The sequence below is a fragment of the Thalassoroseus pseudoceratinae genome, assembly GCF_011634775.1.
GTDB classification, from domain to species: domain Bacteria; phylum Planctomycetota; class Planctomycetia; order Planctomycetales; family Planctomycetaceae; genus Thalassoroseus; species Thalassoroseus pseudoceratinae.
The window spans coordinates 807,402-865,072 of the sequence record NZ_JAALXT010000004.1; the positions used below are offsets into that span (position 1 = coordinate 807,402).

General features: G+C 55.2%; 48 protein-coding genes and 1 other RNA gene (2 of these 49 cut by a window edge). 19 read left to right on the forward strand and 30 right to left on the reverse strand.

Translation table 11 applies throughout. The features are described 5' to 3' along the window. From ndk to G6R38_RS17535, 3 genes are all read right to left on the reverse strand, one after another. Window positions 1-403, reverse strand: partial view of a nucleoside-diphosphate kinase gene (ndk, locus tag G6R38_RS17525; protein WP_166829156.1) — the 5' portion only. The gene continues 59 nt to the left of window position 1, outside the view; the window shows 403 of its 462 coding nt (coding positions 1-403); the start codon lies at window positions 401-403; its stop codon lies off the left edge, out of view. A gap of 120 nt (window positions 404-523) precedes the next feature. After that, window positions 524-1,642, reverse strand: a complete 1,119-nt coding sequence (gene carA / locus G6R38_RS17530; protein WP_166828808.1) for a glutamine-hydrolyzing carbamoyl-phosphate synthase small subunit — start codon at window positions 1,640-1,642, stop codon at window positions 524-526. A 173-nt stretch (window positions 1,643-1,815) separates the two neighbouring features. Beyond that, a complete protein-coding gene (locus tag G6R38_RS17535; RefSeq protein WP_166828811.1) occupies window positions 1,816-2,211 on the reverse strand; it encodes an ArsR/SmtB family transcription factor in 396 nt (131 codons plus the stop codon). Between the two features lie 928 nt (window positions 2,212-3,139). Here G6R38_RS17535 and G6R38_RS17540 point away from each other — a divergent pair. The 3 genes from G6R38_RS17540 (at window position 3,140) to G6R38_RS17550 (ending at window position 4,948) form a co-directional block, all read left to right on the forward strand. Further along, on the forward strand, window positions 3,140-3,721 hold the full coding sequence (locus G6R38_RS17540; RefSeq protein WP_166828814.1) for a hypothetical protein: 582 nt from the start codon (window positions 3,140-3,142) through the stop codon (window positions 3,719-3,721). Window positions 3,722-4,030: 309 nt separating this feature from the next. Next, on the forward strand, window positions 4,031-4,336 hold the full coding sequence (locus G6R38_RS17545; protein WP_166828816.1) for a branched-chain amino acid aminotransferase: 306 nt from the start codon (window positions 4,031-4,033) through the stop codon (window positions 4,334-4,336). A gap of 297 nt (window positions 4,337-4,633) precedes the next feature. Then, window positions 4,634-4,948, forward strand: a complete 315-nt coding sequence (locus G6R38_RS17550) for a branched-chain amino acid aminotransferase (RefSeq protein ID WP_166828820.1) — start codon at window positions 4,634-4,636, stop codon at window positions 4,946-4,948. 294 nt (window positions 4,949-5,242) lie between these two features. Here the strand turns inward: G6R38_RS17550 and rnpB are convergent. The 3 genes from rnpB to G6R38_RS17565 form a co-directional block, all read right to left on the reverse strand. Next, window positions 5,243-5,667, reverse strand: an RNA gene (gene rnpB, locus G6R38_RS17555) — RNase P RNA component class A. A gap of 85 nt (window positions 5,668-5,752) precedes the next feature. Continuing rightward, window positions 5,753-5,962 carry a dodecin gene (locus G6R38_RS17560; RefSeq protein WP_166828823.1) on the reverse strand — a complete coding sequence of 70 codons (210 nt, stop codon included), beginning with the start codon at window positions 5,960-5,962 and terminating at the stop codon, window positions 5,753-5,755. A 255-nt stretch (window positions 5,963-6,217) separates the two neighbouring features. Continuing rightward, window positions 6,218-7,132: a CHAD domain-containing protein gene (locus G6R38_RS17565; RefSeq protein WP_166828826.1), complete on the reverse strand. Its 915-nt coding sequence runs from the start codon at window positions 7,130-7,132 to the stop codon at window positions 6,218-6,220. 225 nt (window positions 7,133-7,357) lie between these two features. Here G6R38_RS17565 and G6R38_RS17570 point away from each other — a divergent pair, with 225 nt between their 5' ends. The 6 genes from G6R38_RS17570 (at window position 7,358) to G6R38_RS17595 (ending at window position 12,323) form a co-directional block, all read left to right on the forward strand. Beyond that, complete coding sequence (locus G6R38_RS17570; protein ID WP_166828829.1) at window positions 7,358-8,038, forward strand: FKBP-type peptidyl-prolyl cis-trans isomerase; 681 nt, start codon at window positions 7,358-7,360, stop codon at window positions 8,036-8,038. A gap of 196 nt (window positions 8,039-8,234) precedes the next feature. Further along, window positions 8,235-9,359, forward strand: a complete 1,125-nt coding sequence (hemW, locus tag G6R38_RS17575; RefSeq protein ID WP_166828831.1) for a radical SAM family heme chaperone HemW — start codon at window positions 8,235-8,237, stop codon at window positions 9,357-9,359. A 94-nt stretch (window positions 9,360-9,453) separates the two neighbouring features. Beyond that, window positions 9,454-10,305, forward strand: coding sequence for a sugar phosphate isomerase/epimerase family protein (locus G6R38_RS17580; RefSeq protein ID WP_166828834.1), 852 nt, complete (start codon window positions 9,454-9,456; stop codon window positions 10,303-10,305). 20 nt (window positions 10,306-10,325) lie between these two features. After that, window positions 10,326-10,724, forward strand: a complete 399-nt coding sequence (locus tag G6R38_RS17585) for a hypothetical protein (protein ID WP_166828837.1) — start codon at window positions 10,326-10,328, stop codon at window positions 10,722-10,724. A 55-nt stretch (window positions 10,725-10,779) separates the two neighbouring features. Then, entirely contained in the window at window positions 10,780-11,160 is a 381-nt protein-coding gene (locus G6R38_RS17590) for a hypothetical protein (protein WP_166828840.1), read from the forward strand. 164 nt (window positions 11,161-11,324) lie between these two features. Then, window positions 11,325-12,323: an NADPH:quinone reductase gene (locus tag G6R38_RS17595; protein WP_166828843.1), complete on the forward strand. Its 999-nt coding sequence runs from the start codon at window positions 11,325-11,327 to the stop codon at window positions 12,321-12,323. Window positions 12,324-12,366: 43 nt separating this feature from the next. On the opposite strand, the gene G6R38_RS17600 is transcribed toward G6R38_RS17595, so the two are convergent. Next, window positions 12,367-12,726, reverse strand: a complete 360-nt coding sequence (locus tag G6R38_RS17600; protein WP_166828846.1) for a YkgJ family cysteine cluster protein — start codon at window positions 12,724-12,726, stop codon at window positions 12,367-12,369. Next, entirely contained in the window at window positions 12,723-13,415 is a 693-nt protein-coding gene (locus G6R38_RS27870) for a leucine-rich repeat domain-containing protein (RefSeq protein ID WP_206028622.1), read from the reverse strand. The genes G6R38_RS17600 and G6R38_RS27870 overlap by 4 nt, the downstream gene beginning before the upstream one ends. A 230-nt stretch (window positions 13,416-13,645) precedes the next feature. Between G6R38_RS27870 and G6R38_RS17610 the strand changes: the two genes are divergently transcribed. From G6R38_RS17610 to lspA, 4 genes are all read left to right on the forward strand, one after another. Continuing rightward, window positions 13,646-14,494 carry an MlaE family ABC transporter permease gene (locus tag G6R38_RS17610; protein ID WP_166829160.1) on the forward strand — a complete coding sequence of 283 codons (849 nt, stop codon included), beginning with the start codon at window positions 13,646-13,648 and terminating at the stop codon, window positions 14,492-14,494. A 15-nt stretch (window positions 14,495-14,509) separates the two neighbouring features. After that, window positions 14,510-15,319: an ABC transporter ATP-binding protein gene (locus G6R38_RS17615; protein ID WP_166828849.1), complete on the forward strand. Its 810-nt coding sequence runs from the start codon at window positions 14,510-14,512 to the stop codon at window positions 15,317-15,319. A 72-nt stretch (window positions 15,320-15,391) separates the two neighbouring features. Next, window positions 15,392-16,579, forward strand: coding sequence for an MlaD family protein (locus tag G6R38_RS17620; RefSeq protein WP_166828852.1), 1,188 nt, complete (start codon window positions 15,392-15,394; stop codon window positions 16,577-16,579). 66 nt (window positions 16,580-16,645) lie between these two features. Next, on the forward strand, window positions 16,646-17,182 hold the full coding sequence (gene lspA / locus G6R38_RS17625) for a signal peptidase II (protein WP_166828855.1): 537 nt from the start codon (window positions 16,646-16,648) through the stop codon (window positions 17,180-17,182). A gap of 135 nt (window positions 17,183-17,317) precedes the next feature. Here the strand turns inward: lspA and G6R38_RS17630 are convergent, their stop codons facing one another. Next, entirely contained in the window at window positions 17,318-27,400 is a 10,083-nt protein-coding gene (locus G6R38_RS17630) for a Calx-beta domain-containing protein (RefSeq protein WP_166828858.1), read from the reverse strand. A 508-nt stretch (window positions 27,401-27,908) separates the two neighbouring features. Between G6R38_RS17630 and G6R38_RS17635 the strand changes: the two genes are divergently transcribed. Then, window positions 27,909-29,714, forward strand: a complete 1,806-nt coding sequence (locus G6R38_RS17635) for an arylsulfatase (protein WP_206028623.1) — start codon at window positions 27,909-27,911, stop codon at window positions 29,712-29,714. A gap of 124 nt (window positions 29,715-29,838) precedes the next feature. Then, window positions 29,839-30,789: a sugar phosphate isomerase family gene (locus G6R38_RS17640; RefSeq protein WP_166828861.1), complete on the forward strand. Its 951-nt coding sequence runs from the start codon at window positions 29,839-29,841 to the stop codon at window positions 30,787-30,789. A gap of 122 nt (window positions 30,790-30,911) precedes the next feature. Here the strand turns inward: G6R38_RS17640 and G6R38_RS17645 are convergent, their stop codons facing one another. The 4 genes from G6R38_RS17645 to rpmB form a co-directional block, all read right to left on the reverse strand. Beyond that, on the reverse strand, window positions 30,912-31,253 hold the full coding sequence (locus tag G6R38_RS17645; protein ID WP_166828866.1) for a hypothetical protein: 342 nt from the start codon (window positions 31,251-31,253) through the stop codon (window positions 30,912-30,914). A 204-nt stretch (window positions 31,254-31,457) separates the two neighbouring features. Next, window positions 31,458-32,918, reverse strand: a complete 1,461-nt coding sequence (gene gatA, locus G6R38_RS17650; RefSeq protein ID WP_166828873.1) for an Asp-tRNA(Asn)/Glu-tRNA(Gln) amidotransferase subunit GatA — start codon at window positions 32,916-32,918, stop codon at window positions 31,458-31,460. Window positions 32,919-32,960: 42 nt separating this feature from the next. Next, window positions 32,961-33,266, reverse strand: a complete 306-nt coding sequence (gatC, locus tag G6R38_RS17655) for an Asp-tRNA(Asn)/Glu-tRNA(Gln) amidotransferase subunit GatC (RefSeq protein ID WP_166828878.1) — start codon at window positions 33,264-33,266, stop codon at window positions 32,961-32,963. 8 nt (window positions 33,267-33,274) lie between these two features. Then, window positions 33,275-33,544: a 50S ribosomal protein L28 gene (rpmB, locus tag G6R38_RS17660; RefSeq protein WP_166828882.1), complete on the reverse strand. Its 270-nt coding sequence runs from the start codon at window positions 33,542-33,544 to the stop codon at window positions 33,275-33,277. A gap of 217 nt (window positions 33,545-33,761) precedes the next feature. Here rpmB and G6R38_RS28465 point away from each other — a divergent pair, with 217 nt between their 5' ends. Beyond that, window positions 33,762-34,151: an ExbD/TolR family protein gene (locus tag G6R38_RS28465; RefSeq protein WP_166828887.1), complete on the forward strand. Its 390-nt coding sequence runs from the start codon at window positions 33,762-33,764 to the stop codon at window positions 34,149-34,151. Between the two features lie 104 nt (window positions 34,152-34,255). On the opposite strand, the gene xerD is transcribed toward G6R38_RS28465, so the two are convergent. After that, entirely contained in the window at window positions 34,256-35,209 is a 954-nt protein-coding gene (xerD, locus tag G6R38_RS17670; RefSeq protein ID WP_166828892.1) for a site-specific tyrosine recombinase XerD, read from the reverse strand. Window positions 35,210-35,574: 365 nt separating this feature from the next. On the opposite strand from xerD, the gene G6R38_RS17675 reads away from it, so the two are divergent. Continuing rightward, on the forward strand, window positions 35,575-37,470 hold the full coding sequence (locus G6R38_RS17675; RefSeq protein WP_166828899.1) for a DUF11 domain-containing protein: 1,896 nt from the start codon (window positions 35,575-35,577) through the stop codon (window positions 37,468-37,470). Between the two features lie 56 nt (window positions 37,471-37,526). Here the strand turns inward: G6R38_RS17675 and G6R38_RS17680 are convergent, their stop codons facing one another. From G6R38_RS17680 to nusA, 9 genes are all read right to left on the reverse strand, one after another. After that, window positions 37,527-37,799: a hypothetical protein gene (locus tag G6R38_RS17680; RefSeq protein WP_166828905.1), complete on the reverse strand. Its 273-nt coding sequence runs from the start codon at window positions 37,797-37,799 to the stop codon at window positions 37,527-37,529. A gap of 33 nt (window positions 37,800-37,832) precedes the next feature. Next, a complete protein-coding gene (ruvB, locus tag G6R38_RS17685; RefSeq protein ID WP_166829167.1) occupies window positions 37,833-38,903 on the reverse strand; it encodes a Holliday junction branch migration DNA helicase RuvB in 1,071 nt (356 codons plus the stop codon). A gap of 201 nt (window positions 38,904-39,104) precedes the next feature. Next, window positions 39,105-39,431, reverse strand: coding sequence for a hypothetical protein (locus G6R38_RS17690; RefSeq protein WP_166828909.1), 327 nt, complete (start codon window positions 39,429-39,431; stop codon window positions 39,105-39,107). 9 nt (window positions 39,432-39,440) lie between these two features. Further along, on the reverse strand, window positions 39,441-40,193 hold the full coding sequence (locus G6R38_RS17695; RefSeq protein ID WP_166828913.1) for a YebC/PmpR family DNA-binding transcriptional regulator: 753 nt from the start codon (window positions 40,191-40,193) through the stop codon (window positions 39,441-39,443). Between the two features lie 84 nt (window positions 40,194-40,277). Further along, window positions 40,278-42,566, reverse strand: a complete 2,289-nt coding sequence (locus G6R38_RS17700; protein ID WP_166828918.1) for a tetratricopeptide repeat protein — start codon at window positions 42,564-42,566, stop codon at window positions 40,278-40,280. Between the two features lie 204 nt (window positions 42,567-42,770). Next, window positions 42,771-43,637, reverse strand: coding sequence for an HhH-GDP family DNA glycosylase (locus tag G6R38_RS17705; RefSeq protein ID WP_166828922.1), 867 nt, complete (start codon window positions 43,635-43,637; stop codon window positions 42,771-42,773). An 83-nt stretch (window positions 43,638-43,720) separates the two neighbouring features. Continuing rightward, window positions 43,721-44,122 (reverse strand): 30S ribosome-binding factor RbfA, encoded by a 402-nt coding sequence (gene rbfA / locus G6R38_RS17710; RefSeq protein ID WP_166828925.1) that lies wholly within the window; start codon window positions 44,120-44,122, stop codon window positions 43,721-43,723. A 129-nt stretch (window positions 44,123-44,251) separates the two neighbouring features. Continuing rightward, window positions 44,252-47,302: a translation initiation factor IF-2 gene (infB, locus tag G6R38_RS17715; protein ID WP_166828928.1), complete on the reverse strand. Its 3,051-nt coding sequence runs from the start codon at window positions 47,300-47,302 to the stop codon at window positions 44,252-44,254. A 90-nt stretch (window positions 47,303-47,392) separates the two neighbouring features. Next, window positions 47,393-48,949 (reverse strand): transcription termination factor NusA, encoded by a 1,557-nt coding sequence (gene nusA, locus G6R38_RS17720; protein WP_166828931.1) that lies wholly within the window; start codon window positions 48,947-48,949, stop codon window positions 47,393-47,395. A 605-nt stretch (window positions 48,950-49,554) separates the two neighbouring features. Here nusA and G6R38_RS17725 point away from each other — a divergent pair. Further along, window positions 49,555-50,991 carry a tetratricopeptide repeat protein gene (locus G6R38_RS17725; protein WP_166828934.1) on the forward strand — a complete coding sequence of 479 codons (1,437 nt, stop codon included), beginning with the start codon at window positions 49,555-49,557 and terminating at the stop codon, window positions 50,989-50,991. Between the two features lie 194 nt (window positions 50,992-51,185). Here G6R38_RS17725 and G6R38_RS17730 read toward each other — a convergent pair whose 3' ends face one another. The 7 genes from G6R38_RS17730 to plsX form a co-directional block, all read right to left on the reverse strand. Then, window positions 51,186-52,535 (reverse strand): beta-ketoacyl-[acyl-carrier-protein] synthase family protein, encoded by a 1,350-nt coding sequence (locus G6R38_RS17730; protein ID WP_166828937.1) that lies wholly within the window; start codon window positions 52,533-52,535, stop codon window positions 51,186-51,188. Window positions 52,536-52,594: 59 nt separating this feature from the next. Next, window positions 52,595-53,092 (reverse strand): glycine zipper domain-containing protein, encoded by a 498-nt coding sequence (locus G6R38_RS17735; protein ID WP_166828940.1) that lies wholly within the window; start codon window positions 53,090-53,092, stop codon window positions 52,595-52,597. 186 nt (window positions 53,093-53,278) lie between these two features. Next, a complete protein-coding gene (gene fabF, locus G6R38_RS17740; protein WP_166828943.1) occupies window positions 53,279-54,523 on the reverse strand; it encodes a beta-ketoacyl-ACP synthase II in 1,245 nt (414 codons plus the stop codon). A gap of 3 nt (window positions 54,524-54,526) precedes the next feature. After that, window positions 54,527-54,763 (reverse strand): acyl carrier protein, encoded by a 237-nt coding sequence (acpP, locus tag G6R38_RS17745; RefSeq protein ID WP_166828946.1) that lies wholly within the window; start codon window positions 54,761-54,763, stop codon window positions 54,527-54,529. A 114-nt stretch (window positions 54,764-54,877) separates the two neighbouring features. Beyond that, on the reverse strand, window positions 54,878-55,048 hold the full coding sequence (locus G6R38_RS17750) for a hypothetical protein (RefSeq protein WP_166828949.1): 171 nt from the start codon (window positions 55,046-55,048) through the stop codon (window positions 54,878-54,880). 123 nt (window positions 55,049-55,171) lie between these two features. Then, window positions 55,172-56,080 (reverse strand): ACP S-malonyltransferase, encoded by a 909-nt coding sequence (gene fabD, locus G6R38_RS17755; protein ID WP_166828952.1) that lies wholly within the window; start codon window positions 56,078-56,080, stop codon window positions 55,172-55,174. Between the two features lie 111 nt (window positions 56,081-56,191). Continuing rightward, complete coding sequence (gene plsX / locus G6R38_RS17760; RefSeq protein ID WP_166828955.1) at window positions 56,192-57,196, reverse strand: phosphate acyltransferase PlsX; 1,005 nt, start codon at window positions 57,194-57,196, stop codon at window positions 56,192-56,194. A gap of 348 nt (window positions 57,197-57,544) precedes the next feature. Between plsX and G6R38_RS17765 the strand changes: the two genes are divergently transcribed. Further along, window positions 57,545-57,671 carry the 5' end (the start) of a hypothetical protein gene (locus G6R38_RS17765; protein WP_166828958.1) on the forward strand. The gene runs 182 nt beyond the window's last position, so only the first 127 of its 309 coding nucleotides appear in the window; it begins with the start codon at window positions 57,545-57,547; the stop codon falls past the right edge of the window.

The following is a 57,671-nucleotide window of genomic DNA, read 5'->3' on the forward strand; positions in this document are numbered from 1 at the left end:
CGTTTGATTGGAAGTAGATGCTGATTTCTCGCTCGGCGGCTTCGGGGCCGTCGCTGCCGTGAACGAGGTTCATCTGACGAGACATACCGAAGTCGCCACGGATGGTGCCGGGAGCAGATTCGCGACCGTTGGTTTTGCCCATCATCGTCCGCACCACACTGATGGCTTCCGGGCCTTCGGCAACAATCGCCACAACCGGGCCCGAGGTAATGAACTGTTCCAAGTCGGGATAGAACGGCTTCTCAACGTGTTCGGCGTAGTGTTGCTTCGAGAGTTCCGGCGTGACTTGCAACAATTTGAGCCCGACGATTTTCAGGCCACGCTCCTCGAACCGAGACAGAATCCGACCAGCCAATCGGCGTTCGACGGCATCGGGTTTGATCAAAATCAGCGTGCGTTCCAAAGCCATGATGAACTTCCTTCCAAAAGAGGCGAAATACACAGGGAATGTTTTCGCCTCTTATGAAAAGAAAATGCTCATCGTGCAAGCCGCCGGCTATCAGGATCTCGACTTTTTCAATGCTTATTGCAGCATTGATTGAAAATCGTTGAATAAGTAGCGGCTGTCGTGTGGACCGGCACTGGCTTCGGGGTGGTACTGCACACTGAAAGCCGAATGATTCGTGTGCCGCAAACCGGCGACGGTGTTGTCGTTCAAATTGACGTGCGTGACTTCGACATCATCGGGGAGCGAATCAGCGTCAATCGCGAAACCGTGGTTTTGGCTGGTGATTTCGACACGCCCGGTCTGCTTGTTGAGCACCGGTTGATTTGCCCCGCGATGCCCGAACTTCAATTTGAAAATCGATCCGCCGGAGGCTAACCCCAGCAGTTGATGCCCCAAACAGATTCCGAAGATCGGTTTCTGGCCGAGCAACTCCCGAATGGTGCCGACTGCGTATTCGAGCGGACGAGGATCACCGGGGCCGTTGGAGAGAAAAATCCCATCGGGGTTCAGGCCAAGAATATCGTCCGCCGACATCGTGCCCGGCACCACGGTCACTCGGCAGCCCATGTCGCGGAGATGTCGTGGGATATTCCATTTCATCCCGTAATCAATCGCGACCACGTGTGATTGGCTGCTCGGAGCGTCTGGCTCGTCGCTGCACCGCGCGAGCGTGCTCAATCTTTCCGACCACTCGGAGGCTTGTTCCGGCATCACTTGTTGAACGAGATCCTGACCGACCAACTCGGGACTTTGTCGTGCTTTGTTGACAAGCGATTCATCATCGAGATCAGTCGTGGAGAGAACTCCCGTCATCACACCGGCAATACGGAGTTTCCGGACCAATGCGCGGGTGTCGATCCCCTCGACACCGATGACATTGTGCTGTTTCAAGTATTCGTCGAGCGACAACTCCGAACGATAATTGCTTGGAAATCGACAGAGTTCCCGACAGACAAACCCTCGCAACGACGGCTTGGAACTCTCGACATCTTCTTGGTTCACGCCGTAGTTGCCGATCTGCGGGTACGTCATGGTGACGATTTGACCGCAGTAAGACGGGTCGGTCAGAATTTCCTGGTAGCCGGTCATGCTGGTGTTGAAGACGGATTCACCGTACGTTTCGCCTTCGGCTCCGAACGCGACTCCAGTAAACACGCTACCGTCAGCAAGGGCCAGTTTTGCGGGGTGAGACATAGCGGGGATTCAATTGAGGCAGGCGGAAAATGCCCCGGCCGATTGTGACTCGGAGCAATTGATTCAGGAACAACGCAGTTATTGTAACGATCAAAGCCGGTGCGCAAAGGAAGAGACCGCCCCGAAAGACGGTCTCCATCCCGTGAATCGTTTCAACTTGATCGAAATGCCGACTAGGCTTGGTCTTGGCTCACGACGAAATCGTCGAAGCGGAACTCATCGGTGTGAGGATCGCTGAGCGTATCGAACAGTTCCGTCACAACGCGATGGAAGTGATTTTGACGAACCGAATAGAAGTTATGCTTGCCATCACGACGGGCTTCGATCAAACCCGCAACTCGCAACAGGGCCAAGTGATGACTGACCGCAGGCTGGCTTTGGCCGAGCCGTTCACAAAGGGCGGTGACGTGCAATTCGCCTTCACGGGCGAGATAAAGCAAAATCCGCAGACGCGTTTCGTCTGAGAGCAGTTTGAAGATTTGAACGAGATCTTTTTCGAGTTGATCCGGCAGTTCCGGGAAGCGGGGCGCGGACTTTTCCTCGATCGATTCTACAGTGTTTGTCATCATGAGCAGGGTTTCGCTTTCTTAAAAAGAGCGACTCAGTGTGGGTGGATGCGTCACACACTCGGTTGTGGTGCCACCAGAGGTGACTCTCCAGGGTTAGAGGTAGAATGGGGTTTCACTCGGCCTCATCGATGCACGATCCTCGCTGAGCGTGATCATTTCGTTTTGATGGGAACGATTTCAATTCGCCAGTTCAGGTCGACTTGCTACACCCTCCCCGTAACTGGAGAGACATCCATCCCCGTCGCCGGATTGGGACGCAGTTCACAAGTGTCTGTTGTAGCTCGATGCCTGCCGAACAGTGAAGCCAGAAATGAATCATGCCGATTTCGAGCGAAGCATCCAAAATTACTCGCACGAAGAACGACAATTATTGCTTCAATAGGCAGTTGAAAGATGAGATGAAGAAACACCAAAAACACGGAAAGTTGGGGTGGTTGGTCCCCTCGATCCCGCACGGTCATATCGATGAGCATTATTACGGCGATACAACCGATCGTCAACGACTTTCATGAGAATTTGAAGCGAAGTTCCTAAGTGGAACCTGCCAAGACGGTTAAGCCCTCTACTTCCCTACATGATGTTCCCCGTTCACCGGCGACCTCCAGAAGCCCAACTTTGCTTGGGTTTCGTGCGAAGTCGGCCGACCGATCCGAAAGATCCCGAACGTACGATGGCCTCGGGGGATCGGTTGCAAAATGTCTTCATCGAAACCAGAAATTTTGGCAGTCAAATTGCGACATGTCCGGTTCGTTGGTGTACCATCATTAGAGACGAACCGAGAACTTTTCCCGGTCCGTTGGAGATGTCACATCAGGAAATTAGTGCGTATCTCCCCCAAACATCCGGACTGGACTTCGCATCCAGAACTCCTTTCCGCAAAATTTGATTTTCAAGCATCGACTCACTAAGGGTATTCGCCGTGAATAAGATGAGTTTTACCGCCGTATCCCTCGTGGCTGCGATCCCGGCGGGATTTTTGGCGTATTTACTGGTGATGGCTATTCTACAAGACCCCGGTTTCGACAAACTCGCGGGCTTCCTGCAAATCGTGGTGGTGCTCTCGTTGCTGGCCGGTGCCTGTGTCGCGTTGATGCCGATTGGAATTTTGTTGTTCTTCAATCACTCACCGGCCACGCAAACAGTTGTGAGTGGCGCTCAGCCGTCCCGTCGTGGACGAGACGAAGATTCCCTGGAAACAGCCGCCATCGACCAGAATGAACTCGACGACGCGCTCGAAACGTTCGACGACGATGAAGGGTTCGGAAGCAGCGTAGTCGAAGAGGAGTTCGAACCCGATCAAGACGACTTCGGCGACGAAGGGTTCGGCAGCAGTATTGTAGACGAGGGCTTCGACCGCTCAGAATTGGACGAAGAATTCGACGGTGGCGACAGCGTGGTCGCTGAGGATGAATTTGAAACGCTAGACGATTCCATGGAAGGCGATCTCTTCGACGACGATGACGACGGCTTCGATGATTTCGACTTCGATGACGACGATGATAAGAAGTGATTTCTTCACTTCCCACCAACTTCCAGAATTCAAACCGCCGGCAGGATTGTCGGCGGTTTTTTCATTGCCGATTGCGTAATTCGGGGGCTTCCGAGGGCAGACCCTGTGGGTACCCAAAAAACAACCGGCACCGCAAACAATTACGAGAAAACGACTTACATCAAATCACCCGAGTCGATTGTTGTTTTTTTTGAACAGTGTTGCTCCAAGGCGTCATTCGCGACTTACATTTGGGGTGTCAGCGTTTTTCGGCTGGCATTTCCTGATTCAAGACTCCCCTCCGGGATCGGCAATTCGAAAGAAAACGCAATGAAAAATCTCTCCATGGCTTTGCTGAATGACGAAGCCGGTTTTGTCGTGTCGAGCGAATTGGTGTTGGTTTGCACGATTTGTGTCCTCGGTTTGATCGTGGGCCTCTCGGAAATGGCCATCGGCGTGAATGAGGAACTGGAAGACGTCGGTTCGGCCGTCGGCTGCCTGAATCAAAGCTACGAATACGCCTTGCCCCACGGCGCCAAAGGCTGCGGAACCGGAAGTGCCTTCTACGACGGTTTCGACGAAGGTGATTCCCAGTTCGACGTCAACTGCAACGGCATCCCACAAGCTGAATACTAAGACCGATTTGTCTTCGGATTCGGATGCGACCGCTTTGAAGCCGTGTCATTCTGAGTCCATCACACTGCCAACTCACAGAGCTGCATTAAGCCAGTTGACTGCGGCATCGGCTCGACATCAACGTCACGACATCAACGTCACGACATCAACGTCACGACATCAACGTCACGACATCAACGTCACGACATCAACGTCACGACATTGACGAGAATCGCAGGAGTCGAATCGAGCAACCGATCGATCTTCCATTTGCGATATCGATTTCCATATTTCCTGTCACCAACGATGAGGCACATCATGAACCTTTTGACCACACTTTGGGCTGACGAGGCGGGATTCGTCGTGTCAGCGGAACTCATTCTCGTTTGTACGATTCTCGTGCTCGGACTGGTTGTCGGCTTGGCCGAGGTCGGAACGGGAGTGAACGAAGAAATGGAAGACGTCGGCAGTGCCATTGGCAGCGTCAACCAAAGCTACTCCTTCACCGGCTTCACCGGATTCAAAGGCGACCTGTCGGGAAGCATCTTCTACGATCAGAAAGACGACGGCGACACAGAATTCGATGTTCGCTGTGACGGCGGCGTGCAAAAAGAATTTGGCTACAGCTACTAGTGGTTCAACCACTCTGTATTGACGGGTTCCAGAACTTCCACCGCACGCTCGTTGGCGTGCTCATCGCAAATTGCGAACATGTCAATCCGAACATGTCAATCCAGGTTGGATACAACACTAAAACTTGTCGAGTCTTCGTGTCGCGATTGGCGGTAGGTGTCCCTAGAAATACTCGGCCTTGAACGCGACACGAGTGCGAACCGCAGCCGGTCCGGTCCCGAGATATTCGAAAATTGCCACTGAGCCTGGGTCATTCCCGGGCTTTTTTCGTGTGGTTGAGGGTCGAGAACAGAAAAGCGGAGCGGGCCGATAAGCCGGGTTTTGTCGTGGACGACCATTTCTCTACGACGACGGTTGCCCGCCGCCTCTAGCAACCGACCCGGACGTGAAAACGGAACGAGCCGCTCCGTGGACCGAAATCGAAATTTGGGTCCTCCGCCCTGCTTGGTTTTGCTCCCGGTGGGGTTTACCCTGCCAGTCTTGTCACCAAGACCGCGGTGCGCTCTTACCGCACCTTTTCACCCTTACCTGTGTCGACGACTCAAGAATCGTTGACCATCGGCGGTTCGTTTTCTGCGGCACTTTCCCGGTCCTTGCGGACGGTGGGCGTTACCCACCACCGTGCCCTATGGAGCCCGGACTTTCCTCCCCGACTTCAAAACCGCTCATCCGAAGATGAACACGGTCGTCGAAGCCGCAGCGGTCGTCTGGCCCACTCCGAATCGTATTGTAGGTGTTTGCCTCGCAAGATACGACAGACAAACAACTCCGTAGGTTCTCTCGAAATTCTTTCAATCGCGGAGATCAACCATCCAGGCGGAAACCGACCTTAATCGTCGCTTGCCAGTGGGCAACTTTGTTGTCGGAGATATCGCCCCGGAGTTCGGATAGTTCAAACCACTTCATTTCACGAACCGATTCCCCAGCTTTCGTGATGGCATTCTGAACGGCCTCCTCAACGGAGTTTGGTGACGTGCCGGTGAGTTCGATCTTCTTGTAGATATGTGCATCCATTGGCTCTAGAGTTGTCCCTTCTTGTGATACGAGAAACGAATCCAGTCGAACATGCCCTTCGGACAAAATGTTCGCCGAGTCCGCAGAGCGATGCAGTCGCCGTGCCGAAATAAAAACAGCGGCCAAATTCGCACGCAGACCCTGATCCCAAGATTTGACTCCCAATGAATTGTCCGTTTACGAACCAAGTCGCTCGCCAACCGACCAGATCACGAATGGTCGAAGCCGTTGTGGTCGACGATTTTTTGAGTTCCGTCAGTTTTTTCCAGCCGCGTCGTTCTGCCAAACTTTTCCATACGCTTTGAGGCGTTTGACGAACCGTTTGGAGCTTTCTGCGAACAACAACCGCCCCCGTCGCCGAGCCGACTGCTTGAGTTCTTTGCGGTGAGCATCGACCATCGGCGTGAGTATCTCCATGGTTTCAGTGCCGCCAAATTCTTCGGGTTGATCGCGGAGTCGCTGCATGAGAACCGCCAAATCGTGATCATCGCCGAGATCGTCCGCCAACCGATCGAGTTCTGAGCTGCGAACTTTCATCACCGGTTTCCAAAGTGACCGCAGGAGCCGAACGTGATACCAGTGGTACTTCGCTCGCTTCCGCCACTGATGCCAATTTTCGTCTGTCGGTTTTTTGAACGCGGTCTGCATGCAATCGCGTGCCCGGTCGTACGTGATGTGAACGCCATCCAGAACGGCCGAGAACGACTTATCGGAAAACCGCCATTCCACAATCGATTGTCGGTGTTTCTCCAGGCGTGCTCGCAATTCCGCGAGCAATGCATCCAAGTTGACCTCGTCGGCCAACGCTCGGCGACGGTCTTCAAGTCGTTCTCGAAGACGTCCTAGTGTTTCGATCTCCATGGGTGACGGGCTTCGCGTTTCGAGACGTTTGACCGTTTCGATTAGCGTTTCTGCATCGCGAATGTGGGAGAACTTTCGACCGGCATCGCGGAACCAACGATTCTCCTGATGATATTTCTTCCCCATCGCCGGACGGGCAAGCCGAACCAATCCACGAAGTTTCTTGAAGCGTTTGCGAACTTGGTGAACCGTATCATGACGCCCTCGATTCGAGTCGGCGAGTTCATGAATCGCTTTCTCAATTTGTTCGTTCGCAATGCGACGCATCGCTTGAGGAACCGATTCTCCGGTTTGCAGTCGATAGCTCATCAGTCAATCACCCCATTGTCAGAGTTCGGAAATGGAAAGAAGACTCTGAGAAGAGCAAATTTCTAGCCACTGTCCAAAAACCCGTTGCCTTTCATGCTTGGCACGGAATCTGTTACAACTGTTCGTTGATGAGTTGAAATCCCTTCAGTGGCAACATTTGGACCACAGATGCAAACGGGATTTTGATTCGCCACTGAAAATCTCATCAATCGAGAAGGACACAGTATGATTCGGTTTGGCACAGGATTAATCGCCGCTTTGATGTTGGTTGGCAGCTTGCAGGCTCAAGATGCCCCCGGTCTGGAAACCAACAAGAAGAAAGTCAGTTATGCCGTTGGCCGAAGCATCGGCCAGAATCTGGCTCAACGTGGTGCCGATTTCGATAACACGGCGTTGTTTCAAGGCATCCGCGATGCACTCGCCGGCAAAGATTCTCCGCTGACCGATGAGCAGGTTCAAACCGCTTTCACGGCGTTCCAAGAAGAAATCGCCAAAGCAGCGATGACCAAAAGCGAAGCCTACTTGGCTGAGAACAAGAAGAAAGAGGGCGTGAAAACGACCGACAGCGGACTGCAATACAAAGTCATGAAACAAGGTACCGGTGCGGCTCCCAAAGCCAATAGCGTGGTCAAAGTGCATTACCATGGCACCCTGCCCGACGGGACCGTCTTCGACAGCTCTGTCAATCGTAAACAACCGGCCACGTTCCCTGTGAACCGGGTCATCAAGGGTTGGACCGAAGCTCTGCAAATGATGAAAGTCGGCGCCAAATGGCAATTGGTCATTCCGCCGGAACTTGCCTACGGCAAATCGGGTTCGCAAGGTGCGATTGGCCCAAATCAGGTGCTGATCTTCGACGTGGAATTGCTCGGAATCGAAGAAGCCGGAGCAGCCGCTCCGAACTAGGACCGATCGGTTTTGCTCGTTGCGAGGCCTGTCTCGTGAAGATCAAAAACCGAAGGTTCCTTAAAGTCCACTGTGGACATAGAAGATCGCAATTCGGTCTCAGATATATCTAGCGAAATTTCGCAGCGTGATTTTCGTATTCATGGCCCTGGGTTGACATGCCTAGGGCTTTTTTCGTGTAGAGAGTTTTCCTCCGATGCCCCCGCAAGCCGCCTATTTGCATGTGCCGTTTTGCGTGCATCGGTGTGGCTATTGTGATTTCACTGTCGTCGCCGGTCGAGACGATTTGATCCCGGCTTTTCTCACGGCGATGGAACGGGAGTTATCTTCGCTGGGCGAACCGCAGCCCGTGCGAACTCTGTTCCTCGGAGGTGGCACACCGACGCATTTGCCCCCCAATGCACTACGACAGTTCCTTGCTGTTGCGACATCTTGGTTTCCGCTTATGACGGATGGGGAATTCTCTGTGGAAGCCAATCCCGCGGATTTGACCAACGAGAAAATCACGCTACTGGCGGATTCAGGCGTGAACCGTGTGAGCCTGGGGGCACAATCATTCGATACCGGTGCCCTGTCGGTCCTCGAACGCGACCACTCCCCTGGCCGCATCGCCGACGTGGTGCGGGCGTTGCAATCCGCTGGGATCACGAATGTCTCCCTCGACCTGATTTTCGGTGTGCCGGGACAGTCTTTGGACTCCTGGCGGGATTCGCTCAAGCAAGCCATCGAACTCGAACCGAAACACATCTCGACGTACGGTCTGACGATCGAAAAAGGAACCGCGTTTTGGAACCGGGTCGCCAAAGACCAGTTGCAAACGCTGCCAGACGAACTCGAACGAGCCATGTATGCCGCTGCAATGGACGATCTGTCGGCTGCAGGTTTCGAGCAGTATGAACTCTCCAACTTCGCAAAACCGGGATTCGTCTGTCGCCATAACCAAACGTATTGGCAAGGCGAGCCGTACTACGGTTTCGGTCCCGGAGCCGCTCGGTATTTGAACGGTACCCGGGAAACGAATCATCGCAGCGTGTCTACGTGGCTGCGACGGATCGAAGCTGGTGAGTCGGCAGTGATGGACTCCGAAACGCTTTCACCGAGGGATCGGGCCCACGAACGATTGGCGTTGGGTTTGCGAATGATGGCCGGAATCGACATCGACGAATTTGCGTCGAGCACGGGCTTCACCATCGAAGAGCTTGCCGGATTGGCAATCGAGACTCATCGTGCCAACGGATTTCTCGAAGTGCACGCAGGACGGCTGCGACTCACGCGAGAAGGCCGATTCGTCGCGGATACCATTACCGTTGATATGCTGTAATCAGTTTGCGTCGCTGGTTCGATGGAGACCGGCCGCGAATCCAGCTATGATAACCGTTGAGAACACTGATATAACGATTTGAGGATATGATCTCATGGAACAATGGCCAATTGGCGTGTTTACGTCTGTCGATGCGGGTTTGGGAGTTCACCTGGATGTCGCTCAGGAACTCAAAATCCCCACCGTTCAGGTGCACGCGCCGCATCACGAGAACCGCACGGAGTTGGCGGCTCAGGATTTCTTGAATCGCTGTGAGAAAGCCGGCATCAAAGTGACGGCGGTCTTCGGCGGTTTTGAAGGCGAGAGCTACGCCGACATCCCCACGACGGTCAAAACCGTTGGTCTCGTCCCCGAAGCCAGCCGGGCGAGCCGCGTCGCCGAGATGAAAGAAATCTCCGACTTCGCCCGCAGCTTGCAATGCGATACCGTCGCTCTGCACATCGGCTTCGTGCCGGAAGACCGCGATAGTGCCGAGTATAAATCGCTCATCGAAGCAACGCAGGATTTGCTTGACCACATCAAAGGGAACGGTCAGCAATTGAACTTGGAAACCGGCCAGGAAACCGCCGATCACCTGCTGGATTTCATCGAAGACGTGGGACGGGACAACCTGTTCATCAACTTCGATCCCGCCAACATGATTCTCTACGGCACGGGCGACCCGATTGCCGCACTGAAGAAGGTCAGCAAGTTCGTTCGCAGCGTGCATTGCAAAGATGGTGTCTGGGCGGCTGAGGGCAAACGTGGTCAGGAATTCGGTTCCGAAGTGCCATTGGGTCAAGGTGACGTCGGTATGGAAAACTACCTGCGAACGCTGAAGGAAATCGGTTACACCGGACCGTTGACGATTGAACGCGAAATCGCTCACGATCGCGTTCGCCAGAAGGCCGACATCGGTGAAGCCGTCAGTTTGCTGACGGAACTCAAGCAAAAAATCCTCGGTTAACCTGCGAAAGGTTGCCTGCAATGCTCAATAAGATCCTGGCTGTCGGATTGGGGTTTGGTGCGGGGTTTCTCGTCGTCGGTTTGGCGATGTTCATCTCGAGCCTGATCTATCCGCCGCCAAAGGATCTGGACATGCAAGACCGGGAGGCGATGACCTCATTCGTCCAATCCCTGCCGGTCGGAGCATTCCTCGTTGTGCTTCTCGGTCATGCGTCCGGCGCTTTGGTCGGCGGGTTCGTTTGTGGACTCATCAGCAACGAGGTTTGGCAACTTGGCCCCCTGATCGTCGGGGTGGGATTTCTCTTGAGTGGAATTCTGAATCTTCGAATGGTGCCGCATCCGACATGGTTCGCGGCACTCGATTTGCTGTTATATCTCCCAGCTGCCTGGTTGGGCGGCTACTTTTCGACGTTACTCTGACTCGATGTGGCGTCGTGGAACCGTTTGAACAGCTCACCAAACGAAGGAACCGACGATGTCTTTATTCGCTCATGAAGGTGCCCCCAACGATCCGGTCGGACGCGCGGTCGCCGCATTCGATCGCCAGAGTCAAGCCGAAGCTGCCGTCCAATCGTTGGTCGATGGCGGGTTTCCGAGAGAGGAAATCCATTTTAGCCATGGTCGCAACGACGCCAGCAAGGTTGACTCGACCCCACATTGGTTTGCCGACATCGACGACGAAATTGAATGGTACAAACGCAAACTCGAAAATGGCGGCAGCGTGGTTTCCGCTCCCGTGAATGACAAAGAAACCCTAAAACAAGTGCACGAAATCTACCTCGAATCCGGCGCTCGTATGATGACCCACTTCGGTAACTGGATCACCGAAACGGAAAATCTGGACGAGGAACGATAATCCTCGCCGCGGAAGAATCCGTCATGACGACCGGCCGGAAGTGGGTTTGGGATTTGATTGTGTTCGGCATTCCCATCACAATCAGTGGGGTACTGCCCATCGTGCAGAGACTTCGAAATCTTTGATCGCAACGAACAACCCACGACGAATCACGGACCAGCCCCATGAAAGCCGCGTTCTTCACCGAAACAGGTGATCCCGAAGTCATTCAATACGCCGATCTTCCCGACCCCGCACTGGGACCGACCGAGGTTCTGGTCCGAGTCGCTGCGGTCGCGGTGAACCCAATCGACACCTACCTGCGAAGCGGAGCGATCAAGCTCGAACTGCCCTCACCCTATGTCATCGGTTGCGATCTCGCTGGCACTGTTGAGGCAGTTGGCGATGAAGTCGAGATGTTCCAAGTTGGCGATCGGGTGTGGGGCAGTAATCAAGGGTTGATGGGGCGTCAGGGCACGTTTTCCGAGTTGGCCAGCGTCGACGAAAAATGGCTGTACCCCATTCCCGAAGGGATGGACGAAAAAACCGCTGCCGCCGGGGCATTGGTTGGCATCACTGCCCATCTTGGGTTGTTCCTCCACGCGGGTCTGCAACCAGGTGAGTTCGTGTTCGTCAACGGCGGCACGGGTGGCGTGGGGGCATCAGTGGTGCGATTGGCGAAGGCTTCGGGAGCCACCGTCATCGCAACCGTGGGCAGTGAGGAAAAGAAAAAACAGTGCGAAGCGTTGGGAGCCGATGTCGTTCTCGACTACCACTCATCAACACTCGATGACGACATCCAAGCCGCTGCCGAGAAAAACGGTGGAATCGACATTTGGTGGGAAACGCAACGCGAACCGACCATCGAACGCACGATTGGCATGATGAAAAAACGCGGTCGCGTGGTCATCATGGCCGGTCGCGATGCCCGTCCCGATTTACCGATCGGTCCGTTCTACACGAACGATCTCAAATTGGTCGGTTTTGCGATGTTCAATGCCACTCCCGACGAGCAACGAGTCGCCGCCGAGCATATCAATCGGCTATGGCTTGGCGGACATTGGTCGGCGAGCGTCGGTCAAGTCTTCCCCCTCGCCGAAGCCGCCGCCGCCCACCGACTGCAAGAGGAAAACACACTCCAAAAGTCCGGCACGCTGCAAGGAAAAATCGTCCTAGAACCGTGACCAAGCCCGGATTGGGTGCCGGGACGAAGTCCGATGGCGTTTGTCATGTGAGGCCGTTTTCCTGGCGGAGACTTCGGCATTCGTTGCCGCCAAGTTCATAGTCGTGACAGATCTGGGGACGCCACTCGTAGTGTCGGCACTTTTTTGTCTGTGGATCATACCACAAACACTGCTCTTGCGGTTCTTGTCCCCGTTGCAGACCGAGGAAGTGCCGATCGAGTTCCTCGGCCAACTCCGCCGGAAAATTGGGGCGGCGATACGGGTGCGGTCCTAGCAAACGGGGCATCGATCGCAGCAACATGGCCGGCGAACCGATGCCCTGACAACACAGTCCGCAATCGTCGCAAGAGTCAACGGTGAGAATCGGTAACCGATCATCACCCGAGTTCGAAGCGGCTGTCATTTCTTGGGTTTGTCTTCCTTCTTAGGTTCTTCCTTCTTAGGTTCGTCTTTCTTCGGGGCTTCTTTTTTGGGCTCCGGCTTTTTGGCGTCTTCTTTTTTGGGCTCTTCTTTCTTCTCGGGTTCGGGTTTGGCGAGGGACAAACCGCGGATGACGACGATCTCCGGCAGCGTCTTTTTCAGCGTTTCCACACCGGCGTCGGTCACTTCCGTTTGCCAGAGATACACCTTCTTGAGATTCTTCAGCCCAGTGAGATGTTGCAGCCCGGCGTCCGTGACTTTCGTTCCATAGAGATTGAGATACGCCAACTTCTCCAGTTTCGCCAAATGCTTCAAAGCACCGTCGCCGATTGACGTTTGTTCGAGATGCAAACGGACCAACTCCTGAGCATTCGCGATGTGAGCCAACCCGGCATCGGTAATGGCCGTGCCACGCAAATTCAGGGCGTACAGCTTCGGCATTTTCGCGAGCGGTGCCAATTGTTCGTCCTTCACCTCACTGTCGGCGAGATGGAACGCAACATCAAGTCGGTTATCGTTTTGCGCGATTTCCATGACGCTGCCGCCGGACTTGCGAACCTGCTCGATCGCTTGCTTTTCCGTCGCAGAATGCTCGGCGGGTTTGTCGTCCGCCGCCTCGGATTGCGAAACGGCTGCCACGAGCGAAATCGTTAGAAGCCATACGAGTCGCATGAGTATCCTCCTCAAAATCAGTGTGGAAATGTGGTGAATCGAACGCGGGCAGTGTAACGCGCAGCGGCCCCAGGTTTCCACCGGATCGATAACCTCCGATGCATTTCAAATTTGGGCGGTGCCGGAACTGGTCTCGCGGCGTTGGGCGGGATTCGCTACCCTTTGCGCCCGAAGTGATCGGAAGCCGTATTCCGTCACGTTTCGTCTGTTTCGAGATTCCTTTGGTTTCCATGGCGAGCGATACAGCAGCCCCTCAACCACACAGTTTAACCGTTTCTCTCGGAGCGGTCGTGCTGCGGGCTGTCATAGCCGTCGGCGACTTGGGCGTGTTCGCCGGTCGTATGCTGAAATGGCTCTTCATTCGTCGTCCTCGTGCTTCGGTTTTGATGCCGAGCCTGTACGACATTGGTTTTCGCAGCATCCCCGTCGTTTTCGTCACGGGACTGTTCATCGGAATGGTTTTGTCGGTTCAGACCTACACGCAATTCAAAGCCATGGGGATGGAGAACCGGCTCGGTTCGATCATCACGATGACGTTGGTCAGCGAACTCGGCCCGGTCCTGGCGGCGACGATGCTTGCCGGTCGTGTCGGGAGTGCGATGGCAGCCGAATTAGGCACGATGCGTGTGACCGAACAAATCGAAGCCGTCCGTGCTCTGGGCGCGAACCCGATTCAATACCTCGTTGTGCCGCGATTTCTGGCGTGCTTCCTGATGATTCCCATGCTAACCGGGCTGTCGGATATTCTTGGCATTCTCGGCGGTTGGTTGTACAGCGTGCAGGTTCTTGGAATCAACAACTTTCACTATTGGCATCACGCGGTTGGGTATGTGGCTCCGTTCGACATCATGAGCGGCTTGTTCAAAAGCGTGTTTTTCGGTGCCACCATCGCGATCGTGGCCTGTCATCGCGGGTTTCACTGCGGAGCCGGTGCCGAAGGCGTGGGGCGAGCCGCGACCGAATCGTTCGTGGTTTCGTTCATGCTGATCCTCATTCTCGATTTCCTCTTGAATGTGTTGATCAATACGTTTTACCAAGTCGCGTGGTCCAACAATCCCACTTTGGCCGTCGTCTTTTAAATCGCTGATTTCTCAATGCACACGCCTCTTTCTATCCAACCAGTGATCGAATTGCAGAACGTCACGCAGATCTTCGGATCGCAGACGATCTTGCAAGATGTGTCGTTGCAGGTTCAGGGTGGCGAGACGTTGGTGCTCATCGGTGAAAGCGGTTGCGGCAAAAGCGTGACCATGAAACTGATGATGGCCCTGCTCCAACCGACGCACGGCCAAGTCATTTGGAATGGTCGCCCCGTGGCCGATCGGAACGAAACCGAATTGGTCCACGACCGCCTCAAGTTCGGCTACCTCTTTCAAGGGGCGGCCTTGTTCGACAGCTTGACGATCTTCGAGAACGTCGCTTTCGGACTCCGACAGAACACACGAATGAAAGATCGAGAAATCGAGCAAATCGTACTCGATCGACTCCAGGAAGTCGGGTTGCCCAAACACGTCGCGACTCGCAAACCGGCGGAACTTTCCGGCGGGATGAAAAAACGGGTGGGCTTGGCACGTGCGTTGGCATTGCGTCCAGATGTGATGTTCTACGACGAACCCACGACCGGTCTCGACCCGATCATGAGCGACGTGATCAACGAACTCATTTTGCGAGTCCGCGAACAACGTCCGGTGACGAGTATTGTCGTCACGCACGACATGCGAACGGTCGAGAAAATCGCCGACCGCATTGTGATGTTCTTCCCCCGGACCCGACTTGCCGCCGACGATCCGCAGATCATTTTCGAAGGGCAATTCCTCGAAGCCATGGAATCGCCCGACCCACGTGTCTCGCAGTTCGTCCGTGGCGAAGCGCGAGAGCGATTGGAAGAAATTTTAGTCAGCTAGTACCGAGACAGAGATCGGGTGGAAGAACGACTGTTTCACCGCTCGAAATCTGTTCCTCTGATGGAGTTCAACATGACGGAACGACAACTCCAATTTCGCGTGGGATTGTTCGTCATCCTTTCGGGTGCGGCGATTGCGGGCATGGTGTTCTACTTCGGCGAAATCGCCCAGATGTGGGAACCACGCTATCCACTTGTTGTGCATTTCGAGAATGCTCCCGGCGTCTATCCGGGCACACCGGTCCGCCGCAATGGCATCGCCATCGGCAAAGTGCAGGAGGTCGTGTTCGACGAGCACCGTGGCGGTGTGCTGACGTTGCTTTCCATCGAAGGGAAACATCGACTCCGCAAAGACGCCAAACCACGAATCATGAGATCAATCTTGGGAGATTCCTCGATCGACTTCGCACCGGGGTTGGCTCAGGAATTTTTCGTTGAAGGCGAGCGGATCGACGGTGTCGCCCCGCCCGAACCGATGGAAATCGTCGCGCGGATGGAAGAGAACGTGACCACGTCGCTGGTCTCCTTCGAAAAAACCAGTTCCGAGTGGCGGAAAGTCGGTGAGCAGCTCAACAACCTCATGGACACCAACCAAGGGCAACTGGAGGAAGTGATTGTTCGCACCTCGCAATCCTTGGAAGAGTTCAGCCTCGCGATGCGGAAAACCCAACAAACGCTGACCAACGCCAATCAGATCCTTGGCGACCCGGAAAGCCAACGAGCCTTGAAAACCGCGCTGGAAGCGTTACCACAACTCGTGGACGAAACTCGTGGGGCGATCGGTTCGGTGCGGACGGCCGTGGTGACGGCGGACAAAAACCTCTCCAACTTGGAGCGTGCTACGCAACCGCTCGCCAAGCGGACCGCGTCGATTGTGCTGCGATTGGACAACACACTCGCGAACTTGGAAGCCGTTTCCCAAGACGTCAATGTGCTGACCAATCTCGCCGCCCAGGAGAACGGCACGCTCCGCAAGTTCGCGACCGATCCCACGCTGTATCAAAATCTCAATCAGACTGCCGAAATGTTGACGCTTCTCATGCGGAACCTCGAACCGATTCTGCACGACGCTCGCATCTTCAGCGACAAAGTCGCCCGACACCCGGAAGTGCTAGGAATCAGCGGTGCATTGGCCCCGAGTTCCGGCGTGAAACAATCGGGCGTTCGGCAAACCAACTTCGAGCAACCGTCGGCGGCTCCGAAAGGCAAACCGACCCCACAACGAACCGTGGGACGCCCCAGCAATTATGGACGGAATTGACAGATTCCATTGCAACGACGATGCTGAAGGAACAGTTCTCGAAACGACATGCACGACGGATTGGCTATGAGTGAATCGGACGAAAAATTCCCCCGCGTTTGGGTGTTGCTGGGGATTTTGATACTCGGCATCGGAATTGACCAGGGGACGAAGTGGTGGGCCACGCAGTCGCTACACCCCCACACCGTCCACTCGTATTTCGGAGACACGTTCCGTCTCACTTATGCCTTGAATCCCGGTGCATTCCTCGGATTGGGCGGAAATCTCTCCGCGACGGCCCGGTTTTGGTTGCTCACCGGATTGAATTCGGTGTTCCTCGTCGCGTTGATCGTGGTGCTGATCGTGAATTGGAAAATGCGTCCGATTTCGTTCGTCTCACTGGCGTTGTTGCTCTCGGGCGGTATTGGAAATCTCATTGACCGCACCACTCAAAACGGGTTGGTCACTGACTTTCTGAACGTGGGTATCGGTTCGCTTCGCACAGGGATTTTCAACGTCGCCGATATGGCCATCATGGCGGGGGCCGGAATTCTGCTTTGGCAATCGTTCCGTGACGAAAAAGCCCGACAAACCAACGACTCATCCGCCGCCGTCGCCCAGTAGACGGCATGGCATCACGTTTGTGATGACCGCGAACCGCAACAAAAAACCCCTCGACGAGTTTCGCCGAGGGGTCGTTGTTTTAACTGCGTTTCAACCGAGGGCTTGCACGCTCCATGCAAACCCTCCGATCAGTGACTACAGTGTTGGAAGGTCCGAATTCACAACGCGGTTATCACCGGTCAACGGGTTCCAGAAGAAGAGTTCATCGCCACCGTTGCCGCTCACTCGCTCCACCACATCCGTGAACTGATTGCCGTTGATCGCGGTATTCGAGATCGGATTGTCGATGATGGTGAAATCCAAGTCCTCGAATGCCCCGTCCACAACGGCCAAGCGGTTCTTGCCGCTGGACGGATCCCAGAAGAACACTTCGTCCAACCCGTCGGAGTTGAAATCGCCGATGGCCATTTTCGGGAACATGTTGCCGTTGAAGGCCGATCGTTCGATGACATTCGTACGGACCGAAGCGAACGTCGTCGAGACGCCAGCAACGTCCGTCGCGAAGTCGACAACTCGGTTCTTGCCGGTTTCCAGGTTGATGAACAACAACTCATCCGGGCCGCCTTCGATGAAGTGTCCGACGTGGACGCTCTCGAAATCGTTTCCGTTGATTGCCGTCGGCGACACGAGATTCGTTCGAATCCCGACCGCCACCGTGGTTTCACCGGGCACGTCGCCGGCGAGGTGAATTAGCCGGTTCTTGCCGGTCACCGCATTGTAGAAGAACAAGTCTTCGGCTCCACCACCATCGAAGTTGCCGACAACAACTTGATCGAAATCGTTACTGTTGATGGCCGGTTTCACGATGGCGTTCTGTTGCAAGTTCGCCGAAACCTGGTTGGTCTCGGTGTCATACGAGAGGTGCAACAGACGGTTCGTACCGCTAGCCGGATCCCAGAAGAACAAGCTGTCGGAGTCCCCTTCGTCGAAGTTCCCGACGATCAACTGCCGGAACATACCGTCGTTGATCACAGTTGGTCCGATCGGGTTTTCCTGAGATGTTCCATCTTCGAGCAGCAACAAGTTTTCGCCGGTCGCCGGGTTCCAGAACAACAAGTCATCCTTCAACCCAGATTCGTCACCGTCAAAGTTCCCCGACGCCGAACTCGGGTATTGAATGCTGATCATCTCCGGATCGACTGCCGAACTGACAACTGTTTGCAGCAGCGGTCGAATGACGGCTTCGGCTTGGGAATCCGCAACGGTGACATCGCGACCACTGGCGTTGAGATTCGCAAGATCGACGGTGAAGTTCAGTTGTTCGGAACTAAACCGCGAACCACTTGCATCGACGGTGATCTGAGCACTCGTCTGACCGGCAGGAATCGTGAGAGTTCCGGTGGTCGCCGTGTAGTCCTCGCCGGCAATTGCGGTTCCGTCGACGGTTGCAAAGTCAATTTGCACATCGGCATCGCTCGGCTGACTCAAAGAGACGTTAAAGACGACTTCCAAGCTCTCGCTGTTCCCGCTGCGAACTCGCACGTCACCGATTGAAACCGCCGCCGAATCATCGTTGGTGATCGTCGCCAAGCCTTGACTATCCGCAATCGTCACATCGCGGCCTTCGGCTGATACGTTCGCAATGTTGAGGGCGAAGTTTTCGCTCAATTCGACAAGGTTATCCCCCGTCACACCCACGTTGACGATCCCACGTGTTTGACCGGCGGGAATGGTCAGGGTTCCGGTGGTTGCGATGAAGTCGCTACCACCATTCGCTGTTCCATTTGCCGTTGCATACTCAACCGTCACGTCCCGGTCGACCGGTTGCGAAAGCACAACTGCGAAACCCGCCGTTGCGATCGTACCGGCATCCGCTTCCGCGATCGCCAAATCGTTGACGCTCACGGTCGCGAAATCGTTGTCTGCAAGTGTCAGCTGACCTTGTCCATCTTCGATCGAAACATTTCGCTCAAAAGCTTGCACGTTAGAAATTTCCACGACAAACGCTTCATCGGCTTCAACCACGGTATCGCCAATCAACGTCACCGAAACCGTTCCGCTGGTTTGACCGGCGGGAATGGTGAGGGTTCCCGACTTGGCGATGTAGTCCACGCCAGCTTTCGCCGATCCATCAGCAGTTGCGTAGCTCACGGTTACGTTGCGATCGACTGGATGGTCCAACGCGATGGTGAAGGTTTTGACTTGGCCTTCGGTATCCGTCTCGGTGGCACTGACATCGTTGATCCCGATTTCGGTGCTGTCGTCGTTGAGAATTGAAACTCGTCCGACACTCTCAACCACGGCGTGATCGCGACCGTTGAATTCAAAGTCCGACAGTTGAACCGTGAAATATTCGTCCGCTTCCGTGACTCGGTCTCCCAAGACCTCCACCGTAATCGTGCCAGATGTTTCACCAGCCGGGATCGTCAGACTTCCCGGCTCCGCTTTGAAATCGCTTCCTGCGAATGCGGTCCCGTTCGCCATGACATAGTCGAATGAAACATCGGCATCCGAAGGATTGCTGAGGGTCACGGTCAGCGTACGCGTGGTGACACCATCGTTCCCTTCAGTCAGCGAGATATCGTTGATGCTGAAATTCGACTGGTCATCGTTGAGAACCGTCGCACGCCCGGTCGAGTCGAGAATATCGACATCGAGCCCGTTCGCTTGCAGATTGAAAATGTTCAACGCGAAGGTTTCAGAGATTTCAGTGGCGTTGTCATCCAGCAATTCGACGGACACATTCGCGGAAGATTGCCCAGCGGGGATCGTGATCGTGCCGGTTTTCGCCGTGAAATCACTGCCCGCCTTTGCCGACTCCGCAACGGTTTCGTAGCTCACGGTGACATCTTGGGAAACCGGGCTCGTCAAGCTAACCGTGAAGTTGACAACATCCGTTTCGCCTTCGGTCACTTGAACATCACCGACCGAAATCGTTTCCGTGTCGTTGTCGCTAATCGTCACCGTCCGCGACTTGGCGTCAGCAAAAGCAACATTTCGGGTGTTGGCATTGATGCTCGTCAGCGTGAGCGTGAAGTTCTCGTCGAGTTCGACGAGTTGATCGTCCGTGATGTCGATTTCGATCACACCCTGCGTTTGTCCAGCAGGAATCTCGATCGTCCCCGTAGCGGCAGTAAAGTCGCTTCCGCCGGTTGCCGTTCCGTTGGAAGTCGCGTAACCGATCGTCACCGTTTCGTCGACGGCTTTGCTGAGCGAAACCGTGAAGCTCGCTTTCCCATTGGCTTCATCGACCGAAGTCAATTCATCAAGCGAAACCAGGGCACTATCGTTATTCTGAATCGTGACCGTTCCCCGAGAATCGGTGACTTGCACGAAATGATCACCCGCCGATGGGTCGGAAAGATCGATGTAGAACACTTCGTCGGCTTCAACGACGTTGTCGCCAAAGACATCGTATGGAATCACCCCGGTGGTTTTACCAGCGGGAATGGTCAGTGTGCCAGCTCGGACACCGTAGTCGTTGCTACCGCTGGTCGCGGTGCCGTCGGTGGCGGTGAAGTTCACCGTGAGATCGTGATCCACCGAACGGTTCAGACTCACGGTCACCCCCGCCCCGAGTGTTACACCGGCGTCGAATTCCGCAAACGAGCTGTCACCGACACTCAATGTCAACAGATCATTGTCGTTGATAAACGTCGACGAAGTTGTGGAGGGTAACTCCACGTTGCGGCCCCCCGCCTGCAAGTTGCTGACGGAGAGTTGAATCGACTCCGTCAATTCGCTGAGGCTATCATCGAGAATCGGAATTCGTAGCGATGCATACCGTTGTCCGGCCGGAATCGTGATCGAACCGGACTTCGCAGTGTAATCGCTTCCCGCCGTTGCCGTGCCATCCGACGTTGTGTAGTCGACCGTCACATCATGATCAACGGGCAAGGTCAAGTGGAATTCAAAACCCGTCGTCGGCTCACCGGTCTCGGACTCACCACCAACACCACTTGGATAGAAGACGAGCTGACTCTTCAACTGGTTCGTCAGTGTGACTTCACCGGTACCGTCTTCGATCTGAACATCGAATCCTCCCGACTGCACATTGCTGAGATTGACTGTGAACGTCTCGTTCAACTCCACAACCATGTCATCCGCTGGGTTGATCACAATGACGGCCGAAGTCTGGTTCGGCGCGAACGTCACGGTGCCGGTTCCGTTCGTGTAGTCATGGGAATTCGTAGTTCCATCGGTGACGGAGTAATCGACAGTCACTTGATGAGCGACCGGACGATCCAAAGTGACCGACAAGACCACAGAACCATCGACATCATCCGCGATGGTGGCCTGCCCTACAGAGATTTTTGAAACATCGTCGTTGTCGATCGTCGCCACTCCGGTGCCGTCGACAATTTCGATGTCGTAGCTACCGGCGTCGGGATTGGACAACACCATGTTGAGAGTTTCGTCGGCTTCGGCATCGCTGTCGCCGGCAACTTCCACCGTGATCGTGCCACTGGTTTGACCGGCGGTGATCACCAACTGACCGGCCTTTTTCGCATAATCCACGCCTTCAGTGGCCGTCACAGCTTGCGAGGCGAAATCGATGGTCACGTCTTCGTTGATCGGACTGCTCAGAGTCACCACGAACGTCTTGGACGAAGTATTGATGTCGCCTTCGGTGATCGTAATGTCGTTGATCGACACCTTGACGATGTCTTCATTTTCGATCGTCGCGGTTGCCGACTCTGATTCCGCATCGTCGGGGAACTCCACCGAGTATTCACCGGCATCGATGTTGGATAGTTCAATGGAGAAGGTTTCGTCATCCTCGACCAAAACTTCCCCGATCACCGAGATCGTCACGGTTGCCGATGTATTCCCAGCGGAAATCGTGACGGTTCCCGATTTGTCAGTGTAGTCCAAACCAGCCGTCGCCGTACCGGCGACGAGTTTGTAGTCGACCGTGACATCGTGCTCGACTTTGCGGTCCATCGCAATTGTGAAGGTGAAGTCGGTGGTTTCGCTGTCACCTTCGAGCTTTTGGATATCGTCTACAGTGATGACTGCGGTATCGCTGTCGGTGATGGTGCCGGTTGCGGCGGACTGGAACGTGAACTGACTCACGCTGAAGTTCGTGCTTTCGTCGATCGGTGCTCCCACCCAAATCGTGCCGTCATTCACCGCGACGGATTGCAACCCGGTGAGTGACGCGACGGAATCCACCAACTTCAATGAGGTCGGTTCGCTGACATCGTAGACTTCCAGCCCATCGGTCTCGGTCGCGATGTAGGCGAATTTGCCATCGACTGCGTAGTCCACAATCGCAAGTCCCGTGTTCGTCCCCGCTTCGACGATGTTTTCTGGATTGGAAATGTCCAGAATGATCAACGGTTTGTCCGAGGCACCGACCACGTGAGCATACCGACCGGAAACGTGAACGCTCGCTGGTGGCATCGTCGCAGAGTAGGTATCGAGTGTGGTCACTTCTTCGTCGTCGATCTCACTCAGATCGAGAATGACGACCTTACCAGTCGTGTCCAGCACGAGCACTTCATCGTCACCGATAAACTGCGCGTCGGCCACGGTACTTAGTCCCAGATCGGCCAATGCGAACGAACGGTACGTGTCCGGATCGGTCGATTCACCGGGCAAATGCACATCGAGTTTCGTCGCGCTGATAGCCAGCAACCGCACGTCGTTGTTGTCGTAACGAACCAATTGATACTCGTCGAGGTCCGCATCGTTTGGAGTCATCGACTCCGTCGTCACACCAAGTTGCTCCTGACGGTCGGCGTCGACGATGATCGACTGGAAGCCGTGTCCCCCAGTGAGGGCAACCACAATTGCTGCCGATTCGCCCGCGCCATGCGTGACATCGAAGCTCGCGAATTCCCCGGCCGTCGTTGTGGGAATGGTGAGGGTTTTCTCCAGCGATTGATCGCCACCGATGCTGAAGATGTGAATCCCATCGTCGTTCAAAAGATAGTAGAAACCGTCTTGAACCAACGTCTGAATCGGCTCGGACTCCGTGTTGGCCAGCGTTGTGTCGGCCACCCAGATCAAGTCAGAGTCTTTGAGGACGACGAATTCGCCGTTGGAATCCAAGTTCGACAGTTGCAGTTGGAACGTCTGGCTGAGTTCGACCACGCTGTCATTGGGAACATCGACTTCGATCTCAACCGAGGTGTCGCCCGCTTTGATCGTGGCGGTTCCGGTTGATCCAGTGTAGTCGCTGTCTTCGGTCGTCGCGGTTCCATCGACCGTGTTGTAGTCGAAGGTCACGTCGACATCCAAAGCGGCACTCAATGTGACCGTGAACTTCGCTTTGCCTTCGGTTTCTTCGTTGTGCTCGATGTCCTCGACCGAAACGATTGCTGCATCATCATTGATGACCGTCGCCGAGGTTGAGATGCTGCTGACAAAGTTGCTGAACGGAAGAGTGTGACCATCGACGCTCGCGCTGTCCAAGCTGACCGAGTATGCGGCATCTTTTCCGTAATCCGTATTGCCGTTGATGATGAAGCTCAACGTCTCGATTTCATTCGCTGTCCCCTCAAAGTACAACTTATTCGATGGGCCCGAGTTCGATCCGATTTGCGTCGAATAGTTCACTTCGATGCCGCCATCGACATCGTCGAGAAGTGTCACGGTGAATGTGAGTTGTTTCGTGCCCTCATCGCCTTCGGTGATGTCCGCCGCTTCGATGGTGAACTCTGGCAAATCATCACTATAGATGACACCTGTGTGATGGGATTCACTCACGTCGAGTTTTGTCAGTTGAGTGTTCGACGAGATATTCGACAATTTCAGCGAAAAGGTCTCGTTGCCTTCGACCAACTCGTCACCGTTGACACGTACCTTGATCACGCGGGTGGTTTCGCCTTCACGGAACGTCAGCGTCCCGGACGGCAAATCACCGACGAAGTCATTGGCCGACGCCGTATCGTCTTCATCAATGGTCACGGCGTAATCGACGGTGGTTTCCCCAATCAGGCCCAATTCGCCACTTCGCGTGACGGTGAACGAGACGTAGGTTTCCCCATCATCACCTTCGAACGCACTGCTCGATTCGGCCGACAACACAGGTTTGTCGAGCACGAAGACTTTGTTGATCCGCAGCACGTCGATCGTTTTGGTGCTGGCGGTACCCACCAATTCGGGATCGCCTTCACCACTGACGGCACTTTGCACGTCGAACGAGCCCGTGCCGGTAAATCCAGAATCCGGACGGAAGTACAACTCGAACGAACCACTGACACCAAAGATTTCCCAATCGAGATAGTCATTCTCGTTGATCGTCACTTCGGACTCACCGTCGAGGTAGTACAGCGTGCCGTTGGTGATGTTCGTGATCTGGAACTGATCGGCGTCGGCGAAATACCCATCCAGTGAACGAGTGAGGAAGATTGGTGCGTCGTTATCGATTTCGGTGTAAGACGTCGGGAAGTTCACGCCGCTCGCGCTATCCGATGTGGACTCGATGATGCGGAACTCCGCGACGCCTTTGAAACCGTCATCGGGTCGGAAGTACAAGTACGCATTGCCATTGCCATAGCTAACGAACTCGTTGGCTCCCAATTCTTGCGTGAATTCGGCGTCCTTGTAGAGCGTGCCGTTCTCTAGGCCATCGATTTTGAAGTGCGTGATGCCCGCATCTGTGGACGCCGCACTCCGAATGACGGAAATCGGTTCGCGAAGATCATTCCCTTCGGTCGTGTAATAACCGAAGCGAATATTCGCGTTCTGAATCGCTTGGCTACCTTGGTCGAAGTAGCTCGAGCTGTCTAGCGAGCTGAGTTGAAGGACTCCGCTGAGCGAGAAGAAGTTCCCGAAGTCCACCGGACTGGAGGAAGTCATTGTGGCATGGTTCGACGTGACAACTGGTCCAGACGCCCACACGCCGCCCACACCGGTGATGGTAAATGGATGCTGACGGTTGCCGCTCACGGGAACGAGATCAACCGGAATCGTGAATGGCAAATTCGTATCCGGCGTGAGGATGATTGAGATTCCCTCGGAGAGATGTTCGCTGGTCTCCGATTCCGAATCTTTCTCCGCATTGCTTCCGTAGAACGCAGGGTCGACGACATCCACCACCGCAATCCCGTTTGCCGTGCTAACGGTGGAGTTTTCATCCGTGTCGATGCGATCGCCCGCAACGGCACCGGTTTCGTCCCATGCCCGGAACGTGATTGTCGGTTGAGCGTGCGTCAAAGTTTCAAATGGACCGTCATTGTATCCGCTGTAGTATTCCGAACCCCCGTAGTACCCGGTGTAAGGAAACTCGTCGGCCAGGAACGTGATTTCTTCCGTCCCCGTCAGGACCAACGCCGACGATTCGGAAATTCCCGGAGTGAAATCGGTCAGTTCCAATTCGCTCGTGATACGGATTTCAGTGAGATCACCTCCGTATTGCTCGCCATACTCATAGTGCTCCGCTTCGAAGAAACTGTATCCGCTGGGGATGATATCCACTTCGATATCGGCAAATGCGAATTGAAGATAGAAGGACTGTGCGAGGAGGTCGAATGCTGTCGGTCCTTGGCCGTCATTCGCGTCGAAATCGACGTACATCGTGAGCACGCCGTCTTCCAATGTCGCTGGAACCTGCAATTGCATTTGCGGATCGAGTTCGTCGAGGTCCAAAATTCGGAACTGCAACCCGTCAATCCGTGATTTGATCACCGCCGGCACACCGATCAACTCTTCCAAGTTCAAGGTGTTGTACGTTGAGATCACTTCGCGTGTGTATTCTTCCTCGACACCATCATAGACGGCAAACCAGAGGCCGTTCGAGTCGTCGACACTGGTAATCGCGATGCCATCCAACGTCCCGACTTCTTCGCGGATCCCCTTGCTACCGAGTCGGTCCAAGATGGTTTCCACGCTGGTCAGCGACTGTCCATTTTCCCCACTCTGATTGAAATTCTGCCCGTACGTCGAGTAGTTGAGGAAGGACACTCCCAGGTATTCCGGAGCGGAAACCGTATCGACCAAAGTCACACCGGGGAGTTGATTGGCGAATTCCCCGTAAACAGCGCTGTTGGAAATTGCTTCTGTTGTTCCGTACTCGAAGCGATCGGAAGCTGGACTGGACGGAAACGTGCTGTAAGAACTTTGAATGTTCGCCTGATCGCTGCCGTTGCCGAAAGTGATTCCGACGGCATTCACAACGACATCGTCCATCGCGAAGATGGCTCCACCAACGCCGGCCCCGACACCCGTCGAGTGTCGGCCAGCTTCACCACCAATCGCGCGGTTACGGGCGAAGTGAGTATCCACGACCGATAGCGTCGCATGATCCCGAACGAAGATCGCCCCCCCCATACCAGCTCCACCGCCACCGCCACCGGCATTTGCAGCCGGAGCGGTCGCAAGTGGGATGTCTTCTTCTTCTCCATGGTAGTCATCGTGGAGAACACCGTCGAAGGCATCTCCACCTCTACCGAGACCGGTGTGATAGTATCCCGAATTATGATCGAACGACAATCCGATGGCACCGCGGTATCCGCCGATTCCGATGGCTCCACCACCACCGCCGCCGCCACCACCGTTCAACCCGCTGCGCCCGTTGAGCGACGTGCTGCCATCAGCGGAGCCGTTTCCGCCACCACCACCAGTTCCGAACTCAGTCGCATCGGATTGCGTATTGGCTCCGGCCCCGCCGATCGAACTATCGCCACCAGCACCGCCGGTATTGCCAGCACCGGGCACACCGGCGTCCCCGCCGTCACCCCCGACCGCTTGGTTGTCGAGGAAAATCATGTCTTGCACGACAACATTCGAGCCGGTGTCGACAAAGATCCCACCGCCCATACCGGTACCGCCACCGCCACCGCCGCCGAATTCGCTGTCTTCACCGTCGCCCCCGCGGGCAAAACCGTCGGCAACCGTGAAGTGAGCGAAATGCACGTCGGCATTGTCGATGAAGAATACACGGTTGCTGTCCGCACCACTGATCGTCAGGTCTTCAGCACCAAGGCCGACAATCGTCAGGTCATCGGTAATGGTGAGTTCACCGCCATCAATGACAATCGTTGACCCTGCCAACGATTCAGAGAAGATAATCTGGTCTTCGCCGGGGTTGTCGTTCGCCATCTGAATGGCTTCACGAATCGAAATATCGCCTGGGTCGGTGTTGGAGTTGGAGGAATCATCCGCCACATCGACCGTAATAATGAGCGGATCACCGGTCAGGAGTTCCCGTGTTTCAAGTTGCTCGACGTTGGAGGTCATCGGTTGAAGACGGACGCGACGACGTCCCCCTGTTTTCCGTTTGCGAGTGAAGGAACCACGCAGAAAGTTCAACCAGTTCGACAGAAGCATGTTCAAATGCCCTTTGGCACATAGAGGGGAAATAAGTTCAAAAAGGTCGAGCGTTGCAGACCGATCTCAATGTTCGTGGATTCCATGAACGAACACGCTGGTCGACTGTTTTTTGGCCCGTAGTTTTCAGCACCGGTTGTGGCTCAATCAGCGGCACAAACCGGGGGCGTTCATGCCGCCCACATAGGGGATACCACCATATGGCTGGGACACAGTGGGAAATTTGACTGTATGTAACACAAAGAATGGCGAAGACAGGAGATGCAGGTGAATTGCGAGTGATGCGGCGAATCAACCGGTCATTGCACTGAAACCCAACAAATCAATTGCGACAAGCCGCGGGAGAATTCGCCCATTTTTTTGGGGCCAAGCAAGAATTCGACTCAAGTCCACGCAAGCCACTTGGCAGTCTTAGGTTTCGGCGAAGTTGAACTCCCCGGACTTTCACGGGATACTCAAGTCCCACACCCGTCACGACTCAGAGCCACGCTCGAATGGAGATGCCACCATGTTCCCCTGGAGAGAACGAAGTCAACAACGTTTGACGACCAACTTCCGTCTTGGCCTGATGGCCACCAGCCTTTTCGCAGCCACGGTCATTTCTTCCGTGTCGCTCATCGAAGAAGCGGAAGCCGCAGAGCAACAACGCCAGCCGAACGTCGTGCTCATCATGACGGACGATCAAGGCTATGGCGATTTGGCATGTCATGGAAACGCACAAATCAAAACGCCAAACCTCGATCAACTCCATTCCGAAAGCGTGCGATTGACGAATTACCACGTCGATCCCACTTGCTCGCCGACGCGGTCGGCGTTGATGACGGGACGGTACTCCAGCCGAACCGGCGTGTGGCACACGATCATGGGACGCTCGATGATGGCCCCCGATGAAACGACCATCGCGGAAGTCTTCGCCGCCAATGGTTACCGAACGGCGTGCTTCGGGAAATGGCATCTGGGTGACAATTACCCGCTGCGTCCGCAAGACCAAGGCTTTCAGGAAGTCTTTATTCACGGCGGCGGTGGAGTCGGTCAAACGCCCGACTATTGGGGCAACGATTACTTCGGCGACACCTATTGGGAGAACGGAAAATTCCGCACCGCCGAAACTGAAGACAAATACTGCACCGACGTTTGGACCGACGCCGCGATCGAATTCATCAAGTCGAACCGCGAACGTCCGTTCTTCTGCTACATCCCCACGAACGCCGCTCACGGGCCGTTCCTGGTCGCGAAGAAATACAGCGAACCGTACAAGCAAATGGGCATTCCGTCGCCACGGGCAGAATTTTATGGCATGATCACCAACATCGATGAGAACGTCGGTCGACTGCGGAAATCACTGAGCGAACTCGGACTGGCCGAGAACACAATTTTCATCTTCACCACCGACAACGGAACCGCCGCCGGGGCTCAGAAAGGCGGATTCAACGCGGGCATGCGAGGGCAGAAAGGTTCCGAATACGACGGCGGTCATCGCGTACCGTTCTTCGTGCATTATCCGAATGGGCAACTCGCACACGGTCACGATATCAACCACATCACCGCTCACATCGATGTGCTCCCCACGCTCGCCGATCTCTGTGACGTACCGATGCCGAAGAATTTGAAAGTCGACGGCAAAAGTTTGGCGCCACTGTTGAGCCGCAATACCCGGAGCGCACTCTGGCCGGCCCGCACCCTCGCCGTGCATTCGCAACGCGTCGAGTTTCCGCAGAAATGGCGGAAGGCGGCGGTGATGACGGATCGTTGGCGGTTCGTCTGCGACGGGAAAAAACGCGAACTGTTCGACATGCAAAACGATCCCGGTCAGAAAACCAATGTCGCCAAGCAGAATCCCGAAGTGTTCCAGAAACTCAGTGAGCACTACGAAGAATGGTACAAAGACATCTCGACCCGATTCGACGATTACGTTCGCATCGGCCTCGGTCACGATGGAGCAGAACGAGTGGCGTTGACCTGTCACGATTGGCACACCAACAACGGCCCCGTGCCGTGGCATCAAAACAGTATCCTTAAAGGCCAGAAGGCCAACGGTTTCTGGGCGGTTGATGTCGCCAAAGCGGGCACATACGAAATCACCGCTCGCATGCGGCCAAGCTACATCGACGAAACACCAGCATTGAACACTCAAATCATGCGAGTGCGTTGCGGGGATGTCGAGAAAACTGTCGCCACCCAACCGACCGACAAAGAAGCCACATTGCAGATCGAACTCCCCGCCGGGCCCGCTCGACTTCAAATCTGGCTGGGAGCGGAAGCGAAATCCCCGGGACCGTACTTCGTTGAAGTCGACACCGCTCTAAACGAGTAAACCCGGTGAATTTGCCCGGCATTTCCGTGCAAAGCATCAACAGTTGTCGTTATACTTTCGCCCAAACGCGCTTCGGTGTGGCTGGGCCACGCAGTGACTACGCAACAGTGACGAAGGACATTCGATGGATTTGGTCAGTACGATTTCCGGTTCCAATATGGAAAACTTCTTCCCTGCCGGTTGGGATCTGAAGAAGATCGATGCCTGTGTCGATGACGACCCGCAGGCGATCGGCAAAAAGCAGAAGTGGTGGCACAAAGATTTCCAACTGATCGAGTGCACCTCGCCAACCGATTTCGACACCTACATGGGCCACGAAATTGCGTTGACCATCAAAAATGCTAAAGACGCTGGCGAACAATGCGCGTTGATTTTGCCCGTTGGTCCGATGGGCATGTATCGTTGGGCCGTGTTCTTCCTGAAGGAATGGGGCGTGGACTGCAAACACGTCCACGGTTTCAACATGGACGAATGGAGCGACGAGAAAGGCACCACCCTGCCCGGTTCCGCGCCCGGTTCGTTTCAAAATGCGATGGAAGATGCGTTCTACGGCCCGCTGGGAAAACTGACGGTCCCCAAGCGTCAACGCAACTTCGCCACGAAGCGAGTGCTGCCGAACTATGCCGATAAGATCGGTGAGCTTCGCGAAGCCGGAGCGAAGCTGACGGTCATTTTTGGAATCGGACGAGTCTGCCACATCGCGTTTTGGGAACCGCAATTCGCGGGCGAGTTCGAATCCGAAGCCGATTGGAAAGCCGCGACGCATCGCATCGGGGCCAATCTCCATCCGCTGACGATCGAACAAAACGCCGTCACCAGCTTCAAAAGCCGTACGACACTCGTGCCGTGTTTTGCGAACACGATCGGCCCCGGTCTCTTCCTGGGAGCCGACAAAATCATCGGTGGAGCGGACGGCACCTTCAGTCGCGGCATGCAATGGCAGGGTTTGAGTTTGTGGATGACTCTCCGCCACGAACCCACCCCATGGATTCCGTCCACCTTCATGCCCACCCACCCCGGCAAACTCTTCTACCTCGACGAACTCGCCGGTCCGCTGGTCGCGGAGTGTAACTGATTAGGCTTCGTTGTCGTACGCATCGAGTCGTAGGCTGGGACAAGTCCCAGCAAGTCAGCATGCTTCGCGAGGAAAATGCTGGGTCATGACCCAGCCTACAAAACTCGTCCCAGCCTACCGAATCATGAATTCCGCCAGCAGACGGCTTCCGAGCTATCCGCCAAGTGTTTCCACTTCGCGTGAGTAATGTCGACAATGACCCTCAGCAACTTGCCAACCGCTGAGTCATGCTTGGCGGCTGCTCGCTGAAGTTCGAAATCACTGACCGTGAACCGTTCGCCCCTGGGGATGAGTTCGCCGAGTTCAATGCCGTTTCCCGGCCAACGACGGGAATGGTGTTTGCAGAACCGCCAACGAACGTCGTCCCAACGACAGCGATGACTCGCGTACCAATCGAGGAACGCATCCCGTTCATCGTTGGAGACCCAAACACCTCGGTTCCCATATCCGATAAAAGCACCCACTCCACACCTTCATGTTGCACGTCAAATTGGTCTACATCTCTCATTGCAACTGAGATGTGGACCAAATGCAACAATCCTTTTGTGGAGTTTGCTGTTCTCCGTCGGCCTCGCCTTGGTCTATCCGATTCTCAGACTTCTGAGTGTTAGATAGAGTTTTGATTTTGCGTAGCCTTGGCCAAACCCTAACCGGCCAAATCTGCAAAATCACGAGACACTTGACGATGCGGTTTCGCGTTCGTACATACGGGCAGCTCGCAGGAGTCGGTCTTCTTCGAATGGTGGCGCAAGGAGTTGCAAACCAATGGGCAGTTTTGATCCTTCCGACTCCGTGAAACCGCAGGGGAGCGAAATGCCCGGAATCCCCGCAAGGTTCGCGCCGATGGTGTAGATGTCGGAGAGATACATTTGCAGCGGATCGTCCACCAACGCACCCAACTTGAACGCGGGTGTCGGTGTGACGGGACCGGCGATGACGTCGACTTCCGCAAAGGCGTTGTCGTAGTCCTGCCGGATGAGTCGCCGCACCTTCAACGCTTTGTTGTAGTACTGATCAGCATACCCCGCCGACAATGAATACGTGCCGAGCATGATTCGCCGTTTGACTTCATCGCCAAACGCTTCGCCACGGCTGGCGGCGTACATGTCGATCATGTCGTCGAACTTCTCGGCTCGATAGCCGTAATGCACACCATCGTAACGAGCGAGGTTCGAAGACGCTTCGGACGGAGCGATCAGATAATACGTGGCGACCGTGTATTTCTGGTGCGGCAGGTGGATCTCTTTGACTTCGGCACCGAGTGAGCGGTAGACATCGAGTGCCGACTGGACAGCTTGCTCAACTTCCGCCGACAGACCTTCGGAAAAGTGCTCCGGTGCAAAACCGACCTTCAAACCCTTCAGCGGTTGATCGACGGTTTCACTATAGGATGGAACCTCTTGATCGATCGATGTCGAATCTCGCCCATCGTGACCGGCGATCACTTCCAACAATCGTGCGGCCCCTTTGACGTCATTCGCGAGCGGACCAATTTGGTCAAGCGAACTTGCAAACGCGATCAAACCGTATCGGGAAACGCGGCCGTAAGTGGGTTTCATGCCGACGACACCGCAGAACGCCGCCGGTTGTCGAATGCTGCCGCCGGTGTCGGTTCCGATCGAAACCGGTGCGAATTTCGCCGCCACCGCCGCCGCACTTCCCCCGCTGGAGCCGCCCGCTGCTCGGGTTTCATCGCACGGATTCTTCACCGTTTTGAATGCGGAGTTCTCGTTCGAAGACCCCATCGCGAATTCATCGAGGTTCGTCTTCCCGATCAAAACCGCATCCGCCGCGAGAAGTTGCTCGACAACGTGGGCATCGTAGGGCGGTCGGAAATTCTCCAGCATTCGGCTGGCACAGGTCGTCGGCTGATCGCGGATGCAGAGCAAGTCTTTCACCGCCACCGGCAAACCAGCGAGTGGACCAAGCGATTCGCCGGACTTGCGACGCTGATCGATACTCTCGGCACGTTCGAGGACTTGCTCACGATCGACGTGCAAAAACGCCCCGATACGTTCGTCGTCACTTGTGATTCGGTCCAAATAGGCGGTGTTGATCTCAACCGCTGACGCATCGCCACGCGAGAGCAAATCGAGAAGTTCGCAAACGGTGGAGTCAGTCAGGGACATGGCGGGGCAACTTCGAGGAACATCGGAACAATGAGCCGACGGTCATTCGCCACCGAACACCGCCGGGACCCGGAACGTTTTGCCGTCAGTCTGCGGGGCATTTTGCAGAGCGGCTTCTCGATTGAGCGAGGGCGTGGGGACATCGTCTCGCAAGACGTTCGTCACTTCGACGGCATGGGCCATCGGTTCGACGCCTTCGATATCAACTTCATCCAGCAACCGGACGTACTGCAACACGTCGCCAAGTTGCTCGGTAAAGCGTTCGATCTGCGAATCGGACAACTTCAACCGAGCCAAGACGGCCACTTTGCGAACATCGTCGGCACTGAGCGGTTTGGGAGTCGACATGACAGCCGTTACTTGCTAGCAACTTCTGGAAGCGTGAAGGCTTCTCGCTTGACGGCTTTCTGCACGCGACCACTACGAATGCACTGCACACAAACCTTTTGAGTTTTTGCGCCGTCCTTGAGCTGTACTCGCACTTTCTGCAAGTTTGGCTTGAACTTACGACGCGAAATGCCGGTGGTTTTCCGACCGTTCCCGCCGAGGTATTTCGGCTTACCACGTTGCGAAACGGTGTTTCCGACTTTCGCAGCTTTGCCGCAGACATCACATTTTTGGCTCATGACGCCAACCACTTCAAACAAGAGTGAACAAACGCATTCAAACAATCGAGAAGCCACTCAGTATAGGCGGAAGAGCGGGGAACGCAAGAGTAACGGCGGGAAGTTGTGAGGGTATAGGAGGGCAAGCGTGGACATGGTCTGATTTTCGTGGGAATTCGGTCGGCAAAGTGGCATACTGAAGTTCATCCCCGTGCCCGTCACCCCAGAGGATTCCCTCATGCGATGTCACAATCGACAATCTGAAGCCGATCAACGCCCCTTCACTGCACTGATTGACGTCGTCTTTCTTCTGCTGGTGTTCTTCATGCTGACATTGAAGATCGTCGAGCCAGAAGGGAAGTTGACCGTCGAGGCGGGGCCAACGATCGCAAGTCCTCCAACTTTTCCCACGAACTTGCCGATTAACGTTCGGTTGGAGTCGTCGTCGAACGGGTCGTTGACTGATGTTCGTTTAGCGAGGCGTTCGCTTGGGGCGGATAAGGCAGGAATCGAACGGTTGCGGACCGAAATGCAAAACTCTTTCCAATCAATAAATCCAAGATGTGGGATGCCGAGCAAACGGTCATACTTCGAGCCGATGTCGATTTGCAGTATCAACACATTGTAGCCGCATTGAGTGCTTGCAGCGGCGACGTTCGTCAGATGGGTTCACAGTCGCGGGTGGTCAAATACCCGGTGAAAGTCGTCTTTGACTCGGCCAACTGAGCACCTTCACCCACGCGGGTGAAACTTCTGATGAATCGTCTTCAATCGGCTGTGGTCAACGTGCGTATACTTTTGCGTCGTGGCGATGCTGGCGTGGCCGAGGATTTCTTGGAGGGCTCGAATTTCCGCGCCGCCTGCGAGCATGTGCGTCGCGAAGCTATGCCGGAGTGTGTGCGGGCTGACATCCTCACTACACCCGATGCGGGCGGCGTATTTCTTGACGAGATGCCAAATCCGCAACCGCGTGAGACGGCGTCCGCTGCGTGTGAGTAGTAGCCATTCCGGTTCACGTGCCGCTCGATTGGCCAAATCGGGGCGTTCGTGCGTCAAGTATGTCCGCAACGCTGCTTCCGCAACGGGATTCAACGACACCAATCGTTCTTTATCCCCCTTCCCAATGCAGCGGCAGAAATGCTCGTCCAGATGCAACGCCGTGAGTTTCATGTTGGAAATCTCACTCGCTCGGCAACCGGTTGCGTAGAGAAGGGATAACAACGCCCGATCACGCAACGGGTATTGATCACAATTCTGCGGAGCCGCAAGCAATGCATCGACCTTCGCCGGGCTGAGCACCTTCGGCAAATACTGCCAAAGTTTTGGGGAACTCAGTAGCTCCACAGAATTCTCGAGTAGCACACCTTCCAAGACTAAGTAGCGGAAGAACATTTTCAGCGAAACCAAATGCCGAGCAATCGAGGTGGTCTTCAAATCCCGTTCGCGGAGATGTTCCAACCATTCGGTCAGCAGCGGCAAATTGACGTCATGAAGCGAAAGCGACCCCCGAGCTTCAAACCAGACGAAAAATTGATCCAAATCCGTGGCGTACGCTCGACGCGTGTTCTGAGCCAAGCCACATTCGGCCTCCAGATAGTGCAGGAAGCCCGCCAGATACGATTTTCCCGATGGTTTTGTCTCCGTCGAGAACACGGAATCCTTGGGTGGTCGTTTGCGTCGCCTCATCGCGGCTCCCGCTTGGCGTGTTAGAAGGATCAAGACCTCTTCAGAAGCATCGACATCATTACCGATTCCCCTCAATTTGCCTCGATCACCCCGCACAACAGGACCACAAAAGTTAACTAGTTCTTTTTCCGAAAGACTTGGGATGCGAACTCTTCAGGCAAAACCTGTCGTCGGTCGAGAATTTTGTCGAATAAATCCCAAAAATCGGCACAATTTTCCCAAATCGCTCAAGTGGACGTGAATTCCTAGCCGATGAATGACGACAGACCGAGTCGCTTCGCATCCGAAGGATCGGACGCCGGATCGAGATTTTCAACATCGTTCGCTCCTAGAACGGTCTCATTGAACAAGGAAGGGATTCCGGAATGCAACGTGCAACTTGGATTGGACTCGGTTTGACAACTGCGGTTGCGTGTCTTGTCGCCACCGCCTTCTCTTGGGCATCCGCTGCCGAACCCGCGAGCGAGATTCCCGTCAGCAACCCGTTCGCACCGGCCACGGGACCGGGAATCACCGTTCCGCAAAATCAAGCTCTCCCGGTGAGCAGCCCCTCAGAAGAAGTCGAGAATCCTTTCGCCGCCTTTCCCGCGACACCACCTCAAAAACCCGTCGATCGCACACCGGCACTGCCCCAACCGCGAGGGACTCTCACCTTCGGAAACAGCAAGCCGCGAACGGCTGCACCGACTCCACAGACGACGCTGCAACCGATTCCCGAGGCCAACACCACGCCCATCGACTTTGCCGCCAAGAAACCGGATTTCCCGGAACCGGTGCCTCAGCCAAACTTCCCTGCAAACGCACCGGTTTCCGCCTCGACGAACACAACCTTTCCGGAGTTCTCGATCCAACCCGGATACGCCGCGAAACCCGATTCAGGAGCAGCGTCTTCCGCAGTGATGCTGAAATGGAAGAAAGTTTCGGAAATCAACGTCGGGCAAGCGTGCCACATGGAATTGATGGTTCAGAACAACGGACAACACCCGGCTCACGACGTGACCGTGCAAGGTTACTTCGCTGACAGCGTGCGGTTCCTCAAAGAAACCTCCCCGGCTCCGGTTGTCAAGCCGTCGAATCTGGTTTGGATGCTCGGTTCACTGCAACCGGGAGACGTCCGCAAAATTGACATCCGCTTCGTTCCCACGAAACGGGGCGAACTCGCTGCCTCGGCTTTCGTCCGCTACACAAGCGGCGTGGCCACAACGATGAACGTCGCTGAACCTCTCTTGGAAGTGGCATTGACCGGCCCGAGTGAAGTTCAACTGGGCGATCCGGCGTCGCAAATCATCGCCGTGACAAACCCCGGAACCGGCATCGCTCAGAACGTGGACATCAAAGCCCTGATCCCGCCCGGTCTGGAACACCCCGCCGGCAAACAGTTGGAAATGAATATCGGTTCGTTGAATCCTGGCGAAACTCGACAAGTTCGTTTGGCACTGGCGGCGATCAAAGGCGGAGAGCACTCGGTCCAAGTGATTGCCGAAGCACGACAGTCCAATGGTGGGGAAACGTATCTTCGCAAAGTGACGCAAAGCTCCGTCCGCGTGATCTCACCGAGTGTAAAAATCGCCATGAACGGTCCGGGGCTTCGATACAAAGGCCGAGATGCGGTTTACCGAATTCAAGTGACCAACGACGGCACTGCCGTTTCCAACAACGTCCGTGTTCTGCACAAACTGCCCGCCGGGTTTGAATTCGTCAACGCGGAGAACGGTGGAAAGTACGATGCAAGCAGTCGCAGCATTGGTTGGTTCATCGGCCAACTTGGTGCCGGACAAACCGCGACCGTCACCACCACACTCAAAGCATCGGCATTGGGCGAACAAGAACACCTCGTCTCCGCGTTGACCGATCAAGGCACACGAGCCCAAAGCAAGTTCCAAACGAAAGTGGATGGCGTCGCCGCCTTGGTTCTCGAAGTGAGCGACCAATACGACCCGGTCGAAGTCGGAGCCGACACCTATTACGAAGTGGTTATTCGCAACGAAGGCACCAAAGCCGCCGCGAATGTGATGCTCGCCTGCCAACTCCCGAACGGCGTGCAACTCACCAACACCGACGGACCAACGCAAGCCTCCAAGGCGTCTGATGTCGTCCGGTTCCAACCGCTTCCGACACTCGCTCCCGGCAAGACGGTCACCTTCCGTGTCGGTGTGAAAGGCCAGAAGGATGGTTATCAACGCATCCGAGCCCAACTCGTCAGCGACTCCATCCCCGAACCGCTGACCGTCGAAGAACTCACCCGCTTCTACGGCGAGTGAGGTTCGACGAAACCGATTGAAGTTGAAGGGCACTGCGAATTCGCGGTGCCCTTCAACTATCCGATGGCTTCCATGAAGTCGTCAAGAATGCCCTTGGCGAACACCGTTGGTTTTTGACCGGATGCTTGTTCCCACGACTCGTGAATCCACTCCACCACATCGCTACGCACGGATTCTTCCCGCTCGAATGATCTCAACGCTTCTTCAACCGATTCGTACGGGGCACCAGCGTCCGTGAGTTTCGCCATCAACTGTTTCGACGTTTTCTCATCCAATTCGCCAATGGTCTGCAGAATATAGGCCTGCGCACACAATCGTTCCAAATCCATCGGACGAACTCCCAAGATGACCGTGCACCACCCCTAAAACGATTCCCCCGGCGGAGTGTTGCCGCTTGCAGGCGGGGTGCGTTTGAGGTGGTCGTAGGCGGCCGCCGTCACCATGCGGCCGCGGGGTGTGCGTTGGATAAGTCCACACCGCAGCAGGAACGGTTCGACTTCGTCTTCGAGCGTGTCTGGTGCGACGTGCATCGTGTGAGCGATGGCATTGATGCCCGCCGGTCCGCCGGTGAACACCCCCATCAGCGTTTCGAGATACCGTCGGTCCTGTCGTTCCAAGCCGAGATGATCGACCTCCAACATCGTCAGAGCGTCGTTCGTCAACTCCGTGGTGATTCGGCCATCGGATTTGCTGTCGGCGTAATCGCGTGCCCAACGGAGTAAGTTGTTCGCCTTCCGTGGTGTGCCTCGACTCCGACGAGCAATTTCCTTCGCCGCTTCCGGAGTGATCTCGTTCCGCAGTTTGTTGGCATTTCGAGTGACGATGGTTTCAAGCTCATCATCGTCGTAGAACTCCAAATGCTCCCGCGTAACGAACCGATCTCGCAAAGGCCCGGTCAGCATCCCACTGCGTGTGGTGGCCCCGATGACGGTGAACCGCTGCAAGTCCATGCTGATCGTACGGGCGTTGAGACCTTCACCGAGGGCAATATCGACGCGAAAATCCTCCATCGCCGGATAGATAAATTCCTCGACCGCCGCCGGCAGCCGGTGAATTTCGTCGATGAACAACACACTCCCCCGCCCCGCATTCGTCAAGTACGGCAACAAATCCCGTGGGGCAGTCAGAGCCGGTCCCGAGGTGATTTGGATTTCCGTGCCCAGCTCTTTGGGAATGACGGTCGCCAGCGTCGTCTTTCCGATTCCCGGTGGGCCATCGAGAAGCAAGTGCCCCAACGGTTCAGCCCGTTTCTTCGTGGCATCGAGCACGATCTGCAACCGCTCGACGACCCGTCGTTGACCAACGACATCCTTCAGTCGTGTCGGTCGCAGCGTTTCGTCGTATTGCGCATCGTCCGGATTGAACATCCCCGGACTCGGCGGCACTTCCCCGCCACCGAAATCATCATTTTGAATGATCGCGTCCCGTGCCATCGGTACTCCCTTCGATCGAAACGCCTGCTGCCCAATCCGCCCACGACTCCCCGCCACCAATCCATTCATCCACAACACCGCCTTGAGAAATATCAAATGTTCACGTTAACATGACATTGTTGAGCCAACGTGTGCATTCGTCAAGTCGATGTATTGAGAACCGCAGATTTTATCGGTGAGGTTCCGTGCGGCCGTATTTCCTCAATTGGGTGGTTGAAGGGCCGCGACCAAACCGCCCAAGGCCAACCAAGCCACGAATGAAACAATCGCAGCCCGCCGACTCTTTCTGTAAACAAACCAAGAACACAGTAACATGGCAACGCCACTCAATAGCATGCCAGCGAACCGTATGACATTGTCTGTCGTCAACGCAACGTGATCTAATGCACCTGGTTCACCAATAGACGGTGCAATCGGACCATGCCGAACGTTGTAGTAGGTCATCGCACCGAGAGCAAATAGCCCACCCAGTGTGATGATGAAGCCCAGTATAGCCAGACCGATTCCGCCGACGACATTCCAACGCATCGTTCGACGTCAGCCTTCCGCGACTTCTTCCATGAGTTCATCAGGCATGTTGAAGTTGGCGATGACGTTTTGCACGTCGTCGTTATCTTCCAAGTCGTCGATGAACTTCAACACGCGGCGACCGGCATCGGCGTCAAGTTCGACTGTGTTCTGGGCGATTTGTGTAACTTCCGAATAGCTCGGCGTGAGATTGTGTTCTTCGAGTGCAGTGGTGACGTCGGCGAACGCTTCCGGTGGGCAGGTGACTTCAAAGGCATCGCCCTCGTGCTTCACGTCGTCCGCACCTGCTTCGAGGACGATCTCAAAAAGAGCTTCCTCGCTGGTTTGCTCCTCCGGAATGATGCACAGCCCTTTGCGTTCGAACATATACGCCACGCAGTTTGTGCTACCCAGGTTGCCATTGTGGTTCTCGAAGATCTTCCGAATCTCCGCGGCGGTGCGGTTGCGTTTGTCGGTAAGGATTTCACACATCACCGCGACACCGTCCGGTCCGTAACCTTCGTAGATGACTTCTTCGTAATTCTCGCCATCGAGATCGCCCGTGCCCTTCTTGACGGCTCGTTCGATGTTGTCGTTGGGCATACTCGCTTTGCGAGCTTTGTCGATCGCGTACCGGAGCGCCAAATTCATCACCGGATCGCCACCGCCCTGTCGAGCGGCCACGATGATTTTCCGACTCAGCTTGGCAAACAGCTTGCCTCGCTTCTTGTCGACAACACTTTTCTTCGCGGCGATATTCGCCCAGTGGGAATGTCCTGCCATCTGTCGATATCTACTTCAACGCAAGGTTTCGTGTGAGTCTAAACCGACCGAACGCGGTCGGGTGCGCCGACACGTCGACGGCTTCTACTCTTCGGTTTTGTCTTGGGTTTCCGCATTGGCGGCAGCGAGTTTCTGCTTGATGCGGCCAATCAATTTTTCGTCGGGTTTGACCGCCTCTTTGGCGTCTTTGAGAGCCTTCTGCCACGCATCGACGGCTTTCTTCGGCTGGCCCAGTTCGACGTAGACATCACCGAGGTGATCCCAAATCGTCGCGTCTCCGCCGTCTTCCTGTTCGACGGCCTTCTCCAAGTATGGCAACGCTTCTTTGTGCTGCCCCAGTTTGTAGAGCACCCAGCCCATACTGTCGAGATAAGCCCCATTCTCGGGTTCGGCTTCCAGGGCTTTTTCGATCATCTTCTTCGCCTGCTCCAAGTTCTTGCCTTGGTCGGCGTAGAGATAACCGAGGTCATTGTTGACGGAGACATCATCCGGGTCTTCCGCGTAGACCTTCTCAAGGACTTGCTCACCCTTTCGCATATCACCTTTCTGAACGTAGATATTGGAGATGATATACTGAGCCCGGCGGATCGTGTCCCGATCGGCGGGGAAGTCTTTCTCCAATTGGGCGAAGAGTTCGAGAGCTTTGTCGTAGTTCTCGGCGTAGTACTCGATCCAGGCTTCCTGATAGTGCAACAATGCCACGTTCGGCAGCAGCGTTTTGGCTTCCCGGACGGCTTTCAAAGCCCCGTCGGTGTCGTTGGTCAGCACGCGAGCTTGAGACAGGCGGAACAACCAGTTCGGTTTGCTACCGGCCACGATGGGATCTTCCGATGCCCGCTGAAACCACTTTGCAGCAGCTTCGTAATCCCGAACCTCGAACAGGTACTCACCAAGTTCACTGTAAAGCGTGTTGGACTGACCGCGTTCGGACTCCAACGCGTTCTCGAAGAATTTGACGGCCTCTTCCGTTTTCTCGCTGCGAACCGCCAAACGTCCGGCGACCACGCTTCCGGCGAAGTCCAAGTTCGAATCGGCGAGTTGACGATCGGCCGTCGCAAGAACCTTGTTCAACAGTTTCTCATCCCGTGCAATCGCTTCCAGCTCATCCGCGAGAATTTCGGTATCTTCAACCGCTCCCGCGGAAACGGCTTCCGTCAGAGCCTGCAACAAGTCGGTCGGCTTGTTTTGACGACGATAAACCGACGCCAATCCGGCATACCCTTCCGCACTTTTCGCACGCTCCAATGCAGCGAGATAGAGTTTCTCCGCTTTGCCGAGTTGATCTTTCTCGAGATATTGTTCGGCCAGAAAGAACTGCAAGGTTTGGTTCTTGTTGTCCTTCTCAGCGAGTTTCTCCAAGCGTTCCGTCAACTCATCAGACTGATCGAGCTTCTCCAGAATGTCCGCGAGCAATTCGTACGCTGCACGACCTTTAGATTGCAACTGGGCATCGAAGTATGCCTGAAGTTGCTCCAGCGACTTTTTCGGTTCATCACTTTTAAGGTAAACCCGCGCCAAGTCGAACCCCAAGTGCGCCCGCTGTCCTGGTGACTTTGCGGCGGCCTTCTCGAAGGCTTTCGCAGCGAGTTCCAATCGCTCATCCGCAAGAAACGCTTGCCCACAACGCTCGTAACTCGATGCTGGGTCGGCTTCCAACGCCCGTCGCAGACGGAAATCCAAAGAGTACGTTTCGGGATCGGTCAGGGCTTCGAACACGACGGAATACGAATCGGCGGCTTTCTTCGTTTCGCCGAGTACGCCGTAAATCACGGCCAAGTCGCGGTTCAACGTCACAAACTGGCCGGACTTCTTGTCGAGTGTTTTCGACTGAACCGCCTTCTCTAGTAATTCGACGGCGGTTTCCATATCTCGTTCGGTCGCAAGATGAATTCCCAAGCGACGCAGCAACCGAAAATCATTCGGGTCGAGTTCCACGGCTTTCAGACCGTAACGAACCGCATCGTCTTTCTTCCCCAAGCTAAACGCAAGCGGAACCAACTGCCGATAAATCTCGATCGCCTCGGAGTCGAGTTCGACGGCCTTCTTGTAGGCATCGAGCGCTCCCGTGAAGTCGTTACGACGTTCCCGCAACTCGCCGGTCATGAACCAGGCCATCGCATCCAATCGCGATTGCACACCCGCCGTGCGAGCTTGCTTTGGCACCAACGGTTTCAGCTCGTCATCACCAGGCTGGAGTTGAAAGCCCCGCGTATTGGCTTTTGGTTCTTTGGTCGTCATGGGGTTGCCCGGTTTGACCGGACTGTTCGCCGCCCGCAATTCAGCGGACGAAGTTCCCACGACCAGGAACGCCATCACGAGACTACCGAAGAATCCTCGCATTGCGGAATTGACTGATTCAGAAACAATCGACATACGGTCGCTCTCCGTGCGTAAGTGAAACGTTTGATTCAATCGGGAGTGATTGAACCGCGAACGTCATCGGACATGCCCCCTCTCGAACGGTTTCGCCGAAACCGAACCGATCAAGGACTCCCTATAGGGTACATTCCGCGAGGGAACTTCGTCCAGTGGCCACAGAGAATTGCCAGCCTTCCGAGCATCAGAACCACATGCCAATCAGGACTTCGTCTGCCGACTGGTCTTGCGACTCCCAGTGCTTTTCTTGGAACTCTTTGTTCCCGAGCTGGATGACCGGGATCCGGACTTCTTGCGACTTCCCGACGAACTCGATTTACTCGTCGATTTCGATGACGCCGACTTCTTCGGTCCGTTCTCAAACAAATCTTTGAGCCGGTTCGGTGACGTCATGAGGTCGTAGCCGTCTTCCGGCGGTGGTGTTTCGGCAGGATCGAAGGTTTCGCGGTACTTCGGATCCACCGCAAGACTTCGAATCAGCGAACAGAACTGCGGGCCTTCCGCCTTCCGAATCACCGGTTTTAGTGAGTCCGCCGCTTCCTCGGGAGTCTGACCGGCTTCCACCAAACCCAGCCAAATCAGTGCGTACGTTGTCGAGCGGTCCGCCGGAACGAGATGGCTCCCCAAACACGTTTGGAGAGCATAATTCCGAACGAACGGCGACAGGTTCGGGATTTCCTCGAGTTGCTTGACGGCTTGCTCGAGTGTTTTCCGCTTCAAATCTTCAAGATCGAAGTCGTAGTGTTTCTCGAACACATGTTGCAGCAGGTTTCGCACCATCATCCCACGCAGTTCCGCGTCGGGAAGTTCCTCGAAAACAGCCGCCAACTCGGAAATCGAACTCACGCGGATTTCGTTAAGGTCGAAAAAACTTTCGTGAAGACGCTGGTACGTTTTCTCCGCCTGCTCTTCGGAGGTATCCTCCAAACAGACCGCAAAAACCAGTGTTTCCAATACGGGCAAGTCACTAGTACTTGAACTGCCCTTGTATTGTTTCTTGAGAGCCGTCACAAGTTTCTTGCAAACGGCTTGTTTGTCCGAGTTTTTCGGCTTCTGTGCAGATGCCATGGTGAGTGGTTCTATCTCCTGAGGTCCGATTCGCCGACTCGGTCTCGCAATCGAAATCTAAGGTGGGACGTGTTGACGTTGTTTCAATCCGACGGTTGATCGGTCGTGGATTCTTCATCGGGAGTCGAAGTCGAGTCTTCGGTTTCTGCTAAGAGTTCCCGGAGATGCTTTGCGGTTTCCACGCTTTTCTTGATACCGGGGTCGTTGACGAAGGTCAGGATCGGCGTCCAACGGGTTTCGATTCGATCAGCGATCCGACCTTGCAGATAACCCCGAGCCGACTCCAAACCGTGCAAACACAAGGCTTGCTCTTTTTCGTCTCCCATGATGGAGACATAAACTTTAGCCGACTTGTTGTCTGGAGCGACTTCCGCGTGCAATACGGTGACGTTCTTCACTCGTGGATCACGAAGTTCGAACAACACCGACGTGCTGACCTGCTCCTGAATGGCTCTCGCGATTTTCGCTTGACGCCGCGACTGCATTACCGGTTCCTCGCAAAACGCGTCCGCGACGCAACTTGGACCATGACCAGAATCGAATGGCGGACACAAGCTGCGTGCATCTGTTCCGCGTTTAACAACTTCATCAACTCAAACTCATTCATTCACAACTTACGAGGCTGAGTGTTCCAAAGTTCGCTTCACTTCCCGCACTTTGAAGGCTTCAAACAGGTCCCCTTCTTTCACATCGTTGAACCCGTTGAGACGAATCCCGCATTCCATGCCTTCGCGGACTTCCTTGGCATCGTCTTTTTCACGTTTGAGCGAGGCCAAGTCGTAATCGCCGAGGATTTTTTGGTCGCGAATGACATGCACACGGCTGTTTCGATCGATGGTCCCATTGAGAATCCGGCAACCGGCGATCATCCCGTAACGGCTGACTTTGAAGGTTTGCAACACAATCGCTCGACCGGTCGTCTCTTGCACACGCTCCGGTTCCAACAAGCCTTCGAGAGCCTGTTTGATATGGTCGGTCACTTCGTAGATGATTTCATATCGTCGAATTTCCACGCCTTGCCGTTCGGCGTTTTGAGCCGCTCGGTCTTCCGGGACGACATGGAACGCGATGATGATGGCACCTGCCGCAGCGGCCAACGAGACATCGCTCTCGTTCACGCCACCGACGCCATCGTGGATGAGTTCGGTCCGCACTTCCGGGTGCTCGAACTTGTCGATTTCCCCTTTGAGTGCTTCCAATGAACCCGGCGTATCGGCTTTGAGAATAAGCGGGAGGTCTTTGACACCCGAGTCGCCACTGAGCAACTCTTCCAGTGTTTTTGGCTTCCCGGAAGTCGCAGCCAAGTCTTCCGTGCGTCCGGAGTGACGACGCTCTTCGGCAGTGGTCCTGGCTTCCTCAAGGTCGGTCATGCCGAAGAAGTGATCTCCCGCACCCGGTACCACATCCAACCCGGTAATCTTGACCGGTTGCGACGGCCCAGCCGTCTCAATTTCCCTGCCGAGATCGTCGTACATGGCCCGGACTTTACCGAACGCTTCACCACAAAGGACGACATCGCCAATGGAAAGCGTCCCTTTTTGGATGATCAACCAAGCAATCACACCCCGACCTTCATCACGGAACGCTTCCAAGCAAACCCCAACCGCTGGGCGATCGGCGTTGGCTTTCAGTTCCTCGATTTCCGCCGTGAGCAGAATTGTTTCCAAGAGTGTGTCGATTCCCTGCCCCGTCGCTGCCGACGTTCGCACGACTTCGACTTCACCACCCCACTCGACCGGAAGGATCTCGTGGGCTGTCAGGTCTTGCAGGACTTTTTGCTCGTTGGTATCGGGCAAGTCGATCTTGTTCATTGCCACGATGATCGGCACACCAGACGCCTTCGCGTGGCTGATACACTCCACAGTTTGCGGCATCACGCCATCATCCGCCGCGATGACAAGCACGATGATGTCGGTCACATTGGCACCACGTGCCCGCATGTCCCCAAACGCCGCGTGCCCCGGTGTATCCACGAATGTAATCGGCTTACCTTCGTAGTCGATCTGATAGGACGCAATATGCTGGGTAATACCACCGGATTCGCCAGCGGCTACATTCGCGGAGCGAATCGTGTCAAGCAGGCTGGTTTTCCCGTGGTCGACGTGACCAAGAATCGTGACGACCGGAGGCCGTTCGGTCAGATTCGTATCTTCCTCGTCGTTCTCCAACATCGCGTTGAGTTCTTCTTCGATATCCCGACCACGCTTGATGGTCAGATCGACGCTGAACTCCAACGCCAACTCCATGGCTTGTTCTTCATCCAAGAAGTCGTTGATTGTGGCCATCGTGCCGTTGCGGAACAGGATCGAAATCAGATCCTTGCCGGGTCGTCCCATGGCTTCGGACAGACTTCGCACCGTGATCGGCAGTTCGACTTCGGCTTCGGTCCGGAACGTAATCGGGCCGGAACGTTTCTTCCGCCGACGGTTCGAAAACTGTCGCCGTGCGACGTCTTCCTCTCGCTCGTTGCGATTCCGTCCTTTCCGCCGCGACTTGTTACGACCGGTTTCTTCTTCCTGCTGCTCCCGACCACGTTGCCGCTTGAGATCGACACGACCTTTCTGCGGCCGATCGGTCCGCTCTCCGCGTTCACGCTCTTCCATGTGCCGTTGGAGTTGGTCTCGCAACGGAGCATCGCCAGCTTTCAGATTCCCCGGCAACTTCATCACCGGCTTCTGAGCGGGACCTTCGGTTTTCTCGCTTCGTTTGGGCTGCGGAGTACTGACTTCCGGCGGGGGAGCTGCAACGAAGGGAACACTCGGACGATTGGGTTTCTTCTCTTTTTTCTTCTTCGCACGTGACTCGCTGATGCTCCCGCGCGGTTTCATTTCCATATCCCGAACCGGCCGTGACGAAGCACCTGATGGAGCGATATAGTCCTCCATTTTGTGCGGTGTCGGCTTGGCTTCGGGTTTGTCGTCGGTCTTCTCTTCCGCGGCCACTTCCACAGACTTACCTTTGTCGCCATCTTCTTCTTCGGTGGACGCCGCTTCGGTTTGCTCGCTGGCATCCGCAACCGGCTCTGCTTGCCCAGCGGGAGACTCAACTTCCGTCGCAGCTCCTTCGGCCGCCTCTGATGTCGCGTCTTCTTCAACGGCGGATTCAACTTCCGCTGCCGCTTGTTCAGCCGAGTCGCTGACTTCAGCCACGGGCTCTTGCTCGACAACCTGTGCCACTTCGTCTTCAGCCTTTGTTTCAGCCGTAGCTTCGGTTACTTCGTCGGTCGCTTCGGGCGTCTCGGCGACAGTCTCGACCACTGAGGGTTCGCGATCACCGACCTCGCTCTCATCGACCGAAGAATCGTCGGAGGAGACTGTCTCTTCGAGATCACCATCGTCTTCGACGGTCGCCGTACCTACGCCACCCTGGTCAGACCGGGAGCGCCCGGATTGAGACCGTGAGGATTCAATCTTGCGAACCTTGCTGCCTCGATCGACAACTTCCGCTCGCACCGGCTCCAACGGAGCATCGACGGAAGCCTCTTCGGGCTTAGCGTCGCCAGACGCCCCTTCCCGGATGAAGTTGACGACAATATCCCGCTGTTCCGGCGAAATACTGGCCAAGGCGGAGTTCTTCGCAGGAACCCCAGCTTGGTTGCAGTAATCGATAAGCTCTTTGCTATCGATGCCTAGCTCTTTCGCCAGAGCGAAGATCCTGATCTTCAAAAGCGTTTCCCCCAATTCAACTCAAAGACGGCTCTTACATGAACCGAAACCGAACGTTTTTAAAACTCAACTGATTCAACCCCACAGCCATTACGCCCCACCGGTTGGACGCGACTCTTCAGCGGCCACCTCGGTTTCGCGTTCGGAGTCGTCGGCAGGCACCGCACCACCGGCATCGGCGATCGCGGACTCAACCACTTCCGGCTCGACGTCGGCCACAGGGTCCACCACTTCATCTTCGGTTGACGGCGACTCACCAGACTCGCCATCCGACTCCGCGGTTACCGCTGCCGCCACTTCCGGCGTTTGCTCATCAGTTTCCGCAACCTGTTCGGCCACGGCCTCTGTATGCAGCGACTCATTGGTTTTTTCAGTCGCACCGCCAGATTCCGTTTCCGGCGGAGTTTTCGCGGCAGGCTTCAACGGAGCCGTACGCCCCAACGCGGCCTGCTCACGTTTCAGGCGGTATTCTTCGCGTTCCGCTTTTTCAGCAATCAAAGCTTGCTCGTCAGCGAACTCCACGATTTCCGCACACTGTTCTTCCGTCAAGCCGCTCAATTCTTCCAACTGATCAGGCTCAATCACGGAAAGATCGTCGAAGGTAAAGAACCCTTGAACAACAAGGTTTTCGGCCAATTCCTCGCTCACGTGTGGTGACTTGGAAAACTCGCCAATCGTCTGATCGATTTGTTCATCCAGACGATCCTGAGTCATCACGTGAATATCCCAGCCAACCAGCTTCGATGCCAATCGGACATTCTGCCCTTTCCGGCCGATCGCCAAGGACAGAGAATCTTCACGCACAAGGACGATCACTTTGCCCAACATGGGACACAGCACAACGTCTTCAACCTCAGCGGGCTGCAACGCATTCGGGACGAGAACGTGCAAGGAATCGTTCCACCGAACGATATCAATTCGCTCTTCTCCACCCAACTCGTTGATAATATTCTTGATCCGTGCCCCACGAACGCCCACACAGGCACCAACGCCATCAATCTTGCTATCGTCGCAAGAGACAGCCACTTTGGTCCGGTAACCAGCTTCGCGAGAGATCGAGCGAATCCGAATCACATGATCCGCAATCTCGGGAATTTCCAACTCGAACAACCGACGAACCAAGTCGGCGTGGCAACGAGAAAGAATAATCTTCACCCGACTGCCAGCTTTACGAACGTCAAGAACGATCGCTCGCACGCGTTCACCAACACGATACCCTTCGCCGGGAATCTGTTCGCTTCGCGGCAAGAAGCCTTCCGCCTTGCCAAGATTCACGGTTACCGAGCCACCTTCGACACGACTGACCGTCCCGGTCACAATTTGGCTACGCAATTCGCCAAACTCGTCGAACAGATGATCGCGTTCCGCTTCGCGAATCTTTTGAATCATGACCTGCTTGGCGGTCTGGGCAGCGATTCGACCGAGCAGATCGCCAATCTCGTCGGCATTCAACGGATCCCCATCGATCGAAGCGGACGGTTCGCCCGTCAACCGATCGACTTTGACGTCAATATCGACCTCTTCACCGAAGTGCTTTCGGGCCGCCGAGACAATTGCTTGCTCGATTCCATCAAAGACGATGCTTTTCTCGATACTCTTGTCGCGGTGGATCATTTCCACGACACGGAGGAGTTCGGGTCCGTTCATCGTTTTCCAACTTCCCAATAACAAAAAAAGTGGGCACAAGACCCACTTTCAACTATCCATCCCCTTCGGGAGACAGACCGTCCAGTGGCCGTCAACAAAGAACCACGGCGACACATGCCCCAAATACAGGAGCCATGCCAACCGCGATGGCGGTGCCCGGCCGGAGTATTCTTTCTAGCGTCTACATGCGCCAGACCCTTTTCAGTGAATTCCGCTCGGGGTGAGGTCTATTCCAACATTCTTGAGGTTTGTCAACACAAGTTCACAAACTTCGGCGAATGTGTGAATGTTGTGACGCACACAACCCATCATTGGTTCTCAGTCTTCGATTGTGACGATACATCCCTCCAAGTCAACTGTCAAGCAGTTCCCGGACGAACATTTCTCGATCACGACCCGACCGTTCGCCAATCGTCTGGGTACGAATGAGTCGAATAGCGATTTATTCATTGGAATTCACCGATTGGAATTTTATTGGCCGCAGATTTATACTATTGAGTCTGTGCGACACTTGGGCGGTTTCGAGGATGAACGCCAACGGGAGCCGTGCCGAATTGGTCGGGATCATACGGATAACTTTGTTTCAGGCAGGGAGAGACGGAACGATGCTGAGAAGCCGAACATTCATGGCGGCAATGATTGTGATTCCTTGGGCCCTTTCAAACGTGGCCAATGCCCAAGTCGACCCCAAGAACGCGAACCCCGAACACGAACAGATCAAAAAACAAGCTGACGCCGCCTACCAACAACGGGCGTTCACCCAAGCGGTGGAATTGGTCAGCAAAGTGATCAAGGAGAACCCCAAAGACGATGTTGCTTTCTACTTGCGAGGAAGCTCCTTGGTGGAAATTGGCCTGCAAAACCGAGACGTCGATAAACTTCGTGCCGGAATCGCCGACGCTCGCCAGGCGATTTCACTGAACGGCCGAGAACGAATCGACTACTACCTTCCCTATCTGTTCGGCATGTCCAGCCTGGCCGGTCTTGAAGACAAGCCGGAACACGCCAATGTTGCCATCCAAGTTGCCACCCAGGTCATTGGGTTGCCCAACGTCGGTACGGCTCAGTCAGCCAACCTGTACTACCAGCGTGCTCGGGCTCACGGAACACTTCAAGACTGGCAAAAAGCCGCCGACGATTTTAACAAAGCCCTGTCCTTCAACCCGAATCACCTCGGTGCACGCTTGGGAGCCGGCCACGCATACGTGCGAATGGAAGACTTCGACAAGGCCGAAGAACAATTCGACGCAGCTTCCAAGACATTCCCGAATGACCCACGCGTGTATAACGATCGCGGGACATTCCACCAGCAATCCAAACAGTTCGACAAAGCCATCGCCGACTTCACCAAGGTGCTGGAACTCGACAAAAACGCCCACTACGCCTACATGAACCGCGGGTTCACCTACATGGAGAAAGGCGACCCGAAACAAGCGGAACAGGATTTTGATCGCGCCTTGGCACTCCAACCGAAGCAACCAACCCTCTACAGCCTGCGAGGAACCGCGCGTCTGATGCAGGGCCGCGTTAATGACGCCCTTGGCGACTACAAAATGGTGGTCGAAATGGACACCAAGAACCCGATCGCTCGGGGAGACTTGGCGTTCGCGGAATTCTTTGCTGGCGACTATGCCAACGCTGCAAAATCTTTTGCTTCGGCTCTCGACTCCCCCGCCAAGCTCGAACACCTTCGACCTTGGCTGTATATCTCGCTGGTATCGTCCGGCCAAAAGAATGCCGCTGACTCCCGCTTCGGCAGTGGACCAAGTGGTGACCAAGCCGGCTGGGACTGGTCCGATCGCTTGCTCGCGATGCTGACCGGCAAAATCTCTGATGAAGACTTGCTCGCAGCTGTGAAGAGCGACGAAACACGCGTCAAAGACGCTCAACTTTGCGAAGCCCACTTCTTCCTGGGCCAAAAAGCTTTGCTCGCTGGAGATCGAGCCGCCGCCGCTGCCCACTTCCAAAAAGCAGTCGCCACCAACGCGGACAACCTCTCCGCTCACCGTGGCTCCCGCTTCGCGTTGCAGCGACTCAACTAATCTCAGACATCAGCCGACTTTTCACTTCAGAAGCAACGAAGCCCCAGGGGAAACCTTGGGGCTTTTTTGATTGAGATGATGAACAGGAAATCAATCGCTCGGATGCCACTGGCTTCGCCAGTGCTTTTCGATGTCAATGTCGCTCGTCTTTGCACTGACAGAGCCAGTGCCTCACCGAAGCCAAGCCAGAAACATCACGCACCCGCGGCTCGCACCACCACGGCGGTGGCTTGCCCCACGCGGGTGACGTTGGTTTTGAGGAACAACCGATTGTCGGTTGGCAGTGGTTCGCCATGCACGACATTCAGCGGACATTCGGGATCCGACGCCCGATAATTGAGAGTCACCGGAATCACGCCTGAACCGAGCGAGACCAACGAGGCAACTAACTCCATCGTTCCGCAGCCAGGACCGGCGTTACCGAGCCGGCTCTTCATGGCCGTTACAGGAATTTTGCCACCGTCTGCACCGAAGACGTCGTGAATCGCCAGCGCTTCATCGCGATCCACGGCTTTGCTACCGAGACCGTGCGCGTTCACATGTCCGATTTGATTCGGTTCGACCCCGGCATCTCGCAAAGCGGCTCGCATGGCGTTTGCCAACGCTCGACGTGGCTGCGGAGAGCCGTCTCGCTCCACAACGCATGACGATCCAAACCCGAGAATCTCACCGAAAACTGTCGCACCTCGGTTCGCAGCATGTTCGGCGGTTTCGAGAATGAGTGTTGCAGCACCTTCACCGATGACTTGGCCAGTACTGTTCTTATCGAACGGTCGACACCAAGTTTCCGGCGGGCCATCCTCGTGGGCGAGTTCATCCCACAACGCTGCGTGTAGCGACTGCATGGGGTTAAACCGAGCCCCGCACGTCCCGGAAATCATCACGTCCGCGTCACCACGCGAAATAATTCGGACAGCCTCTCCCAGCACAGAATTGCCGGAAGCCTCATCCATTGTGATCGAGTTGCTCGGTCCGCGTGCTCCAACCGAAATGCTGATGTGACAAGCCGGCATATTCGGAAGATATTTCAGGAGCCACAAGGGTTCCATGGCTCCCATCCCGCTGGGTTGCCCGGCGTTTTCGCCGTCTTGCCCCCACTTCTCATAAATGAAATGCGGGGAGGGTTCTTCCTCGGCAGATTTCTTGACGGGATCGATCAACTGGTCTGGCGGAGTCAGCATCAGATTCGCACCGAATTCGACACCCAACCGATCGGCTGGAATGGTGTCCGTGCTGACTTGGGCATCTTCAACGGCTTGTAACGCGGATGCCACACCGAGTTGGATTTCTCGGCACATCACCTTGACCCATTTCCGTTCCGACTTCAGCCACTGTTTCTTGGCGGATTTCTCGTCGAACTCGGAGATCTCTCCACCGACATGACCAGGAACGCCGGTGAACGACTGCAGTTGGCTGCGACGAATTCCACTCCGACCGGCGGCTAAGTTCTCACTGAAGTCAGACCGGCCGATCCCCAAAGGGCTGACAATTCCGACCCCCGTAATCACCACGCCTTTGGTGATATCTGAAGACTGTTGTGCCATGAGTGTCGGCGTGCCTCATCAGGTCGAAAATAGAGAGTGAATGGGCGACGATACTCCGATCAGTCGACCGCGTAGTTCTGAACTTCCATGATCACGGCTTGGCTGACGCCCGCGTGTTGCATGGCAATCAACGCTTCCGGATTCGTGCGGAATCGTCCGCCACGGGTACGGATTGCGTTGATGATAATTGTATCGCTCATCTGATTTTGCGCCATCGTGATGACATCACTGTTGGTCAACGCTCGGGCGGCCGCTGCTCGGGACGCTTCGACGTGCGAGGCATGACGCAATGCCGCATCTCGCTCGTCTTCCACATCCTGGACACGCCCCAGTGCACCACCACCAGCGGCACCGGCCAACGCCCCTAAAGCCGCTCCGGTCTTTGGGTTTCCAACCTGATGCCCCAACACCGCACCGGCAATCGAACCAGCTCCGGCCCCCAGCAACGCACCGGTTTGCGTATTGGTTTGACAACCGGTGAGCTGGCCACCGGCCGCCACAGTCATCAAGACCAGTACGCTCCATCGCGTTTTCGAATTTGGTTTCCCAGAGTTCATCCTGCTTCTCCGGTAATGGCCGGGCTTCCCCGTCACCATATCAAATCTCGCAAATGCCAACCAACCGGTCAAGGTGAGTTAACCGGTTGTAACGGTTATCAAAACCTTTCGGCATTCGCATTCGCCGGACTTGAGCCGGATTCGCGTTCTCCACGAACCACACCACCGGGAACCAACTCGAAAACACTACGCTGCTTTGCCAAGCACGAGACACGCATTGTGCCCACCGAACCCGAAGCTATTCTTCAGCACGGTATTGAATTTCACGTCACGAGCTTCATGCGGCACGAAATCCAGATTGCACTTGGGATCGGGATTGTCGAGGTTGATCGTCGGCGGAATCGTTTGCCGATCGAGTGCCAAAGCACACACGACAAATTCCACACCTCCGGAAGCCCCCAACAAGTGCCCTAACTGGCTCTTGGTACTGGAGACCATCAGTTTCGATGCATGCTCACCAAAGACGCTCTGAATTGCCATGGTTTCGGAGATATCCCCCAGCGGGGTACTCGTCCCATGGGCGTTGATATAGTCGATCTGAGAGACATCCAACTTGGCGTCCCGGACCGCACTCGTCATCGCCATCGCCGCCCCCTGCCCTTCGGGATGAGGAGCAGTCATATGCGACGCATCGGCGGACATTCCGTAGCCGAGCAATTCACAGAGAATTGGTGCACCGCGTTTCTTGGCGTGCTCGTATTCTTCGAGGATGACCATACCGGCCCCCTCGGACAACACGAACCCATCGCGATCCTGATCGAATGGCCGACTGGCTTTGTCCGGAGCGTCGTTCCGAGTGGACAAGGCTCCCATTCGGGCGAACCCAGCCAAACCCATTGGAGTCAACGCCGCTTCGGAACCACCGGCAACCACGACATCGCACATGTCGTATTGGATCCAGCGGAACGCGTCGCCAATGGCATTGGTGGCCGAGGCACAAGCGGTTGCAATCGCGCTGTTGGGCCCCTTGAGACCGTACCGCACCGACACATTGCCGCTCGCCGCATTGACCATCATCTTCGGAATCAAGAACGGCGAAATGCGTGACGGCCCCCGATCGAAGAGCTTGCAATGCTGCTCTTCGATTTCGCTCAGCCCGCCAATTCCGCTGCCGATCATCACCCCGTAACGCTCCGACGGACCGTTCTCGAGATCAATCCCGGAACTCGCAACAGCCTTATCCGAAGCGACGAGTACGAATTGACAAAACCGGTCGATCCGCTTGGCGTCTTTCGGAGCCATCTTGATGTGATTGGTCACATCAAAATCGCTCACTTCGCCGCCAAAATAGACTTTATAGTCTCGCGGATCAAAACGTTGGATGGGGCCAACGCCACTTTTGCCCGCGCAGATCGAATCCCAAAATTCATTCGATTCGCATCCCAGGGCAGTGACGACGGCGGCTCCTGTGACCACCACGCGTCGCGTCATGCTTTAGCTCTTTTCTTCGATATAGTCGATCGCATCGCCGACCGTGCTAATTTTGTCGTAGTCGTCATCAGGAATGGTGACTTCGAATTCGTCTTCGAATTCCATCACCAACTCGACGACGTCGAGCGAATCGGCCTTCAGATCGTCCACAAAGGAACTGGACCGAGTAATTTCTTCTTTAGGAATCGACAACTGCTCGCTGACAATTCCAATCACTTTTTCTTCAGTGCTGTTGCTCACACAAATGCCCTCCAGGGTAGCTGACAATCAGCGGTGACGTTTCGTTGAATTGTTTCTTCTAGTCAGGATGTTTGGCAGACACACGCTAGCCAACAAACACCTGAAAAATCGATTTCAGCGAATCGATTGATAATTTCGCTTCCGGCCATCGACAATACCAACGCTGGCACTCCCGAGGACCATCGCAACACGGCACATATACTCCGTCAGGTGTTTCGTGTAAACGCCAAACGAGGTGAAATGAGCAAAGAACGTGCGAGCGACCAAATATTGACGGTGTGTCACGCTCTCATCATTGGCGAAGTTGATTGAAAATGCGAATTCCCTGCCCAATCAACGCCAACCCCGTATTTAACACAGCGGCACGCAATCGTTCAACCAACTTCACCGAGCGATTCTTCAATCTGATTAGGAATCATTCACAGTTTCGCAGGGAACCTTGCGATTGATGCGTTTCAAGAGCCCTTTCAATACTTTTCCGGGGCCAATCTCGTAGAACTCGGTGACGCCGGCGTCCAACATGGCTCGAATCGAGTTCTCCCACAACACTGGACTCACAACCTGTCGCACGAGCAAGCTGCGAATGCTGTCCGGTTCTTCGTGGCTGGCGGCATCGACATTGGAAACCAAAGGAATTTCTGGCTTCTTGAGCGGCACGCCGGCAAGAGCTTCCGCCAACTGTTCGTCGGCGGGCTTCATAATTTCGGTGTGAAACGCTCCAGCGACCGCCAATGGAATGGGCTTGCCACCTTTCGCGGTGATCAACTCAACCGCCTTTTCACAAGCGGCGTTCTCACCGGAGATCACGGTATTGCCGGGGCACAGGTAATTCGCAATGAAAATCCGCCCTGCGTCAGAGGCCTCTTGGCAAACTTCCTCGACTTGCGGACGGTCCAACAACAATGCACTGACCATTCCCGACGGAACTTTGTCGGCGGCAGCTTGCATCGCCTCTCCACGACGCTGCACGACTTTTAAGCCGTCTTCGAACGTCAGCGCTCCGGAAAACACCAATGCGGTGTATTCGCCCAGGCTCAGTCCGGCCGTCATTTCGCAACCGAGCACCACATCAGGGCGTTCCGCTCGCAGCATTTCCAAGGCTGCCAAACTGGTCACAAACAATGCCGGTTGGCTGATAACAGTGGAATCCAATTCCTCCGCAGGACCTTCGAAACACAACTTTGCGAGGTCGTAACCGAGAATCTCGCCAGCTTGATCGAACAACTGCTTCGCTGCTGGGCACTTCTCGACGATGGTGCGTCCCATCCCGACGTGTTGCGCCCCCTGACCCGGGAACAAAAATGCGATTTTACTCATTCCGACGTCCGTTTCCTAATTTCCATCAACCGAAGTTCTTCGGCTCGTCAGCCATGTATTTCCGAGGATCGCCATTCCATCACGTGCGGGGTCACGCTGCGTTAACCCAGCTTACGAATCCCCAACCGATCGAGACAGTTCACTCACAATTCGTGAATTGATGTCGCGGTCTTGGAATTTGCGGGTCAATTTCAGAGCGTTGCGAATTGAAGCGGCATTGCTCGATCCATGGCAGATGATGCACACGCCATCAATTCCCAACAGCGGTGCCCCGCCCTCTTCACTGTACTCGAATCGTCGTCCGATTTCTCCGAAGGTTTGTTTGGCGAGATCGCGTTCGCTGTCAAGTTGCGAGCAAACTTGGTGTGAAATCGCCTTGAGCATGAAGTCGGCCATGCCCTCACTGACTTTCAGCACCACATTGCCGACAAAACCCTCACAGATGAGCACATCGACTTCACCCTGATACAAACCGCGTCCCTCGACGTTGCCGATGTAGCGGTCTTTGATCGGGCTGCTCAGCAACAATTGATGCGTTTCGCGGTAAAGGTCGTTGCCTTTGCCATCCTCGCTGCCGATATTCATCAGCCCCACGCTCGGGTTTTCGATGCCCAACACGGCTTCGGCGTAGATCGCCCCCATCGTAGCGTATTGGACAAGATGTTCCGGACGGGCAGCGGGATTGGCTCCCACGTCCATCAAGATCGATTTGCCCCGTGCGGTCGGCAACGCGGTTGCAATCCCCGGGCGTTTAATGCCTTTGAGAAACAACCGCGTTCGCAACCCCGCGGCGACGACGGCTCCGGTGTTCCCCGCGGAGACGACGGCATCCGCTTCTTTCGCGGCCATCATTTTCCAGCAAACGGCGATGGACGAATTGGGTTTCTTCCGCATCGCTTCGGTCGGTTTTTCTTCCATTCCGACCACGCCTTCAGACGCTCGGAATGACAACCGTTCGCCGGAATAGCCCGACTGTTCCACCAACGATTCCAATTGCGGCTGATCTCCGACCAGCACAACTTCAATATCCGAATCCGCCTGCAAAGCGGCGATCGCTCCGTCAATATTCGGTTGCGGGGCGTGATCCCCGCCCATCGCATCCAGGGCAATTTTCATAGAATAATTCACTTCAAAACCGATCGCCGCATCATCGCTCACGATGGTTTTTGAACGTGTGGAAAACCTAAAAACAGAAAGGTCGCAGTGGCCCACGAATCAACGGCGGCATCGTACGCCAACCAAGAAATCCCTGTCAAGCGGCGCGGTTCTTGTGATGATGTGATGAGGTCTGGTGTGATGATGTGAATTTCAAGCGTCGTGCCCGACCGGCGAGCCGTACTGATGTAAGGTGTAGAGCGTGAGGCGTGAGGCGTGAGGTGTCGCATGCGGTGGATGGTCGTGATAGCTTTATTGACCAAAACTCTGAGACGAAAGAGATAGCACCGCGGATTGAGGGAACCGCATATGCCAAGTATTACTAACGCTGGGAACACATTTATCCCATGTCTCCAGGCAATCGTGGCCAAAGGTTACACTGTTACACACTACTTTCTGGGTGACGAACCGGACGACTGGGAGAATCCGCAATGGG

What these genes read in the sequence shown, in the direction of transcription:
- carA (WP_166828808.1), bottom strand. Translation starts at nt 1,642, where the DNA reads ATGTCTCACCCCGCAAAACTGGCCCTTGCTGACGGTAGCGTGTTTACT.
- G6R38_RS17535 (WP_166828811.1), bottom strand. Translation starts at nt 2,211, where the DNA reads ATGATGACAAACACTGTAGAATCGATCGAGGAAAAGTCCGCGCCCCGC.
- G6R38_RS17540 (WP_166828814.1), top strand. Translation starts at nt 3,140, where the DNA reads ATGAGTTTTACCGCCGTATCCCTCGTGGCTGCGATCCCGGCGGGATTT.
- G6R38_RS17545 (WP_166828816.1), top strand. Translation starts at nt 4,031, where the DNA reads ATGAAAAATCTCTCCATGGCTTTGCTGAATGACGAAGCCGGTTTTGTC.
- G6R38_RS17550 (WP_166828820.1), top strand. Translation starts at nt 4,634, where the DNA reads ATGAACCTTTTGACCACACTTTGGGCTGACGAGGCGGGATTCGTCGTG.
- G6R38_RS17560 (WP_166828823.1), bottom strand. Translation starts at nt 5,962, where the DNA reads ATGGATGCACATATCTACAAGAAGATCGAACTCACCGGCACGTCACCA.
- G6R38_RS17565 (WP_166828826.1), bottom strand. Translation starts at nt 7,132, where the DNA reads ATGAGCTATCGACTGCAAACCGGAGAATCGGTTCCTCAAGCGATGCGT.
- G6R38_RS17570 (WP_166828829.1), top strand. Translation starts at nt 7,358, where the DNA reads ATGATTCGGTTTGGCACAGGATTAATCGCCGCTTTGATGTTGGTTGGC.
- hemW (WP_166828831.1), top strand. Translation starts at nt 8,235, where the DNA reads ATGCCCCCGCAAGCCGCCTATTTGCATGTGCCGTTTTGCGTGCATCGG.
- G6R38_RS17580 (WP_166828834.1), top strand. Translation starts at nt 9,454, where the DNA reads ATGGAACAATGGCCAATTGGCGTGTTTACGTCTGTCGATGCGGGTTTG.
- G6R38_RS17585 (WP_166828837.1), top strand. Translation starts at nt 10,326, where the DNA reads ATGCTCAATAAGATCCTGGCTGTCGGATTGGGGTTTGGTGCGGGGTTT.
- G6R38_RS17590 (WP_166828840.1), top strand. Translation starts at nt 10,780, where the DNA reads ATGTCTTTATTCGCTCATGAAGGTGCCCCCAACGATCCGGTCGGACGC.
- G6R38_RS17595 (WP_166828843.1), top strand. Translation starts at nt 11,325, where the DNA reads ATGAAAGCCGCGTTCTTCACCGAAACAGGTGATCCCGAAGTCATTCAA.
- G6R38_RS17600 (WP_166828846.1), bottom strand. Translation starts at nt 12,726, where the DNA reads ATGACAGCCGCTTCGAACTCGGGTGATGATCGGTTACCGATTCTCACC.
- G6R38_RS27870 (WP_206028622.1), bottom strand. Translation starts at nt 13,415, where the DNA reads ATGCGACTCGTATGGCTTCTAACGATTTCGCTCGTGGCAGCCGTTTCG.
- G6R38_RS17610 (WP_166829160.1), top strand. Translation starts at nt 13,646, where the DNA reads ATGGCGAGCGATACAGCAGCCCCTCAACCACACAGTTTAACCGTTTCT.
- G6R38_RS17615 (WP_166828849.1), top strand. Translation starts at nt 14,510, where the DNA reads ATGCACACGCCTCTTTCTATCCAACCAGTGATCGAATTGCAGAACGTC.
- G6R38_RS17620 (WP_166828852.1), top strand. Translation starts at nt 15,392, where the DNA reads ATGACGGAACGACAACTCCAATTTCGCGTGGGATTGTTCGTCATCCTT.
- lspA (WP_166828855.1), top strand. Translation starts at nt 16,646, where the DNA reads ATGAGTGAATCGGACGAAAAATTCCCCCGCGTTTGGGTGTTGCTGGGG.
- G6R38_RS17630 (WP_166828858.1), bottom strand. Translation starts at nt 27,400, where the DNA reads ATGCTTCTGTCGAACTGGTTGAACTTTCTGCGTGGTTCCTTCACTCGC.
- G6R38_RS17635 (WP_206028623.1), top strand. Translation starts at nt 27,909, where the DNA reads ATGTTCCCCTGGAGAGAACGAAGTCAACAACGTTTGACGACCAACTTC.
- G6R38_RS17640 (WP_166828861.1), top strand. Translation starts at nt 29,839, where the DNA reads ATGGATTTGGTCAGTACGATTTCCGGTTCCAATATGGAAAACTTCTTC.
- gatA (WP_166828873.1), bottom strand. Translation starts at nt 32,918, where the DNA reads ATGTCCCTGACTGACTCCACCGTTTGCGAACTTCTCGATTTGCTCTCG.
- gatC (WP_166828878.1), bottom strand. Translation starts at nt 33,266, where the DNA reads ATGTCGACTCCCAAACCGCTCAGTGCCGACGATGTTCGCAAAGTGGCC.
- rpmB (WP_166828882.1), bottom strand. Translation starts at nt 33,544, where the DNA reads ATGAGCCAAAAATGTGATGTCTGCGGCAAAGCTGCGAAAGTCGGAAAC.
- G6R38_RS28465 (WP_166828887.1), top strand. Translation starts at nt 33,762, where the DNA reads ATGCGATGTCACAATCGACAATCTGAAGCCGATCAACGCCCCTTCACT.
- xerD (WP_166828892.1), bottom strand. Translation starts at nt 35,209, where the DNA reads ATGAGGCGACGCAAACGACCACCCAAGGATTCCGTGTTCTCGACGGAG.
- G6R38_RS17675 (WP_166828899.1), top strand. Translation starts at nt 35,575, where the DNA reads ATGCAACGTGCAACTTGGATTGGACTCGGTTTGACAACTGCGGTTGCG.
- G6R38_RS17680 (WP_166828905.1), bottom strand. Translation starts at nt 37,799, where the DNA reads ATGGATTTGGAACGATTGTGTGCGCAGGCCTATATTCTGCAGACCATT.
- ruvB (WP_166829167.1), bottom strand. Translation starts at nt 38,903, where the DNA reads ATGGCACGGGACGCGATCATTCAAAATGATGATTTCGGTGGCGGGGAA.
- G6R38_RS17690 (WP_166828909.1), bottom strand. Translation starts at nt 39,431, where the DNA reads ATGCGTTGGAATGTCGTCGGCGGAATCGGTCTGGCTATACTGGGCTTC.
- G6R38_RS17695 (WP_166828913.1), bottom strand. Translation starts at nt 40,193, where the DNA reads ATGGCAGGACATTCCCACTGGGCGAATATCGCCGCGAAGAAAAGTGTT.
- G6R38_RS17700 (WP_166828918.1), bottom strand. Translation starts at nt 42,566, where the DNA reads ATGTCGATTGTTTCTGAATCAGTCAATTCCGCAATGCGAGGATTCTTC.
- G6R38_RS17705 (WP_166828922.1), bottom strand. Translation starts at nt 43,637, where the DNA reads ATGGCATCTGCACAGAAGCCGAAAAACTCGGACAAACAAGCCGTTTGC.
- rbfA (WP_166828925.1), bottom strand. Translation starts at nt 44,122, where the DNA reads ATGCAGTCGCGGCGTCAAGCGAAAATCGCGAGAGCCATTCAGGAGCAG.
- nusA (WP_166828931.1), bottom strand. Translation starts at nt 48,949, where the DNA reads ATGAACGGACCCGAACTCCTCCGTGTCGTGGAAATGATCCACCGCGAC.
- G6R38_RS17725 (WP_166828934.1), top strand. Translation starts at nt 49,555, where the DNA reads ATGCTGAGAAGCCGAACATTCATGGCGGCAATGATTGTGATTCCTTGG.
- G6R38_RS17730 (WP_166828937.1), bottom strand. Translation starts at nt 52,535, where the DNA reads ATGGCACAACAGTCTTCAGATATCACCAAAGGCGTGGTGATTACGGGG.
- G6R38_RS17735 (WP_166828940.1), bottom strand. Translation starts at nt 53,092, where the DNA reads ATGAACTCTGGGAAACCAAATTCGAAAACGCGATGGAGCGTACTGGTC.
- fabF (WP_166828943.1), bottom strand. Translation starts at nt 54,523, where the DNA reads ATGACGCGACGCGTGGTGGTCACAGGAGCCGCCGTCGTCACTGCCCTG.
- fabD (WP_166828952.1), bottom strand. Translation starts at nt 56,080, where the DNA reads ATGAGTAAAATCGCATTTTTGTTCCCGGGTCAGGGGGCGCAACACGTC.
- plsX (WP_166828955.1), bottom strand. Translation starts at nt 57,196, where the DNA reads ATGAAAATTGCCCTGGATGCGATGGGCGGGGATCACGCCCCGCAACCG.